Below are 57,079 nucleotides of genomic sequence, written 5' to 3'. Positions count from 1 at the left end.
CGGGTGGAGGCGGTGCTGCCGTCGCGGCTCGCGGTGAGCGCGGTGCCCCTGCGGCGGGGGTCCGCCGGGCCGCCGCCCTAGGGCCGAGGGATCCGTCCGCCGGCCTGCGGCGGGGGAGCGGCCCGCGCGTACCGGACCGCTGCGGCCTGCGGGGTCCGCACGCGGGCGGTGGGACGGGTGAGGGGCCCGTCCGGGACGGGTGAGGGGCCCGTCCCGTCCCCCCGCCGCCGCCTGCGCGCCGTCAGGCGCTGGTGATGGTGCCGCCGACGGTCTGCTGCAGCGTCTGCAGGGTGGTGCCGTCGGCGCCGACGGCCCAGCGGTCGCCGACCAGGAAGCTGCCGCCGCCGAGGGTCGCCTGCAGCCACTGCTGCTGGTCGGACCGGCTGGCGAAGGAGGTGACCGCGAAGCGGGCGCCCTGCTTGTCGGTGCAGGTGGTCTGCTTGAGCTGCTGCCCGGCGTCGGGCGGGGTGAGGGAGCAGCCGGTGGCCGCGCCGAACGCGTTCAGCGCCACCGGCGGCCTGCCCGGCTGGGGCTGGGCGGCGGCCTGCTGCTGCCCGGCGGGCGCGCCGGGGGCGCCGGCCATGGTCTGCATCCCGGCGGGGAACTGCTGGGCGGGCGCGGCCTGGGCGGCGCCCGGGTCGGCCTGGCTGGGGCTGCCCACGTGGTTGCTGGCGCTGCAGGCGACGGCGGAGCTGAGCAGGACGGCGACGGCGGCGACTGCACCGGCTGCGGCCCGCGGGTGGAGGGCGGACGTGCGGCGCGAGGCGGTCGGATCGGTCATGGGGGTTCCCTCCCGGGGCGGTGTGCTGCGGGGCCGGTGCTGTCCGCCGGTCTGTACGCCGGGGGGCGCGGGGCGGTTCAGCGGCCCGGTCCGCCGGACGCCCGCCGGACGCGGGGGCCGGGGAGGGGCCCCGGGGACGAGGACGAGGACGGGGCCGCGGGCCGTGCGGGCCGGGGAGGGCGGGCGCGGCTCAGAGCGGCTGGACGGCGGTCCGCAGCCGTTCGGGGAGGGCGCCGGTGACCAGGGTCGTCACCGCCCGGTCGACGGTGTCCCCCAGGTACCACTCGCCGGTGTGGTCGAGGCTGTAGACGCGCCCGGCGGCGTCGACGGCGAGGAGGCCGAGGCCGCCGTTCTCCTCGCCGAGGGGGGCGAGGGGGGTGTCCAGGGCCCGGCCGAGGTCGGCGAGGGTGCGGGGCTGGTGGAGGCCGCGCAGCGGGTCGATCAGGAAGGGGGTGCGGGCGATCTGCTCGCCGGCGCCGGCCAGGTCGACGCCGATGCCGCCGAACTCCGCCCAGGCCTCCACGGCGGCGGGGAAGACGCTGTGGCGGTGGCCGTCGGGGGAGTCGTACGCCGTCAGGGCGTCCGCCCAGGCCTCGGCCTGGCGGATCTGCCAGCGGCCGGGGTGCCACCCGGCGTGTTTGAGCGCGGAGGCGACGTCGGCGGGGAATCGGGCGTTCAGGAGGGGGCTCCTCGGGTCGGGGGCCGGGGCGGGTGCGGCCGCGGCTCAGCCGGCGGCTGCCGGCGCCACCGCGACGCTGCGGACGCCGAAGTGCTCCAGCATCGGCGCGCAGGAGCGGCACGGCGGCTGGTGGGTGCCGTGGGCCGGGTCGCCCTCCTCGCGGATCCGCACCGTCGTCATGCGGGCCCCCTTGAGGGCCTTGCGGGCGTCGGAGAGGCCCAGCGGCTTGCGGGAGGCGCGCCGCGAGCGGTTGGCCTCGGCGGTCGCCAGGTACTGGGACAGCAGGATCGCCTCGGCGCAGCGGCCGGTGAACCGTTCGCGGCTCTCCGGCGGCAGGCCGGCGAGGAACGCGGCGACCAGCGGGTGCAGTGCGGGCGGGGCGTCGTCCCGGTGGCCGGGGTGGGTGCGGGTGCCGTCGCGCGCGGACAGGGCCGCGGCCACGGCGGGCAGCAGGCTGTCGCGGTGCTGGCGCAGGACCGGGGCGCCGGCGGGCGGCCGCGGAGCGGCGGGTGCGGCGTCGGGGCCGGGGCCGGGACCTGGTCCTGACGGCTGCGGACCTGACGGGGCGGGGGCCGCCGGGGGCGTGGCGGTGGCCGCTATTCGGTCGCCGATGGCCATGGCCGCTCCTCCCGTCCCTCCGTCCGGCCGACACGTTCGTCGGCGAAGTGCAGAGGGTCAGACTGCCAAATACTTCAGGTGATCACTAATCCGGGGCGTGTTCCGCGGGGTGTTTCGCCATCTTGTGTCCCGCTTTGCCGGTCGTGGCCTGCGTCTCCCGGCCGTCGGGGCGTGCGCGCAGGCGCGCGTTCGCGGGTCCGTGCGCCCCACCCGGATCATCACAGGTCGTCCACAACCCGCGGGCGGGGTTTGCGCATTCGGCCCCCTCGCGCCGGAGGGCGGCGGTAGCGTTCCTGCAGCGCAGCCGGAGGCGGTGTGCGCGGCTCCGGCACCGCAGGGGAGAGCGGCCGGGCCGCCCCGGTGTCCGGCCGTGCGTCCGAGGGTGTCAGCCGCGCCGGCCGAGGCGCCGCGCGGCACGCAGGGGGGTCGATGCCATGACGCATTCGCAGCGGACGAGCGGCGCAACCGGGCCCGAGGAGGCCCACGAGGCACCCGGCGAGCACGTGCCCGCCCCCGGGCCGCCCGCGGTTCCGGAGGGCGGGCCGGTCGGCATCGCCGTCGTCGGCGCCGGCTACTGGGGGCCCAACCTGGTCCGCAACGCCCAGCAGACGCCCGGGCTGCGGCTGCGGTGGCTCTGCGACCTGGACGAGTCCCGCGCGCGGCGGGTGCTCGGCGGGTACAGCACGGTGCGCACCACCACGTCCTTCGAGGAGGTCCTCGCCGACGACCGGGTGCAGGCCGTCGCCGTCGCCACCCCCGCCGCCAGCCACTACCGGCTGGTGCGGGCGGCGCTGGAGGCGGGCAGGCACGTGCTGGTGGAGAAGCCGATCACCACCGACGCCGACGAGGCGGAGGAGCTGGTCGCGGTCGCCGAGCGGCACGGCCGGGTGCTGATGTGCGACCACACCTTCTGCTACACGCCGGTGGTGCGCCGCATCCGCGAGATGGTGCACCGCGGCGACCTGGGCGAGGTGCAGTTCTTCGACTCGGTGCGGATCAACCTCGGGCTGGTCCAGCCCGACGTCGACGTGCTGTGGGACCTCGCGCCGCACGACCTGTCCATCCTCGACTTCGTGCTGCCGCCGGGCGTCGAGCCGGTGGGGGTCTCCGCGCAGGGCGCCGACCCGATCGGCGCGGGCCGCGCCTGCGTGGCGTACCTGACGGTCCACCTGAGCAGCGGGGCGCTCGCCCACTGCCACGTCAACTGGCTGTCGCCGACCAAGGTCCGCACCACCATGATCGGCGGCTCGCGGCGCACCCTGGTCTGGGACGACCTCAACCCGCAGGCCCGCCTGTCGGTGTACGACCGCGGCGTGGACCTCACACCGCCCGACGAGCTCACCGACGCCATCCGCCACCAGGCGCTGATCTCCTACCGGGTGGGCGAGATGGTCGCCCCCGCGCTGGTGGAGCAGGAGGCCCTGCGCAACGTGATGGCGGAGTTCGCCGCCGCGGTCACCGAGGGGCGCGCCCCCCTCACCGACGGCCGTGCCGGGGTGCGGGTGCTGCGGCTGCTGCATGCCGCCTCCCGCAGCCTGGAGCTGGGCGGGGCCACCGTCCCGGTCGGCGCCGCGGGGGCGGGCCCGGCCGCGTCCGGCCTCGCCGCGGGCCCCCTCGCCGCCGACGCCCTCACCGACACGCTCACCGAAGGGGCCGCCGCCCGATGACCGCCACCACCCCGTCCGGCCCCACCCCGTCCGGCCCCACCCCGCCCGGAACCGTCCCGCCCGGCAGCACCCCGCCCGCCGCCCCGCCCGGGCCCGTGTGCGGCACCGCCCTGGCCGCCGCCGCCAGGGCCGCCGGGACCGCCCGCACCGGTCCCGCCGTCGACCTGCACGGCGCCCGGTGCCTGGTCACCGGCGGGGCGGGCACCATCGGCTCCGCCGTCGTCGACCAGCTGCTGGAGGCCGGCGCCGGCGAGGTCGTCGTCCTCGACAACTTCGTCCGCGGCCGCGCCGCCAACCTCGCCCGCGCCCGCGGCCTCGCCGCCGCCGACCCCGCCCGGCTCCGCGTCGTCGACGGCGACATCCGCGACCGCGCCCTGCTGCGGGAGCTGCTGCGGCCCGCCACCGACGTCGTCTTCCACCTCGCCGCCCTCCGCATCACCCAGTGCGCCACCGAGCCCCGGCTCGCCCTGGAGGTCCTGGTCGACGGCACCTTCGACGTGCTGGAGGCCGCCGCCGAGACCGGCGTGCGCAAGGTCGTCGCGTCCTCCTCGGCGTCGGTGTACGGCCTGGCCGACACCTTCCCCACGCCCGAGACCCAGCACCCCTACAACAACGACACCCTCTACGGCGCCGCCAAGGCCTTCAACGAGGGCCTGCTGCGCAGCTTCCACGCCATGTACGGCCTGGACTACGTGGCCCTGCGCTACTTCAACGTCTACGGGCCCCGGATGGACGTCCACGGCCGCTACACCGAGGTCTTCATCCGCTGGATGGAGCGGATCGCCGCGGGTCGCCCGCCGCTGATCTTCGGCGACGGCGCGCAGACCATGGACTTCGTCTACACCGAGGACATCGCCCGCGCCAACCTGCTCGCCGCGCGGGCACCCGCCACCGACCGCGTCTACAACATCGCCTCCGCGAGCGAGGTCTCGCTGCGGGGCCTGGCCGAGGCGCTGCTCGCCGCGATGGACAGCCCCGGCCTCGGCGTGGAGCACGGGCCGGCCCGCGACACCGCGGGCGGCGTGGTCCGCCGCCTCGCCGACATCTCCGCCGCCGAGCGCGACCTGGGCTGGAAGCCGGAGCTGGGCCTGGAGGAGGGCCTGCGCCGCCTGGTCGACTGGTGGCGGGGGACCGCCGCCGAGGAGGCGTCCGAGGGGACGTCCGAGGGCGCCGCCGCGCCCGGGGGTGCCGCGTGACCATCCCCGTCATGGTCCCCTGGCTCGGCGAGGAGGAGGCCGAGGCCGCCGCCGAGGCCGTCCGCTCCGGCTGGATCGCCCAGGGGCCGCGCACCGCGGCCTTCGAGCGGGCCTTCGCCGACCACCTCGGCGTGGAGCACGCCGTCGCCGTCTCCTCCTGCACCACGGCCCTCCACCTCGCCCTGATCGGCGCTGGGGTGGGCCCGGGGGACGAGGTCGTCGTCCCCTCCTTCTCCTTCGTCGCCACCGCCAACGCCGTCACCTACGTCGGCGCCGTGCCCGTCTTCGCCGACGTCGACCCCGCCACCGGCAACCTCACCCCCGCGACCGTGGAGCCGCTGCTCACCGCCCGCACCCGGGCCGTGGTCGCCGTCGACCAGGGCGGCGTCCCCGTCGACCTCGACGCCCTGCGCGCCCTGCTCGACCCGCGCGGGACCACCGTGGTCGAGGACGCCGCCTGCGCCGCGGGCAGCGTGTACCGGGGCGCCCCGGCGGGCCGCGGCGCCGAGCTGGCCGCCTTCTCCTTCCACCCCCGCAAGCTCCTCACCACCGGCGAGGGCGGCATGGTGACCTGCCGCGACGGGGCCGTCGCCGCCCGGCTGCGGCGGCTGCGCGAGCACGGCATGAGCGTCTCCGCCGCCGACCGGCACGCGGCGCCCGGCGGCGCCGCCCTGCTGGAGACGTACGACGAGATCGGCTTCAACCACCGGATGACCGACATCCAGGCCGCGGTCGGCCTGGTCCAGCTGGGCAGGCTGCCGGCCCTGGTGGAGCGCCGCCGCGCCCTCGCCGGGCGCTACCGCGCGCTGCTGGCGCCGCTGCTCGGCGAGGACGGCGGGCGGCTGGTCGCCGACCCGCCCCACGGCACCACGAACTTCCAGTCCTGCTGGCTGCTGCTGCCCGACGCCTTCCCCGTCGGCCGCGACGACCTGCTGGGCCGGCTCGCCGCCGCCGGGATCTCCGCCCGGCGCGGCATCATGGCCGCCCACCTGGAGGCCCCGTACGCGGGCACCGCCCGGGTGCCGCTGCCCGCCACCGAGCACCTCACCCGCAACTCCCTCGTCCTGCCGCTGCACCACTTCCTGACGGAGGAGCAGCAGGACCAGGTCGCCGCCGCCCTGCTGGCCGCGGCCTGCTGAGCACGCCCACACCCGGACCCAGGGGGACCGCACCATGACCGCGAGCACGGCCGCCGACGCCACGACCCCGCCCGCCGGGGGCCCGGCCGCCCCGCCGGCCGCCGCCCCGCCGGTGCCGCTGGTGGACCTGCAGGCGGCCCACGCCGAGGTCGCCGACGAGGTCCGGGAGGGCTTCGACCGGGTCCTCGCCGCGGGCGCCTACGTCAAGGGCCCCGACGTCGCCGCCTTCGAGGAGGAGTACGCCGCCCTGTGCGGCACCCGCCACTGCGTGGGCACCGCCAACGGCACCGACGCCGTCGAACTGGCCCTGCGCGCGCTGGAGCTGCCCCCCGGGGGCGGCGTGGTGCTGCCCGCCAACACCTTCGTCGCCACCGCCGAGGCCGTGGTGCGCGCCGGGCTGCGGCCCGTCCTCGTCGACGCCGACCCCGAGCACCTGCTCACCGACCCCGCCCGGGTCGCCGAGGTGCTGGAGGCCGACGGCGGGGCGGTGGCCGCCGCGGCCGCCGCGGGCACCGACCCCCGGCCCGGCCGGATCGCCGCCCTGCTGCCCGTCCACCTCAACGGCCAGGTCGCCCCGATGCGGCCGCTGCTCGACCTGGCCGCCGCCTACGGCCTGCCGGTGGCCGAGGACGCCGCCCAGGCGCAGGGCGCCACCCAGGACGGCCGGCCCGCCGGCTCCTGGGGCCGGATCGCGGCGACCAGCTTCTACCCCGGCAAGAACCTCGGCGCCTACGGCGACGCGGGCGCCGTCACCACCTCCCACGACGCCCTCGCCGAGGCGGTGCGCCTGACCGGCGACCACGGCTCGTCCCGCAAGTACGTCCACGACCGCTTCGGCTTCAACTCCCGCCTGGACACCCTCCAGGCCGTGGTGCTGCGCGCCAAGCTCCGCCGCCTGCCCGCCTGGAACGCCGCCCGCCGCGCCGCCGCCGCCCGGTACGACGCCCTGCTCGCCGGCCTCGACGGCGTCGCCCTGCCGCGCACCGCGCCCGGAAACGTGCACGTCTGGCACCTGTACGCGGTCCGCGTCCTGCCCGGCCGCTCCCGCGACGCGGTGCTGGAGGCGCTGCACGCGGCGGGGATCGGCGCGGGCGTGCACTACCCGGTGCCCGTCCACCTCCAGCCCGCGTTCCGGTGGCTCGGCCACGGGGAGGGGGCCTTCCCGGTCGCCGAGCGGGCCGCCCGCGAACTGCTCACCCTGCCGCTCTTCCCGCAGATCACCGAGGCCCAGCAGGTCCGCGTCGCCGAGACGCTGGCCGGGGCCCTCGCCCGGGCCTGACGCGCCGTCGCGGAGGGGGCGGCGGGTCAGCTCCCGTCGCGCAGGTCCTTCGGGGCCTCGCGCAGGAGGGAGATCCGGTCGAAGACGGCGGTGCAGCCCTCGCCGAGCGGCGACTGCGCCATGAACCCGATCCGCACCCGGCCCGCCGCCTCCGGCCCCAGCGTGAAGTAGCGCAGCAGCCGCCACCAGCGGCCGTCCGCGGAGGAGTGGAAGGCGAAGGCGCCGCCGGTGCGGGCGATCCGCAGCCACAGCCGCCCGCCCGCCGCCTCGTGCGCGTTGGCGTCGTCGGAGGTGCCGCGGGTCACCACCGTCACGGCGGTCGGCCGCGCCTGCGGGGAGTACTCGAGGCAGAGCTTCGCCCACAGCCGCTCGCCGGCGTGCAGGAGCAGCACCCCGGCGTCGTAGGTGGAGCGGAAGCCCACCTCCACCCGCGCCGCGAACGTGAAGTCGCCCTCCGGCGGCACGCCCACCAGCCGTGCGGCGTCCGGCAGCTGCTCGCCCTCCCGTCCCGCCGGGTCCGCGAACAGGTCGCTGCGCGGCGCGGCCGTCATGGTGAGCGTCCCGCCGTCGATGCTCCAGGAGCCGCCCGGCGGCCCCTCCTCCGCGAGTGCGATCATCAGGCCCTGGATGGTGTGCCCCCCGGCGTCCGGCTCCGCAGGTCCCGCCACGGCGGCGTCACCTCCCCGACGGCCGCACGGTGTCCGGGACCGGGCGGCCGCCCCCCATCCTTCCCGGCGGCGGCGCGGTGCGCCAGAGGGGCCCGCCACCGGGGGAGCACCGCCGCCCGGCCACCCCCTACGCTGGGGGCGCAGACGTACGAGCCGAGCCAGTGGGGGACGAACTCGATGACGACAGGTCGGCCCGGCGCGCCCGCCGGACCCGGGAGAGCGCAGGCGCCCGGCGCCGCCTACGCGGGGCAGGCGGTGCGCTTCCCCGACCCGCTGCGCGCGGAGCGGTACCCCGCGGGGGTGCCGGTGGACGAGCGCGGGTACCCCGACCTCGGGGCGTTCGCCGCCGCGGCCGCCGAGGTCGCGGACCCGCCGGAGGGCTTCGGCGTCGACGAGCTGCGGCTCACCGACCACGTGTCGGCCAACGCCGCCCTCTACACCCAGGGCCACGAGCTCTGGGCCGACCTCGACTGCGCCGTCGCCACCCCCCACGGCTGGACCTGGCACCACGCCGTCGGCCCGGCGGCCCCCGGCAGCCGCCGCCTGGAGCTGGTCCCGGTGGAGGTGAAGGCGCTGCTGCGGCACCACGGCGGCCTCGCCCTGTCCACCGCCGACCACTCCCGCCGCGGCACCCGCCCCCTCCAGGAGCACCGCCCCGCGCACTTCTCCCTCACGAAGGACGGCGGCGACCCCCTCGCGGTGACGGAGGACCAGGTCCAGCGGGTGGAGGAGCGGCTCGGCTACCGGCTGCCCGGCGCCTACCGCGGCTTCCTCAAGCTCGCCGGCGGCCGCGCGCCCGTCGGAGTGGCCCTCGACCCCGGGCTGGGCCTGCTGCTCGACCAGCCGTTCCTCACCGTCCGCGACACGTACGCGCTGGACGACCTGGTCTACGTCAACAAGTGCGTCCGCGACCACCTCACCAAGGACTACCTGGCCGTCGCCTACGTCCAGGGCGGCCTGCTGGCGCTGAAGGTCCGCGGCCCGCGCACCGGGTCGGTCTGGTTCTGCCCGTACGACGACGCCCGCGACACCGGCGCTGAGGAGCCGCCGGACCTGCGGTGCGAGCGGCTGCTGCTGCCCTGCGGGGACGACTTCGACGCGTTCCTGCTGCGGCTGGCCGGCAGCCCGCCGGAGCTGGAGACGGTGGCCGAGCTGATGGTGGACGGCGGGTTCGCCCGCGCCGTCCCGGTGAAGGGGCAGGGGTGATCCGGCCGTGGTGACGTACGCGCAGGCCCAGGAGACCGCCGAGGACTGGGTCAACGGCGGGGTGCCGCACTTCCAGCGCCGCGAGGTGCGGGTGCGGGAGTTCGACCTGGGCTTCGTCTGCTGGGCCGCGGACCGGGCCGACGGGCCGACCTCGGACGGCGGCGAGGTGCGGCTGGTCATCGCCCGCGACAGCGGGGCGGCCACGATGTGGCCGCCGCTGCCCGTCCACGAGGTGGTCCGCCGCTACGAGGAGGTCTACGGGCGGCCCGCGGGGGCCGCGCCCGCGGGCACCCCGGCGCCGCCCGCCCGCGACTCGGTGGAGGCCACCTCTTTCCTGCTCAGCCCGCCGCAGTGGCTGCAGGAGGCCGGTGCGGCCGCGATCGCCGCCGAGGCGGCGGAGCTCGGCACCTCCGGCGGCCCCGCCGGGCCCGCCCGGCCGGCTCCCGCGCCCGCCGACCCGCCGCCCGCCGTCCTGACCGCGCCGCCGGTGCCCGACGGGCCGCCGGGGGACGTGCCGACCATGCTCGCGCCGCCCGGGCACACGCCCCCGCCGCGGCCCGGCGGCACCGGCGGCGGGCCGACCCCGCCGCCGTCCGACCCCTTCGGCACCGGCGGGCCCGCAGTGCCTCCCGTCGGCCACGGCCACCCCGCGCCGCCGCCGGGTGGCCCGGCCTCCCCGCCGCCGCCGGCGTACCCCGCCGACGGCCTGCCGCGGGGCGTGTACCCGCCGCCGCCCGTGGCCCCGCCGCCCGCCCCCCTCGGGCCTCCGCCGCCCCCGCCGCCGGGCCTGCGCGGCGCGGCGCCGTCCGGCCCGGGCGCACGTCCCGGCGGCCCGGTGCCGTCGCCCCCCGAGCTCGACCACGCCCCGACGATGCTCGCGTCGCCGGGCGGCCCCGGCATGCCCGTCGTGCCCGGCCCGTCCGGAGGCCCGTCCGGCGCGGGCCGCGGCGCGGGCGGCACACCCCCGCCGCCGCCCCCCGGCCTGCTGGGCGGCGGCCCCGGCACACCCTCGGGCGGCGCCGGCCGTGCCGCGGGCGGCGCCCCGCCGCCCCCGCCGCCGCCCGGCCTGCTGGGAGGCGGCGGGCCGGGAGCGGGCGGCGCCCCGGCGTCCCCGTCCCCCGCCGCGGCCGACCTCGACCACGCGGCCACCCAGCTCTCCCCGGCCGTCGACCTGGGCCGCGGCCCCGGCCGGGGCGCCGGACGGTCCGCCGTGCCGCCGCCCCCGCCCCCGCCCCCGGGTGCGTTCGCCGTGCCGGGTCCGGGCACGCCTCCCGGTCCGCCGCCCCCGCCCCCGCCGGGGATGCCGGGCGCCCCGCTGCCCCCGCCGCCGGGGATGCCGGGTGCTCCACTGCCCCCGCCGCCGGGGATGCCGGGTGCTCCACTGCCGCCCCCGCCGGGCGCCGGTGCGGCCTACGGCTACCCCGCCGCCCCGCCGCCCGGCCCGCTCGGCGGCCCCTTCCCGCAGCAGCCGCCGCCCCCGCCGCCCGGCCCGGCCGGCGGTCCGGGCGTGCCGCCCGTCCCCGGCATGCCCGGCATGCCCGGCGCCCCCGGCGTGCCCACGGTCGGCCCCGGCTACCTGGCGGTGCTCAGCTACCGGGGTCCCGACGGCTCCGAGCAGAAGGTGATGCACCGCAGCGAGCCGGGCACCCCGCACCCGGAGTGGAAGATCCTCCAGGAGCTGCGGCGGCTGAACGTGCCGCCGGACCAGGTCCTGGAGCTCCACACCGAGCTGGAGTGCTGCGACCTGCCGGCCGGCTACTGCGCCCGCATGGTCAAGGAGGCCTGGCCGAACGTCAGGATCAGCCACACCGCCGCCTACGGCCGCGACCACGCCGCGCGGCAGTCCGGCATGCGCCACCTGCTGGAGCACCTGGACGAGCTGCACGCCCTGGCGTCGGGCCCGGCCCGGCCCCGGCCGGTGCGGGTGCCGCTGCCCGACCCGGGCGCGGTGCCGAAGCTGCCGCCGCTCGCCCCGCAGCAGCTGGCGGGGGAGCTGGCGCAGGCCTTCGGCCCGGCGGTGTTCCGCTACGAGCAGCGCGCGGTGGCCCGGCAGGGCGTGCCGGAGGCGGTGGCGCAGACGCTGACCTGGGCGGGCCTGCCGGTGGAGTTCGGCCCGTTCTTCTGGGCGCAGGCGCAGCCGGGCCGGCCGATCCCGACGCTGGCGGAGCTGGCGGCCGAGCGCGGGCGTGCGGCGGCGCCGGACGCGGGCGGGTACCTGGTGCTGGGCAACGACTACGGCCGCCAGCTGTGCGTGCAGTACGGCACGGCCGCCGTGGTCGCGGTTGACCTGGAGGGCGGGCCCGAGCAGAACCGGCCGCGGTTCGTGAACTCCGGCGTCCCGGAGTTCGTGCGCTGCATGGCGCTCCTCGGCCGGATGTGGCGGCTGCGGTACGGCCTGACGCCCGAGCAGGCCGGGCGCTGGACCACGGACTTCCAGGCGCAGCTCGCCGCGGTCGACCCCGCGGCGCTGCAGTCGCAGGACACGTGGTGGGCGGTGGTCCTGGAGCAGTTCTGGGACGGCCTGCTGTAGGGCGGCGCGGTACGGCGGGAGGGGCGTTCCGGACATCCGGGGCGCCCCTCGCTGTCGTGTTTCCCACGTGTTCCCGCGCGGGTCGCGGGCGGTGGTTCGGGTACGAGTGCCTTCGGAGCAGGTAACTTGGGGGTCAAAACGGATCAAAAGTGATCAGGTTGCTTCCTGGTCGCTGGCGACGAGGGGAGCAGCACCGATGAGCGACGCCGTCTCTGCGTACGACTTCACCACGGCCCGGCGCGGCTACGCGCCGGAACAGGTGGCGCGTGCGGTCACGGCGCTGGTCACCCAGCGGGACGAGGCCTGGGAGCGCCTCAGCATCCTGGGGGCCCGCATCCGCGAGATGGAGGCGGAGCTGGCCGCCGCGGTGCAGGCCGCCGAGGAGGCCCCGCCGCCCGACTTCTCGCAGCTGAGCGCGCGGGCCGCCGGCCTGCTCTCCGGTGCCGAGGCCGAGGCGGAGACCGTGGTGCAGGAGGCCGAGCGCGCCGCCGCCCAGCTGCACCGCCTCGCCGTCCAGGAGGCCCAGCGGCAGTCCGGCCACGCCGCCGAGGCGGCGGGCGCCGCCCGCGCCGGGGCGGACGCCGACGCCGAGCAGCTCCTGGAGCAGGCCCGCGCCGCCGCCGCGAAGCTCCGCGAGGAGGCCGCGCAGGAGAGCGGGGAACTGCTCGCGGCCGCCGAGCGGGACGCCGCCGCGGTGCGCGGGCGCGCCGAGCAGGAGGCCGAGCGGTCCCGGTCCGAGCTCGCCGCCCGGCAGAAGGCCGCCGACGAGGAGGCCGCCGCCTCGCTCGCCCGCGAGGAGGAGCTGGAGGAGCGGATCAACGCCGTCGCCGAGCGCCGCGACCAGGAGTCCGCCCGCCACCGCCAGTCCGTCCTGGCCCGCGTCTCCGAGATCGACGAGGAGGCCCGGGTCCGCGCCGAGCGCATCCTGGACCGGGCCCGCCAGGAGGCCGAGCGGATCACCGCCGCCTCCGAGCGCGAGCAGCGGACGTACGAGGAGCGCCAGGAACTGGTGCAGGTGCACCTGGACCACATCCGGCAGACCCTGTCGGCGCTGACCAACATGCCCACCGCGGCGGGCGCGGGCACGGCCGCGTTCTCCGTCCCGGCGCCGGCCGCGGAGGCCCTGCCGGTCGCCGCCGCCGCCGTCCGGCCGGTGCGGAGCGTGGGCGCCGTCGACGGCGTGCCGCACGACCCCGCGCACGACCCCGACTCGGACACCGCCGAGATCCCGCTCCCGGCCGCCCCGCCGCCCCCGGCCCAGCGCACCGGCTCCGCCGGGGAGGAGCGCCGGGCGGGCTGACCGGCGCCGCACCCCCGGCGGGGCCGGCGCGGCCCTAGAGGACCTCCACCGCCGCCCCGCTCAGGCGGCGGCGGCAGTCCAGCACGTAGCGGGCGTGCTGCGTGACGGCCGCGTAGTCGAACTCGTCGTGGTCCGCGAGCAGGACCACGGCGTCGGCCGCCGCCAGCTCCTCCGCCGTGGCCTCCACCCGCCGCACCGCGGCGAGCGCGTCCCCGTGCCCGGCGTCCGCCGCGGCGCGGGGGCCGGGCACCCGCGGCTCGCCGGACAGGCGGGGCTCGTCGACGTGCACCCCGGCGACCACGTGCGGGTCGGCGGCGCGGACCTCGGCGCCCATCCGGGTCAGCAGCCCGGCGACCCGGGCGGCCGGGGTCTCCCGGGCATCGCCGGTGTTCTTCTTGTAGGCCAGGCCCAGCAGCAGCACCCGGGAGCCCTTCACCGAGCGCTGCCGCTCGTTGAGGGCCTCCACCAGCCGCCGCACCACGTAGTCCGGCATGTGGCTGTTGACGTCGTTGGCCAGCTCCACGAACCGGAAGGGGTGCCCCAGCGCCCGCTCCACCCGCCACGACAGGTACGACGGGTCGATGGGCAGGCAGTGCCCGCCCACGCCCGGCCCCGGCGTGAACCGCAGGTAGCCGAAGGGCTTGGTGGAGGCGGCGTCGATGGCCTCCCACACGTCGATCCCCAGGTCGTGGGCGAACATCGCCAGCTCGTTGACCAGCGCGATGTTCACGTGGCGGAAGGTGTTCTCCAGCAGCTTGGTCAGCTCCGCCTCCTTGCAGGAGGAGACGGGCACGGTGCGCTCCACCAGCTGCCCGTAGAAGCCGTCGACCGCCGCCAGCGACGCCGCGTCCAGGCCGGAGACGACCTTCGGCGTGTTCTCCAGCCGCCACACCGGGTTGCCCGGGTCGATCCGCTCGGGGCTGTACCCGAGGTGGAAGTCGCGGCCCGCGGCGAGCCCGGAGCCCTCCTCCAGCAGCGGGGCCAGCAGCTCCTCCGTCGTCCCCGGGTACGTCGTCGACTCCAGCACCACCGTCGCCCCCGGCCGCAGGAAGCGGGCCAGCATCCGGGCGGAGGACTCGATGTACGACAGGTCCGGCGCGCCGTCGCGCAGCGGCGTCGGCACGGTGATCACCGCGACGTCGAACCCGGCCGCGTCCCGCGGGTCCGTGGACGGCAGGTACGAGCCCGCGTCCAGCAGGGGCCGCAGCCGCTCCGCCGGGATGTCCTCCACGTACGACTCGCCCACGGCGAGCCGCTTGACCCGCCGCTCGTCGACGTCGTAGCCGACGACCTCGTGCCCCACCTCGGCGGCCCGGACCGCCAGCGGCAGCCCCACGTACCCCTGGCCTGCGATCACGACGCGCATCGTGGAACAGCACCCCCCTCGTGACGGCGCCATCCCCACGCCGCCTTCACAGAATCAGCGTAGAGAGCGGCGCGGTCCGGCGGGGCCGTTTCCGGCGGAGCCGGGCCCGCCCCGCCCCCGCCGCACGGCGGGCCGCCCGCCCCGGGCGTACCCTGGGACCCCCGGCCCGCACCGCGTGCCGGGCGGTTCGCGTTGGGCGTCCCGGCGCCCCGCGGCGCCCGTCCCCACCCGGCCCGGGCCGCCGGGGCACCGGACCGCCGACGGCCCCGCACCCAGCACTCCGCACCCAGCCCCACCACCCCAGACCGCCACTGACCGGAAGCACGGGACAAGAAGACCCCATGACCCTGACCGGACTGCTCGACGTCGTCGCCCAGGACGCCGCCCTCGCCGAGGCCGTCGAGGCCGCCGCCACCGGCGCCCGCCGGCACCTCGACCTGGTGGGGCCGCCCGCCGCCCGCCCGTTCGCGATCGCCGCCCTGGCCCGCTCGCTCGCCGCGCGCGCCGCCGGGGACCGGGGCCGGCCGGTGCTCGCCGTCACCGCGACCGGCCGCGAGGCCGAGGACCTCGCCGCCGCGCTGCGCTCGCTGCTGCCGCCCGACGCCGTCGCCGACTTCCCCGCATGGGAGACCCTGCCGCACGAGCGGCTCTCCCCGCGCTCCGACACCGTCGGCCGCCGCCTCGCGGTGCTGCGCCGCATCGTGCACCCCCGCGCCGACGACCCGGCCGCCGGGCCGGTGCAGGTGGTCGTGGCGCCGGTCCGCTCCGTGCTCCAGCCGCAGGTCAGGGGCCTGGCGGATCTGGAGCCGGTGGCGCTCCGCCGCGGGGAGCAGCACGACCTGGAGGAGGTCGCCCGCCGCCTGGCCGCCGCCGCCTACCAGCGGGTCGAGCTGGTGGAGAAGCGCGGCGAGTTCGCCGTCCGCGGCGGCATCCTGGACGTCTTCCCGCCCACCGAGGAGCACCCGCTGCGGGTGGAGTTCTGGGGCGACGACGTCGAGGAGATCCGCTACTTCAAGGTCGCCGACCAGCGGTCCCTGGAGGTCGCCGAGCACGGCCTGTGGGCCCCGCCCTGCCGGGAGCTGCTGCTCACCGACGCCGTGCGCGCCCGCGCCGCCGAGCTGGCCGCCGCCCACCCCGAACTGGCCGAGATCCTCGACCGGATCGCCGAGGGCATCGCCGTGGAGGGCATGGAGTCGCTGGCCCCCGTGCTGGTCGACGACATGGAGCTGCTGCTGGACGTGCTGCCGCAGGGCAGCGTCGCCGTGGTCTGCGACCCCGAGCGGGTCCGCACCCGCGCCGCCGACCTGGTCGCCACCAGCCAGGAGTTCCTCCAGGCGTCGTGGGTGGCCGCGGCCTCCGGCGGCGACCGGCCCATCGACCTGGCCCCGATCGACGTCTCCGCCGCCTCCCTGTGGCCGCTGGCCGACGTCCGCGAGCACGCCGACGCGATCGGCCTGCCCTGGTGGTCCGTCAGCCCCTTCGCCACCAGCGACTCCGCCGACTCCTTCGAGGCCCGCCTCGACGCCGACCCCGACACCCTCACCCTCGGCATGCGCGCCGTGGAGGCGTACCGGGGCGACACCGCCCGCGCCATCGCCGACGCCAAGGAGCGCCTGGCCGACGGCTGGCGGGTCGTCATGGTCACCGAGGGCCACGGCCCGGCGAGCCGCATCGCCGAGATGCTCGGCGGCGAGGGCATCGGCGCCCGCCTGGTCGCCGACCTGGCCGCCGCCCCCGAGCCCGGCGTGGTGCACGTCTCCTGCGGCTCGATCGAGCACGGCCTGGTCGACGAGGCGCTGCGGCTGACCGTCGTCACCGAGACCGACCTGTCCGGCCAGAAGTCCTCCACCAAGGACATGCGGCGCATGCCGTCGCGCCGCCGCAACGCCATCGACCCGCTCGCCCTCCAGTCCGGCGACTTCGTCGTCCACGAGCAGCACGGCGTGGGCCGGTACGTGGAGATGGTGCAGCGCACGGTGCAGGGCGCCACCCGCGAGTACCTGGTGCTGGAGTACGCGCCCGCCAAGCGCGGCCTGCCCGGCGACCGGCTGTTCGTCCCCACCGACCAGCTCGACCAGGTCACCAAGTACGTCGGCGGCGAGGCGCCCTCGCTGCACCGGATCGGCGGCGCCGACTGGGCCAAGACCAAGTCGCGGGCGAAGAAGGCGGTCCGCGAGATCGCCGGCGACCTCATCCGGCTGTACTCGGCGCGGATGGCCGCCCCCGGCCACTCCTTCGGCGCCGACACCCCCTGGCAGCGGGAGCTGGAGGACGCCTTCCCGTACGCGGAGACCCCCGACCAGCTCACCACCATCGCCGAGGTCAAGGGCGACATGGAGAAGTCGGTCCCGATGGACCGGCTGATCTGCGGCGACGTCGGCTACGGCAAGACCGAGATCGCGGTGCGGGCCGCCTTCAAGGCGGTGCAGGACGGCAAGCAGGTCGCCGTGCTCGTCCCCACCACGCTGCTCGTGCAGCAGCACTTCTCGACCTTCTCCGAGCGGTACGCCAACTTCCCCGTCAGCGTCCGGGCCCTCTCCCGCTTCCAGACCGACACCGAGGCCAAGGCGGTGCTGGAGGGGCTGCGCGACGGCTCGGTGGACGTCGTCATCGGCACCCACCGCCTCTTCGCCTCCGAGACCCGCTTCAAGGACCTGGGCCTGGTCATCGTCGACGAGGAGCAGCGCTTCGGCGTGGAGCACAAGGAGCAGCTGAAGAAGCTCCGCGCCAACGTCGACGTGCTCACCATGTCGGCCACCCCCATCCCCCGCACCCTGGAGATGGCGGTCACCGGCATCCGCGAGATGTCCACCATCACCACCCCGCCGGAGGAGCGCCACCCGGTGCTGACCTTCGTCGGCCCCTACGACGACAAGCAGATCGCCGCCGCCGTCCGCCGCGAGCTGCTCCGCGAGGGCCAGGTCTTCTACATCCACAACCGGGTGGAGTCGATCGACAAGGCGGCGGCGCGGCTGAAGGACCTCGTCCCCGAGGCGCGGGTCGCCACCGCGCACGGGCAGATGGGGGAGACTCAGCTGGAGAAGGTCGTCGTCGACTTCTGGGAGAAGGAGTTCGACGTGCTGGTCTCCACCACGATCGTGGAGTCCGGCATCGACATCTCCAACGCCAACACCCTCATCGTGGAGCGCGGCGACACCTTCGGCCTCTCGCAGCTGCACCAGCTGCGCGGCCGCGTCGGCCGCGGCCGCGAGCGCGGGTACGCGTACTTCCTGTACCCGCCGGAGAAGCCGCTGACCGAGACCGCCCACGAGAGGCTCGCCACCATCGCCCAGCACACCGAGATGGGCGCCGGCATGTACGTCGCCATGAAGGACCTGGAGATCCGCGGCGCGGGCAACCTGCTGGGCGGCGAGCAGTCCGGCCACATCGCGGGCGTCGGCTTCGACCTCTACATGCGGATGGTGGGCGAGGCCGTCGCGGAGTTCCGCGAGCAGCTGGAGGGCGGCGGCGAGGCGGAGGAGGAGCCGCTGGAGGTCAAGATCGAGCTGCCCGTCGACGCGCACGTCCCGCACGACTACGCGCCCGGCGAGCGGCTGCGCCTCCAGGCGTACCGGTCCATCGCGGCGGTGAACTCCGAGGAGGACATCGCGCAGGTCCGCGAGGAGCTCACCGACCGCTACGGCCGCCTGCCGGAGCCGGTGGAGAACCTGCTGCTGGTGGCGGGCCTGCGGCTCTTCGCGCGGCGCTGCGGGATCAGCGACATCACCCTGCAGGGCTCCAACGTCCGCTTCGGGCCGGTGGAGCTGCGCGAGTCGCAGGAGCTGCGGCTGAACCGGCTCTACCCGCGCAGCCTCGTCAAGGGCGCGGCCCGGCAGCTGCTGGTGCCGCGGCCGACCACCGGGCGCATCGGCGGCAAGCCGGTCGTCGGGCGCGAACTGCTGGCCTGGTGCCGGGAGTTCCTCACCGCCATGTTCGACGAGCTGCCCGCGGCCCGCTGACGCCGCCGACTGCCGGCCGTCGGCTGTCGTCCGCCGTCCGCCGTCCGCCGCCCCCGGACCGGGCCCGCGATCCGCGGGTCCCGGTCCGGGGGCGCGGCCCGGGCCGCGCCGCGGGAAGGATGGGGCCATGGACCCCACCGTGATCGGCACGACGACCGTGCCGTGGATCCGCCCGCCGCACCGGATGGACCTCCTCCTCTCCGGCGCCCTGCCCGCCGGGCACACCGTCACCACGGCCTTCGTCCTCGCCCTGGACGGCGCCGGCCGCACCCTGCTCACCCGGGTCGACCGGCCCGGCCGCTCCTGGGAGGTGCCCGGCGGCCACCTGGACCCGGGGGAGCCCCCGCACGCGGCGGCGGCCCGCGAGCTCGCGGAGGAGACCGGCCTGGAGGCGGACCCGGCCCGGCTCGCCCTCCTCGGCGGCCAGCGGATCACCCTCCTCGGCACCCCGCCCGCCGACTACGCCTACCCGGCGCGGGCGTTCATGGCGTTCTACACGCTCCGCCTGGACGGGCCGGGCGCACCGACCCGCCCCCACCCCGCCTCCGAGTGCGCCGAGGCCGCCTGGGTCCCGCGCGCCGAGGTCCCGCTGCGCTGCCCGGACGCGGCCTGGCTCCCCCTCCACGCCGCCGCCTCCCGCTGACGGGGCGCCGCCGCGGGCGGGGCACCCGCGGCCGGGCGGCCGGACGCAGGGCCGCACGGACCGGGCGGGCGGCGCGGTCGCCTACGCTCTACGGGTGTTCACGGGTCTTGCGGCGGCGCTGGCCGCCGCGTTCTGCTTCGGGGTCGCGACGGTCCTCCAGGCGCTGGGCGCCCGCCGGGCGGCCACGGCCGGCACGGGGGCGGCCGGCGCCGGGGCGGGCGGCACGGGCGTGGGCGGCACGGTGCGGGCGATGGCCAACGCGCCCTTCGCGGCCGGCCTGGCGCTCGACGGGCTCGGCTTCGTCGCGCAGCTGGTGGCGCTGCGGACGCTGCCGCTGTACCTGGTGCAGGCCGCCCTCGCGGGCTCGCTGGCGGTGACCGCCGTGGCGGGCGCGCTGCTGCTGGGCGTGCGGCCGGGCCGCGCGGAGTGGCTCGGGGTGGCGGGGGTCTGCGGCGGTCTGGCGCTGCTCGGCGCGACGGCCGGCGCGGAGGGCCACCGGCAGCCGGGCGGGGCGTTCCACTGGGTGCTGCTGGCCGCCGTGGCCGTGCTGGCCGCGCTGGGCGCCGCCGCCTGGCGGCTGCGGGGGCCGGTCCGGGCGGGGGCGCTGGGCACGCTCTGCGGGTTCGGCTTCGGCCTGGTGGGCCTGGCGGTCCGGGTGCTGCCGGACGTCGCGCCGCCCGACGTGCTGCCGCTCCTGCGCGACCCGGCGCTGTACGCCCTCCTCGGCGGCGGCGCGGCGGCCTTCCTGCTGCTCACCGAGGCGGTGCGGGGCGGCTCGGTGACCGCGGCGACGGCGGGGATGGTGCTGGGCGAGACCGCCGTGCCGGCCCTGCTGGGCGTCCTGCTGCTGGGCGACACGACCCGCCACGGCATGGTGCCCCCCGCCGTGGCGGGCTTCGCCCTCGCCGTGGCGGGCGCGCTGGCGCTGGCCCGCTTCGGCGAGGTGGACGGCCCGGAGCCGTCCTCGGTCCCGGAGCCGTCCTGAGAGCCGTGCCGCGTCAGCGGACGTCCCACTGGCCGGTCTGGTCGGCGAAGCCGCTGTCCATGCCGAACTGGACCTTGTCGATCCGGGCGCCCTTCGGGACCTGGAAGGTGATGAAGCCCTTCGCGGTGCCGCCGGGGGCGATGTGCACGTCGGCGGGGAAGCCCGGGCCGGCGGCGGTGTCGGCGATCCAGGAGTCGAAGCCCTGGCCCTCGGCGTCGACGACCTTCGCGCCGTTCGACGGGGAGTCGCTGTAGGCCTTGCGGCCGGTGTTCCTGATCCGGAACTGCACGGCGACGAAGCGCTTCCCGGCGTCGGGGGTGTTGAACTCGTCCGCCCCCTTCGCCCTGTCGACGACCTTGAGCACGGTGACGTCGGCCGTGGTCTCCATGCCCTTGAGGGAGATGGTGTCGCCGACCTTCGCGGCCTTCCTCGGGGCGGCCTTGCGGGAGGCGCCGTTGCCCTGGGCCCTGTCGGCGGCGGCCGCCTTGGGGGCGGTGGAGACGGACTCCCCGGTGTCCGCGTTGCACGCGGTCGCGCCGAGGGCGACGAGGGCGGCGGAGAGGACGACGGCGGCGGTGCGGGCGGTGCGGAGCATGGTGGGACCCCCGGTTCGAGTGAGGACTCTTCCGTTCGAGCGATGAGTCAATGACAGCAGAGCATGTGAACTTCGTCAACAGAATCTCGGAGGCGGGGCGCGTACACGCGATTGCGGATCGGCCTCGGACCTCCGCGGAACCGCGTCCGTGCGTGCCCGGAGCGGTACGGTTTCCCCGGCACCGCCCCGCCGCCCCGCCCGTCCCCGCCCAGGAGCAGCCATGTACGGCCCGCAGCCCGGCACGAGCGCGCCGTACCCGGCCCCGCCCGGGCCGTCCCGCCCCGCGGTCAGGGTGCTCTGGGTCCTCCTGGCGGTGCTCACCTGCGGCGTGCTGGCCTTCGGCCCCGCCCTGTACCTGGCCGTGCGGCGCGGCCGCCTCCGCGACTGGGCCGGGGCGGCCTTCTTCACGGCCACCGCCGTCACCCTCTGCCTGTGCGCGGCCATCGGCGGCTCCAAGCCCAAGGGCGCCGCGTACGGCCCCGCCGACTACACCGGCATCACCATGATGGTCGTCGGACTCCTCCTGGCACCGGTGCACTTCCTCGTCATGGACCGGCCCCGGGAGTGGCAGGCCGCCGCCCCGCGCCCCGCCCCCTGGGCGGGCGGTCCGGCGCCGTACCCGCCCCTGCCGCAGCCCGGCTACGGGTACCCGCAGGTCCCCCCGCCGTACACGCCCACCGCCCACCGGCCGCAGCCGCAGCCGTACTCCGGGCCCCTGCCGTACGCCGGGCCCCTGCCGTACTCCGGCCCCGCCGCACCGCATCCCCCGGCCGCACCCGCACCCGCACCGGGCCTCGCACCCGCATCCGGCCCCCCACCCGCGCCCGTCGCCGACGACGGCGACGCGGCCGCCCGCGCCGAGCTGCGCGAACTGGGCGAGCTGCTGCGCCGCCAGGCCGCCGACGGCGACCCCGGGCCCGGCCCGGCCCCCGCCCCCTGGCGGGACGGACCCCGGTGACCGCCCGCGACCGGCTGGTGGGCGGCCGCTACCGCCTCGCCGAGAAGATCGGCCACGGCGGGATGGGCCAGGTGTGGGCGGCCTACGACGAACAGCTCGACCGCCGGGTCGCGGTCAAGCTCCTCCGCACCGACCTCGCCCTCGCCGACGACGGCCGCGGCACCGGGACCGCCCGCACCGAGCTGCGCGAGCGGTTCCGCCGGGAGTGCCGGGTGACGGCCGGCCTCGACCACCCCGGCCTGGTCACCGTCTACGACGCCGGCGAGGACGGCGACGACCTCTACCTGGTCATGCAGCGCGTCCCCGGGCTCAGCCTCGCCGACCTCGTCGCCGAGGACGGCCCGCTGCCCGTGGCGCGCGCGGTCGCCGTCGCCGCCCAGGTCTGCGCCGCGCTGGCCGCCGTGCACGCCGTGCCGGTGGTCCACCGCGACCTCAAGCCCAGCAACGTGATGGTCCGCGACGACGGCCGCGTCGTCGTGCTCGACCTGGGCATCGCCGCCGTCCTCGAACCGGACGCCACCCGCCTCACCCGCACCGGCGGCCTGGTCGGCAGCCCCCCGTACATGGCACCCGAGCAGGCCCTGTCCGCCACCGCCGACCCGCGCAGCGACCTCTACGCCCTCGGCTGCATGCTGCACGAGATGCTCTGCGGCGAGCCGCCGTTCCGCGCGCCCACCGCGCTCGGGGTGCTCCACCGGCACGCCGACGACCCGCCCGTGCCGCTGCGCGAGCTCCGCCCCGAGGTCCCCGCCGCCCTGGAGGCGCTGGTGCTGGCGCTGCTCGCCAAGCAGCCCCGCGACCGGCCCGCCGACGCCCAGGAGGTCTACCGCCTGCTGCTGCCGCTGCTCCCGGCCGCCGAGGCCGACCCGGCGGCGGCGCTGCGCCCGTACGGGCCGCTCCCGGACCCCTCCCGCCCGTACCGCCACCCGCTGGCCCCCCAGCCGGTCGCCCCCCGGCCCGCAGCCCCGCAGCCCGCCGGACCGTCCGCCGCCGGACCGTCCGCGCCGCGTCCCCCCGGGCCCGGCCGGCCCGCGCCCTCCCCGTACGCCGACGGCGCCGCGTCCCGCGACGGGACCGGCACGGGCCTCGCCGACGCCTGCCGCCGGGTGCCCGAGCTGCTCGACGCCGGACGCCTCAGCGAGGTCATCGACCTGGCCGCCCGCGTCCTGCCCGCCGCCGGGAAGCGGCACGGCGACGAGGCGCCCCTGGTGCGCACGCTGCGCCGCGTGTACGCCCGCACCCTGCTGGTGGAGCGCCGGTACCGGACGGCGCTGCCCGAGTGGCGGCTGCTGGCCCGCGCGGCCGCCGCCGAGCGCGGGCCGGACGACGCCGAGGCGCTGGAGTGCCGCCGCCAGGCCGCGGTATGCCTGGAGCAGCTGGGGGAGAACGCCGCGGCGCTGGCCGAGTACCGGGAGCTGCTGCCGCTCCTCCAGGCCCGGCTGGACCGCGGCCTCGACCACGACCCCGGCCGCGTCCTCGACCTGCGCGAGCGCGTCGGCAGGCTGCTCGCCGCCGAGGGGGACCCGCGCGGGGCCCGCGAGGTCCTGCTGCAGCTGCTGCTCGACGAGGAGCGCCGCCACGGCCCGCACCACCCCGGCGTGGTGCGGCTGCGCGAGGGGCTGGAGTGGGTGCAGCGCGGGCTGCGGGCCCCCGCGTCCGCCCCGCCGGTGCCCGACCCGCGCCCCGACCCGCGCAGCGGGTCCTGGCCCGCCGTGCGGCCGGGGCCCGTCCCCGGCAACCCGTACGCCTCCGACGGGGGCCGGTCCGGCCCGTGAGGCCGCGCGCCCCCGCCGTCCGGCGGCCCTGAACGGCCGGACCGGCCCCCGGACGGGCCGCCGTCCGGGGGCCGCGGCGCCGCGATCGGGTGAATGCATGGCCTTCGCACCCCGCCGTACCTATCCTTCCTCCCGGCGCCGTGCGCACCGCACGCCCCGCCGGCACGACCCGCCCCACCCGCACGACGACCGCACGACCGCCCCGGGACCGCCCCGGGACCGCGCCGGACCGGGCGGACGGCCGCACCGCACGACCGCACCACGCGCACGCAGGACACGACCGCAGGACACACCGCACGCCACCGCCGGGAGGCTCCGTGATCCGCATCCCCGTCCCCGACCGCCCCGCGGCGCCCGCGCGCCGCCGGGCCACCGCCGTCGCCGGTGCGGTGCTCGCCGCCGCCGCGCTCACCGCCTGCGGCGGCACCGCGAACCCCGGCACGGCCGCCGTGGTCGGCGACCACCGGATCACCACCTCCGCCGTCCAGGCCCGGATCGTGCAGTGGCGGGACGCCGCCGCCCGGGAGAACCACGGCAGCGCCCAGGCCGAGAACGGCGGCCTGGCCCGCAACACCGTGAGCGACATGGTCCTCTCCGACCTGGTCGCCGCCGCCCTGGAGCGGCACGGGCTCACCGTCACCCCCGGCGAGGTCGAGCAGGCCCGCACCGCCGACGCACGCCAGCTCGGCGGCGAGGCGGCCCTGCAGCGCGCCCTGCTGGAGCAGAAGGGCATCGCCCCGGAGGCGGCGGACGACTTCTACCGGCAGGTCCTCGGCATGCGGAAGCTCGCCGGACTGTCCGGCCAGGACATCGGCACCCAGCAGGGCGCCGAGGCGGTCCGCCGGGAGCTGTCCGGCACCGCCCGCAGCCTCGGGGTGCGGGTCAACCCCCGCTACGGCGCCTGGGACCCGCGGAAGGCGGCCTTCACGGACGTCTCCGAGGACTGGATCCACGACCAGGGCTCCCTGCCCTCCTGACCCGGTCGGACCCGTGCGCATCGGGCGGGTCCGCCCCGTGTGCACGGGTCCGCCCCGGGTAGGCGGGGATCATGCCGATGGAAGCAGCAGTGGTCAGCGACGTGAAGCCCGCGGTCGTGGTGATCATCGTGATTGGCGTCCTGATCGTCGTGGCCCTGGTCGCGGCCTTCATCGCCGGGTACCGCCGCAAGCAGGAGGAGCCCCCGCCGCCGGTCTCGCACGGGCCGGGCAGCGAGTCGTGGGAGACCCCGGAGGAGCACGAGCGGCACCGGCGCGGGGCGCAGCAGCCCGGCGCCCCCGCCGGCCGTGAGCAGGGCCGGGGACGCCGCCGGGAGCACGACGGCCCGGCGCACTGACGCCGGTCGGCCGCGGGCCGCACCGCCGCGCCCGGCGGCGCCTCGGCGCCGCCGGGCGGTAGGTTCGTGGGGTGGCCCAGACGAGCGACCAGACGAGCGACCGGACGAGTGACCAGGCGAGCGACCGGACCGATGCCCGGGCCGGCGAACGGCCCGGCGGCCCGCACCCGCACGCCTCCGAGCACCCGGCCCCCTCCGCGCAGCCTCCCCGGCCCCCCGCGCCCGCGCCGGGGGCCCTCGACGTCCGCGACGGACCCGCGCCCGCTGCCGCAGGCCGGCTCGTCCTGCTGACCACCACCCACCGCGTCGCCCCCGGCCTGCTCTCCTGGCCCGCCTGGGAGGCCCTGCGCGGCGCCGACCTCGTCCTGGCCGGCGACCCCGCCCACCCCCAGCTCCCCGCCGTGCGGCAGGCGGGCGTGCGGGTCGGCCAGTACGCCCCCGCCTCCGTGCCCGCCCTCGCCCGCGGCCTCGCCGAGGCGGCCGCGGCGCCCGGCCGCACCGTCGTCTGGATCGGCGGCTCCGACGGCGACCCCGGCCTCACCGACGCCCTCGCCCGCCTCGCGGTCGAGGGCGGCCTCGACGCGGTGCCCGAGATCGAGCTCCTGCCCGGCTCCTACGACCTGCCCGGCGCCCGCCTGCTGGACCTGGTCGCGGTGATGGACCGGCTGCGCTCGCCCGGCGGCTGCCCGTGGGACGCCGGGCAGACCCACGGCTCGCTCGTGAGGTTCCTGGTCGAGGAGGCCTTCGAGCTCGTCGAGGCCATCGAGGAGGGCGACCGCGGACTGCTCCGCGAGGAGTTGGGCGACGTGCTCCTCCAGGTCCTCTTCCACGCCCGGATCGCCGAGGAGGACCCCGACGAGCCGTTCGGCATCGACGACGTCGCCGCCGGGCTGGTCGAGAAGCTGATGTACCGGCACCCCCACGTCTTCGGCGGCGCCGACGCGGAGACGCCCGCCGAGGTCGAGGCCAACTGGGACCGGCTCAAGGCGGCCGAGAAGCAGCGCGACTCCGCCGTGGACGGCGTGCCGCTGGCCCAGCCCGCCCTCGCCCTCGCCGCCAAGCTGGTCTCCCGGGCCCGCAAGGCCGGTCTGGACGTGCCGGCGGGCTCCTCCGCCGCGCTCCCCGCGGGCGCGGCGGAGGAGGACCTCGGCGACGCCCTGCTGGGCCTGGCCGCCCTGGCCCAGTCCGAGGGGGTCGACCCCGAGGCGGCGCTGCGCGCGGCGGCCCGCCGCTACCGCGACGCCGTGCGGGCGGCGGAGCGCCGGACCGGCTGAGGGCCCGGCCGGCTGAGGGCCCGGCCGGCTGAGGGCCGGGCCGCCGGGGAACCGCTGCCGGGCCGGGCGCCGGGCCCCCGCGCCCGGCGGCCCGGCGGCCCGGATCAGAGGACGGGCTCGGCCACGCCGTCGCGCCGCTCGGTGGCGGCAGCATCCCCGCCGGCCGGGGCCGCGTCCGCGGCGTCCGCCCCCGGACGCAGCACGACGCCGCCCACGGCCTCCCGCATGCCCGCCAGCCAGGCGTCGCGGTCCGCGACGCGGCCCTGCTCGTAGCGGGCCACCTCGGGGTGCGGCAGGATCAGGAACCGCTCCTCGGCCAGCCCGGCGACGACGGCCGCGGCCACGTCGTCCGGCTCCAGCATCGGGCCGAACGCCTTCAGCACGGCCTCCACGCCGGGGTCGGCGGTCATCCCGGTCCGCACGCCCTGCGGGCACAGCACGCTCACCCCGACGCCCCGCCCGCCGTACGTCATCGACAGCCACTCGGCGAACGCCACCGCCGCGTGCTTGGTGACGCTGTACGGCGCGTCCCCCGGCATGGTCAGCAGGCCGGCCGCCGAGGCGGTGTTCAGCAGCCAGCCCCGGCCCCGGGCGAGCATGCCGGGGACGACGGCGCGCGCCGCGTACACGTGGGACATCACGTTGACGTCCCACGCGGCCTGCCAGAGGGCGTCGGGCGCGTCGATCCCGCGCGCGGTGCCGACGCCCGCGTTGCTGCAGAACAGGTCGATCGGCCCGAGGTGCTTCTCGGCCGTGTCCACGAGGGCCTTCACGTCGCTCTCGCGGGAGACGTCGCTGCCGACGCCGACCGCGCGGCAGCCGTCCCGGTCCAGCTCGCCGGCGAGGTCCTCCACCGCGTCCGCGTCCAGGTCGGCGAGCAGCAGCCCGGCCGCGCCCTCCGCCGCGAAGCGCCGCGCGAGCGCCGCGCCGATCCCGCCCGCCGCCCCGGTGACGACCGCCACCGCACCGCGTACCTGCATGGAACGCTCCTCCCTGCGGCCGGCGTCGCCCTGTCCGGCCGCTGCATCGCACTGCCGGGGATCGTAGGCGCACCACCACCCGCCGCAACAGGCCCTTTCCGGCAGGTGACCAGGCTCACGCGCCCGCCGGATGCGTGCGCCGCCACCCCGCCGGAGGCGTGCGGTCCGGCCCCGCCGGAGGCGTTAGGTTCGGGGGATGCCGGCACCGCACGCCCCCGCCCTGTTCACCTTCGAGTTCGCCGCCGACCCGTACCCCGCGTACGCGTGGCTGCGCGAGCACGCCCCGGTGCACCGCACCACCCTGCCCAGCGGGGTCGACGCCTGGCTCGTCACCCGGTACGCGGACGCCCGGCAGGCGCTCGCCGACGCCCGGCTCTCCAAGGACCCGGCGCACCACAGCGAGCAGGCCCACCGCTCCGGCCGGGTCGGCATCCCCGGCGAGCGCAGCGCGGACCTGATGACGCACCTGCTCAACATCGACCCGCCGGACCACACCCGGCTGCGGCGGCTGGTCTCCAAGGCGTTCACCCCGCGCCGGGTGGCCGAGTTCGAGCCGCGGGTGCAGCAGCTCACCGACCGGCTGATCGACTCCTTCGCGGCGCGCGGCAGCGCCGACCTCATCCACGAGTTCGCCTTCCCGCTGCCCATCCACGCCATCTGCGACCTGCTGGGCGTGCCGGCCGAGGACCAGGACGACTTCCGCGACTGGGCGGGCATGATGATCCGCCACGGCGGCGGCCCGCGCGGCGGCGTCGCCCGCGCCGTGAAGCGGATGCGGACCTACCTGGCGGAGCTCATCCACCGCAAGCGGGCCGCGCTGACCGCGGAGCCGCAGCCGGGCGAGGACCTGATCTCCGGCCTGATCCGGGCGAGCGACCACGGCGAGCACCTCACCGAGAACGAGGCCGCCGCCATGGCCTTCATCCTGCTCTTCGCCGGCTTCGAGACCACCGTCAACCTCATCGGCAACGGCACCTACGCCCTGCTGCGGAACCCCGGCCAGCGCGCCCTCCTCCAGGCGTCGCTCCGGGCGGGCGACACCGCCCTGCTGGCCGGCGCGGTGGAGGAGCTGCTGCGCTACGACGGCCCGGTGGAGCTGGCCACCTGGCGGTTCGCCACCACACCGCTCACCATCGGCGGCACCGCGATCCCGGCGGGCGACCCGGTGCTGGTGGTCCTCGCCGCCGCCGACCGCGACCCGGCCCGCTTCGACGGCCCCGACACCCTGGACCTCGCCCGCCGCGACAACCCCCACCTCGGCTTCGGCCACGGCATCCACTACTGCCTGGGGGCGCCCCTGGCCCGCCTGGAGGCGCAGGCCGCCCTGGCGACCCTGCTCACCCGCCTCCCCGACCTGGGGCTCGCCGCCGCACCGGAGGACCTGCGCTGGCGCGGCGGCCTCATCATGCGCGGCCTGCGCGAGCTGCCGGTCCGCTTCACCCCGGAGTGACGGCCCGTCGGACCGGCCGGAGCGGGCGGACCGGCCGGGCGGCAGCCCCGCCAAAAGGGCATCAAGTGCATTCCGGACATGGCTGACGAGCCGGGGCGGAGCGGCCGGGGACCGGTCGTGAAGCGACCCGCAGTAGGCGTATCGCGACCCTGGGTTTGCGCCTGTGTGATGTTTGTGATGCCGGGTTGTTATCAGTCGGATGATCTGTCTAGGCTCCGGGCGTCCGCTGCTGCGGACCCGACGCGCGGGACGCCGAGTCCTGTCCGCCGTGCGTCCGGACCGCCGAGACCGACCTTTGGCGACAGGAGCGGGGGAACCAGGTAGTCCGCCGCGCACCTCCCCGTGCGCGGCTCGGGGTGAAGCCGCCACGAGCGGCCGGGCCACCTCCCGGCCCGAACCCGACAGCTCACCTCGCAGGCGTCGGAGAGGGACCCCTTCATGCTGCTTTCCGGAAACGGCCGCCACCGCCGCATCCGCCCCAGCCAGACCAGGAAGTTCGTCGCCGCCGCCGGCGTCACCGGCGCCGGCATCGCGCTGCCGCTGATCACCTCGGGCAGCGCCTCCGCCGCCTCCGTCTCCACCTGGGACAAGGTCGCGCAGTGCGAGAGCGGCGGCGACTGGGCCGTCAACACCGGCAACGGCTTCTACGGCGGCCTGCAGTTCACCCAGAGCACCTGGGCGGCCTACGGCGGCACCGCCTACGCCGACCGCGCCGACCTGGCGACCAAGGGCCAGCAGATAGCGGTGGCCGAGCAGGTGCTGGACAGTCAGGGGCCCGGCGCCTGGCCGGTCTGCTCGGTGAAGGCCGGCCTCTCCTCGGGCGGCCCCGACGCCTCCGTGGACACCGGCGGCAGCACCTCGGTCTCCGACTCCGGCTCCGCGGCCTCGCGCGGCAGCGGCCGCGGCGACCTGCACGCCTCCGGCGGCAGCCCCGCGGGCGCCTCCGCCACCGAGCAGGAGCAGGGGCCCAGCTTCGACGGCCGGGCCGGCTGGGACGCCCAGGACGGCGTGTACTGGTTCCAGCAGGACGGCGCCTGGCACTGGACCAGCCACCGGAGCGTGTACGAGCAGCGCACCGCCGCCCACCCCTCGGCCCGGCAGGCCGTTCCCCGGCACGCCGCCCCGCAGCAGGCGGCCCCCGCCGCGGCGGCGCCGCAGCGGCCCGCCGCGCCGGACGCCGGCCGGGACGGCGACTACACGGTCCGCACGGGCGACAGCCTCTCCCGCATCGCGCAGGCCCACCACCTCGACGGCTGGAAGCAGCTGTACCAGGACAACCGCTCCACCGTGGGCGCCGACCCGGACCTCATCCTCCCCGGCCAGGTGCTCGACCTCGGCTGACCCCGGCCGCCGCGGCCCCGCCCGGCGGCCCGGCACGGACGCCGCCGTGCCGGGCCGCCGGGCCGCATCCGGGGAACGCCCCGGGAACGCCCGGTGGACTACCGGCGGGTAGGGGTGTTCGACCGGCGAGACAGGGCCCGGCCAGGGGCGGCCCCGGCCACCCGTGCGGTTAGGCTCTGGACGTAACGCATCCATATCCGCCCTAAGGAGATGCCTCGTGCCGTCCATCGATGTCGTCGTAGCCCGGGAGATCCTCGACTCGCGCGGCAACCCCACGGTCGAGGTCGAGGTCGGCCTCGACGACGGCAGCACCGGCCGTGCGGCGGTGCCGTCGGGCGCCTCCACCGGCGCCTTCGAGGCGCTGGAGCTGCGCGACGGCGACAAGTCCCGCTACGGCGGCAAGGGCGTGGAGAAGGCCGTCCTCGCCGTCATCGAGCAGATCGGCCCCGAGCTCGTCGGCTACGACGCCACCGAGCAGCGCCTCATCGACCAGGCGATGCTGGACCTGGACGCCACCCCGGACAAGTCGTCCCTCGGCGCCAACGCCATCCTCGGCGTCTCCCTCGCGGTGGCGCACGCCGCCTCCGAGGCGTCGGACCTGCCGCTCTTCCGCTACATCGGCGGCCCCAACGCGCACGTGCTGCCCGTCCCGATGATGAACATCCTGAACGGCGGCTCGCACGCCGACTCCAACGTGGACATCCAGGAGTTCATGATCGCCCCGATCGGCGCGGAGTCCTTCTCCGAGGCCGTCCGCTGGGGCGTCGAGGTCTACCACACCCTCAAGGCGGTCCTGAAGGAGCGCGGCCTCTCCACCGGCCTGGGCGACGAGGGCGGCTTCGCGCCGAACCTCGACTCCAACCGCGAGGCCCTGGACCTCATCGTCGAGGCGATCAAGAAGGCCGGCTACACCCCGGGCAAGGACATCGCCCTCGCCCTCGACGTCGCCGCCACCGAGTTCCACAAGGACGGCGCCTACACCTTCGAGGGCAAGTCGCTCTCCGCGGGCGAGCTCGTCGACTACTACGCCGAGCTGGTCGCCGCGTACCCGCTGGTCTCCATCGAGGACCCGCTGAACGAGGAGGACTGGGACGGCTGGAAGGCCATCACCGAGCGCCTCGGCGACAAGGTCCAGCTCGTCGGCGACGACCTGTTCGTCACCAACCCGGAGCGCCTGGCCCGCGGCATCGAGTCCGGCACCGCCAACGCCCTGCTGGTGAAGGTCAACCAGATCGGCTCGCTCACCGAGACCCTGGACGCCGTCGAGCTCGCCCAGCGCAACGGCTACCGCTGCATGATGTCCCACCGCTCCGGCGAGACCGAGGACGTCACCATCGCCGACCTGGCCGTCGCCACCAACTGCGGCCAGATCAAGACCGGCGCCCCGGCCCGCTCCGAGCGCGTCGCCAAGTACAACCAGCTGCTGCGCATCGAGGAGATCCTCGACGACGCCGCCGAGTACGCCGGCCGCGGCGCCTTCCCGCGGTTCCGCTACGAGGGCTGACACCCCGCCGCGTTCCCGGTGCCCCGCCGTTCACCCTCTAGGGTGGGCGGCGGGGCACCCGCACGACCACGGAGGGGACGGACCACATGGCGATCCGGAAGGCGGCCGCACCCGGACGCGGCCCCGGCGCGGCCGGGGCCCGGCCCCGCTTCACCGGCCGGGCCGCGGTGCTCGCGCTGGTCCTCTGCTCGCTGGTCGCGATCCTGGCCTACCCCACCCGGCAGTTCATCGCCCAGCGCGCCGACATCGCCGCCCGGCGGGCCGCCGCCGCGCAGGCCCGCGAGCGGGTCGACGAGCTGCGCCGCGAGAAGGCCCGCTGGCAGGACCCGGCGTACGTCCGGGCGCAGGCCCGCGCCCGGCTGCACTACGCGCTGCCGGGGGAGACCCCGTACGTCTCCGTGGACCCGGACGCGGGCGGGACCGCCGGGGCGGGGGAGGACCCCGGCGGTGCGGCGTCCTCGCGCGGCGCCGCCCGGCCGCCCTGGTACACCGGGGTCTGGGACTCCGTGGACGCCGCCGACCACCCCGACCGCCCCGCACCCCGCTCCTGACCCCGGCCGCCCCTCCCGGTCCCCGCGCGCCGCACCCCGGCCCGCCGCACCCCCGCCCACCGCCCCCGCACGAGACAGCGCATCCCATGACCTCTCCCGAGAACCCCGCCGACTCCGCCGCCCCGGCCTCCCCCTCCGGGGCCGCCGCGCCCGCGGAGCCCGTCGCCCCCGCCGACGTCGCCGCCGTCGCCGCCCAGCTCGGCCGCGTGCCGCGCGGCCTGCGCGCCGTCGCCCACCGCTGCCCCTGCGGCCTGCCCGACGTGGTGGAGACCGCGCCGCGGCTGGAGGACGGCACGCCGTTCCCCACCCTGTACTACCTGACCTGCCCCCGGGCCGCCTCGCTGATCGGCACCCTGGAGGCCGACGGCGTGATGAAGGAGATGACGGCGCGCCTCGGCGAGGACGAGGGGCTCGCCGCCGGCTACCGCGCCGCCCACGAGGACTACCTCGCCCGCCGCGACGCCGTGGAGGTCCTGGAGGGCTTCCCCAGCGCGGGCGGCATGCCGGACCGGGTGAAGTGCCTCCACGTGCTGGTCGGCCACTCGCTGGCGGCCGGCCGCGGTGTCAACCCGCTCGGCGACGAGGCGCTGGACATGCTGCCCGAGTGGTGGCGCAAGGGCCCCTGCGTCTGCGCCGACGGCGGGGACGCCGAGGGCGCCGGGAAGAGCTCCGAGGAAGGGGACGACCAGTGACCGGGACGCGCGTCGCCGCCGTCGACTGCGGCACCAACTCCATCCGCCTGCTGGTCGCCGACCTCGACCCGGAGACGGGCGAGCTGAAGGACCTCGACCGCCGGATGACCATCGTCCGGCTCGGCCAGGGCGTCGACCGCACCGGCCGCCTCGCCCCGGAGGCGCTGGAGCGGACCTTCGCCGCCTGCCGGGAGTACGCGGAGGCCGTCCGGGGCCTCGGCGTCGACCCGGCGCACACCCGGTTCGTGGCCACCAGCGCCTCCCGCGACGCGGAGAACCGCGACGACTTCGTCCGCGGCGTGGTGGACATCCTGGGCGTGCGGCCCGAGGTGGTCACCGGCGACGAGGAGGCGCAGCTCTCCTTCACCGGCGCCACCCGCGAGCTGGCCGCGGCCGGGCTGCGGCTGGCGGAGCCGTACCTGGTGGTGGACATCGGCGGGGGGTCGACCGAGTTCGTGCTGGGCGACGCGTCGGTGCGCGCCGCCCGCTCGGTGGACGTGGGCTGCGTGCGGATGACGGAGCGCCACTTCGCCGGGGCGGACCCGGTCACCCCGGCGCAGGTGGCGGCCGCCCGCGCGGACATCGAGCGGGCCCTGGACCTGGCGGCCGAGGAGGTGCCGCTGGGCGAGGCCCGCACCCTGGTCGGGCTGGCCGGCTCGGTCACCACCGTCGCGGCCGTGGCACTGGGGCTGACCGCGTACGACTCGGCGCGCATCCACCACGCGCGCATCCCGGCGGCGCAGGTCCACGCGGTCGCGGAGCGGCTGCTGGGGGCGACCCACGAGGAGCGCGCCGCGATCCCGGTGATCCACCCCGGCCGGGTGGACGTGATCGGCGCCGGCGCCCTGGTGCTGCAGGCCCTGGTGGAGCGGACGGGCGCCGCCGAGGTGGTCGTCAGCGAGCACGACATCCTGGACGGCATCGCCTGGAGCGTCGCCGGGCGCTGAGGGGTGCCGCGGGGGCGTGCGGAGGCGCTCCGGCCGCCGTGCCGGGGCGCCTCCGCGCCGCTCTGTCCCGAGGGTCCGCGGCGGCCCCGCGCGGTGCCGCCGCGGGGTCGCGGCGGGGTAGCGGCGGGGTAGCGGCGGGGCCGTCCGGGCCCCCGGGAAGGGCGCTCCGGCCCTCCGGAAGGGCCCGTCCGGCGTCTGGCGGCGGAGCGCCGCGACGAACTTCGTGAATTTCTTCACATGGAGTTCCTGGCCCGCGTGCCTCCTTCCGGGGCGCGCTGTCCGCCATGTGGGACGAAGGCGTCCGGACGCCTCGGCGTGGGGATCGCAGGCGCGGCCGCGGATTCGCGCGCAGTTTCGAAAGGCGGGGCCGGGAACCGTACGCCTCCGGCGATCGTTGCTGCTCACGGCCGTGGTCCCGCCGCCGCTCCGCCGGGGCCCCCGCGCGGACGGCCGGCGCCCCTCCCGGGCGTCCGGGCGGCCCCGGAGAGAGGGCCGCGAAATATAGCACACCGTGTCCAGGGGTGTGTGACCGGGCTCACGAGGGGCCCCTCGGGGCGTGCTGGATACTTTCCGATATGAGCACCACGGAGCGTCCTCGCATCCTCATCGTCGGCGGTGGTTACGTCGGCCTGTATGCCGCGATGCGCATCCTCAAGAAGATGCGCTACGGCGAGGCGACCGTCACGGTCGTCGACCCGCGGTCGTACATGACGTACCTGCCCTTCCTCCCGGAGGCCGCGGGCGGCAACGTCGCCCCCCGCAACCTCGTCGCGCCGCTGCGCCGCGTCCTGAAGAAGGCCGAGGTGCTGACCGGTCACGTCACCGGGATCGACCACGGCCGCAAGGTCGCCACGGTCACCCCGCTGGCCGGCGACGCGTACGAGCTGCCCTTCGACTACCTGGTGGTGGCGGCCGGCTCGGTCTCCCGCACCTTCCCGATCCCCGGTCTGGCCGAGCACGGCATCGGCATGAAGACCGTGGAGGAGGCCATCGGCCTGCGCAACCACGTGATGGCGCAGCTCGACAAGGCCGAGTCGACCACGGACAAGGACGTCCGCCGCCAGGCCCTCACCTTCGTCTTCGTCGGCGGCGGCTTCGCCGGCGTCGAGACCATCGCCGAGGTCGAGGACATGGCCCGCGACGCGGCGAAGATCTACAACACCGTCAGCCGCGAGGACATGCGCTTCATCCTCGTCGAGGCGGCCAACCGCATCCTCCCCGAGATGGGCCCGGACCTCGGCGTCTGGACCAAGGAGAAGCTCGAGGAGCGCGGCATCGAGGTCTTCCTGGAGACCTCCATGGAGTCGTGCGTCGACAAGCACGTCGTGCTGAAGAACGGCGTCGAGGTCGACGCCTCCACCATCGTGTGGACCGCCGGCGTCAAGCCCAACCCGGTGCTCTCCGCGTTCGGCCTGCCGCTGGGCCCGCGCGGCCACGTCGACACCGCCCCCACCCTCCAGGTCAAGGGCTTCGACTACGTCTGGGCCGCCGGCGACAACGCCCAGGTGCCGGACCTCGCGGTCGGCGAGGGCGCCTGGTGCCCGCCGAACGCCCAGCACGCCGTCCGCCAGGCGCTCGTCCTCGGCGACAACGTCGTGTCCGGCATGCGCGGCTTCCCGCAGGCCGAGTACAAGCACAAGAACCTCGGTGCGGTCGCCGGCCTCGGCCTGCACAAGGGCGTGGCGATCCTCTTCGGCAAGTACAAGCTGAAGGGCCGTCCGGCCTGGTGGTTCCACCGCCTGTACCACGGCAGCCGGGTGCCGACCATGAACCGCAAGGTCCGGGTCTTCACCGACTGGACGCTGGCGATGTTCCTCAAGCGCGAGACCGTTGGCCTCTCCGAGATGGAGAAGCCGCGCGAGGCGTTCTTCGAGGCGGCCGCCCCCGTCCCCGCCCCCCGCAGCGAGAAGGCCCTCGCCGAGAAGGCGTCCTGACCTCGCGGTAGTCCGGAGGCCCTCCGCCCGGCAGCGTCGCCGGACCACGACCTCCGTGGTGCTCAGCCGGCCCCGGTGCCGGGCGGAGCCGCACCGCGCATCGCAGGTGTGACGCAGGCCCCCCGGTCGACATCCGTCGACCGGGGGGCCTGCGCGTTGCCGCCCCGCGAGGGGGGTGCCGCCGTCACGCGGCCTTGATCGACTCCAGCACGTCGAGCCGGGAGGCGCGGCGGGCCGGCCAGAGGGCGGCCAGCAGGCCGATCACCGCGGCGCCCGCCAGCAGGTACCCCACCGTGGCCGGCGGGACGACGGTGGTCAGCCCGTCCAGCTCCGCCCTCAGGGTCCCGTTGACCGCCCAGGCGAGGAAGGTGCCGAGGCCGATGCCCAGCACCGCGCCGAAGAGCGAGATCACCAGCGACTCCAGCCGCACCATCCGCTTCACCCCGGACCGGTCCAGGCCCACCGCGCGCAGCATCCCGATCTCGCGGCGGCGCTCGAAGACCGACATCGCCAGGGTGTTGACCACGCCGAGCACGGCGATCAGCACGGCCATGGCCAGCAGCCCGTACAGCAGGTTCAGCAGGAAGCCGATCTTCCCGCTGAAGGAGGCGCGGACGCCGTCCCGGTCCTCCACCTTGATCAGCGGGTTGTCGCCGGTGGCGTCCCGCAGGGCGCGCTGCAGGGCGGGGCCCGCCCCGTCCGCGCCCTTCACCAGGACCTGCCTGACGTAGGGCTGCCGCACGTGCGGGTCGAGCACCCGGCCGGCGAGGACCGCCTCCGAGAGCAGGGCGTTCTCCTCGAAGACGCCGCCGACCACCAGCCGGGCCCGGCTTCCGTCGGGGTACGCCGCCCGCACCGCCGAGCCGGTGCGCCAGCCCCGCTCCCGTGCCACGTCGGCCCGCACCAGCAGCCGGCCCTGCGCCAGGGCCCCGGCGGAGCCGCTCCGCATCCGCACCTCGACCAGCTCGCCCAGGGCCGCGGCGTCCACGCCGGAGACCTCCTGGCTGCGGCCGCCCAGGCGCAGGGGGACGGACTCCACGGGGCTGACCGCGGAGACGCCCGGCACCTTCGCGATCCCGCGGGCGACCTCGGGGGAGAGCGAGGCGTAGTTGGCCATCGAGACCATGTAGTCGGCCTTCATGCCGTCGGTGACGGCCCGGTCCACCGCCGCGCCCACCGAGGCGCCGATCACCGACAGCGCACTGATCAGGGTCACGCCGACGGTGAGCGCGGAGGCGGTGGCGGCGGTGCGGCGCGGGTTGCGCACCGCGTTCCGCCGGGCGAGCCGCCCGGAGACGCCGAAGGCGCCGCCCAGCAGCGGGCCCGCCAGCGCGATCACCGGCCGGGAGAGCAGCGGGGTGAGGACGAAGACGCCCACCAGGACGAGGACGGCGCCGACGGCGACCGGCATCCGGCCGGCGCTGCCGCCCGTGGACGCCCCGTACACGACGGCGGCGGCGCCCAGCACGGCCAGGGCCGCACCGAGGGAGTTCCGCACCCGCAGGCTCCGCTGCGAGGCGGGCAGCTCGGCGCTGCTCATCGCCGCGACCGGCGGGATCGTCGCGGCGCGGCGCGCCGGCAGCCAGGCGGCGAGCACGGTCACCAGGGTGCCGACGGCCAGCGAGACCAGCACCGTGGACGGGGTGACGACCAGCGGGCCGTCCGGCAGGTCCACGCCCGTCGCGCCCATGACCGCCCGCATGCCGACCGCGATGCCGACGCCCGCGGCCAGGCCCCCCAGCGAGGCGGCGACGCCCACGGCGAGGGCCTCGGCCAGCACGGAACGGGTCACCTGGCGGCGGCTCGCGCCGACCGCCCGCAGCAGCGCCAGCTCCCGGGTGCGCTGGGCGACCAGCATGGTGAAGGTGTTGGCGATGAGGAAGACGCCGACGAAGAGGGCGATCCCGGCGAAGGCCAGCAGGGCGGTGGACAGGTTGTCGGTGGCGCGGGCGATCTGCGCGGCCTGGTCGTCGGCGAGCCGGCGCCCGGTCTCGGCCTTCAGCGCGCCGCCCTTCGGCAGCAGTCCCTCGATCCGCCCGAGCAGCGCCGTCTCGGAGGTGCCGGGCGCGGCGGCGGCGTCGATCTCGCTGTACCGGCCGGGGGTGAGGTAGAGCCGCTGGGCGGTGGGGGTGTCGAAGAGGACGAGGGAGCCGCCGGAGGAGACCCGGGGGTCGTCCGTGCGGAAGACGCCGGTCAGCCGCAGCCGCATCACCGGGCCGTTGACGGCCACCCGCACGGTGTCGCCGACCCGGAGGCCGCCCTTGGCGGCGGTCGCCGCGTCCAGGGCGGCCTCGCCCGGCCCGGACGGGCCGCGGCCCTCGGCCATCGGGTAGCGCGGGTCGCGTCCGCCCGCGCCGGGGGCGAAGTTGGTGCCGGTGGTGGACCAGCCGTCGCCGATCAGCGCGCCCGCGCGGTCGGCGACGCCGGCGAAGCCGGTCACGACGCCGCGGGCCCCGGCGACACCGTCGGCCGCGGAGATCCGGCGCAGGACGTCCTCGGTGAGGGCGGGGCCGCGGCGGTTGCGCTGCGCGGCGCCCGCGTAGGCGTCGGCGGCCGGGTCGGTGACGGCGACGGAGATGTCGGAGAAGGACCGGGCGGAGCTGTTCTTCAGGGCCTCGCCGAGGGTGTCGGTGAAGACCAGGGTGCCGGCGACGAAGGCGGTGCCGAGGAGGACGGCGAGCGTCGTCATCAGCAGCCGGGCCTTGTGCGCGAGGACGTTGCGCAGGGCGGTGCGGAACATGGGTGGGGTGTCCTGGGATCGGTGCGGAACGGATGGCGGGGGCCGCCGCGCCGGTCGGCGGCGCGGCCCGGGGGTGCGGGGGTGCGGGCGTGCGGAGGTGCGGGCCCGGGACGCGGGGGCCGGGCGCGTGCTCGGCCGGGGTGGCGTCCGGTCAGCTGGTGCGGCCCTTGGCGTCGAACCGCCGCATGCGGTCGAGCACCCCGTCGGCCGTGGGGCCGTGCAGCTCGTCGACGATCCGGCCGTCGGCGAGGAAGACGACCCGGTCCGCGTAGGAGGCGGCGACCGGGTCGTGCGTCACCATGACCACGGTCTGGCCCAGTTCGCGCACCGAGTTCCGCAGGAAGGAGAGGATCTCCGCGCCGGACCGGGAGTCCAGGTTGCCGGTCGGCTCGTCGGCGAAGACGATCTCGGGCCGCCCGGCCAGGGCGCGGGCGCAGGCCACCCGCTGCTGCTGGCCGCCGGAGAGCTGGGCGGGGCGGTGGGAGAGCCGCCCGGACAGGCCGACCGTGGCGATGACCCGGTCCAGCCACTCCCGGTCGGCCTTCCGGCCGGCGATGTCCATGGGGAGGGTGATGTTCTCCAGGGCGGTGAGCGTGGGCAGCAGGTTGAAGGACTGGAAGACGAAGCCGACGTGGTCGCGGCGCAGCCGGGTCAGCTCCTTGTCCTTCAGTCCGACCAGCTCGGTGGCGCCGATGGTGGCGGAGCCCGAGCTCACCGTGTCCAGCCCGGCCATGCAGTGCATCAGCGTGGACTTGCCCGAGCCGGAGGGGCCCATGATCGCGGTGAACTCGCCGCGGCGGAACTCCACGCTCACCCGGTCCAGGGCGACGACGCGGGTCTCGCCCTCGCCGTACACCTTGCTGAGGTCGGTGGCGCGGGCGGCGGCGCGGCCGGTGAGGACGGGGTCGGCGGTCGTGGTCACGGGGGCTCCTGGGGGCCGGGTCTGCGGGGTCACTCCATGCTCGGCCACGCGGTGGCGGCGGACCGTCGGCCCGGCGGACGGTTGGGCGTACCGCCGCGGGTCGTACGGGGAGGACGCCGTCTCCTCCCGGGGTATGACGGGGCCCCTGAGACGGCGGACGGGCGGTCTCCGGGTCAAGGGAGGCTCAAGAGAACCTCATGATGCGTCAGATCACATGAAAACAAGACAACTTCCCCGGCCTGGGGCATGCAGGCCGTGCCGTCCGCCACTAGGCTCGGGGCTGACCCCGCGAGGGGGAGTGGGGTGCGCGCCCGGATGGTGGAATGCAGACACGGGCAGCTTAAAACTGCTTGGCCGTGAGGCCGTGCCGGTTCGAATCCGGCTCCGGGCACTCCCCCTCCGCCGGACCCCCCGGCCCGGCCGCCGCGGCGCCGTCCGCCCCGCCGTCCCCGCAGCTCCGCCCGCCGCCCCGCCGCCCCGCCCCGCGGTGCCTTCCGCCCCGCCGGTGCCGCCGTTCCCCCGCTGCCGCCGCCCGCGGCTCCGGTCGGCGCGCCCCGGGACGCATGGCTTTCCTTTACCCGGGCATTACCATTGGCGTGAGGGCTGCACCGTGCGGCCCCGGGAGGAAGCACATGAGGAGCAGCAACCCGGTCTTCTCGCGGCAGGGAGCCTTCACCCGCGACACCGGTTACGCGGGGTTCGGTCCGTCGCAGTCCGCCGGGCCGCACGCGCCGCAGTCCCCGCCGCCCGGCGGCCCCTACGCGGGCGGCCCGTACGCCGCCGCCCCGCAGGCGGGCGGCCCGTACGCGAACAACCCGTACGACCAGCAGCCCCTCTCCGCCGAGCAGCTGCAGCAGATGTACGGCGCGCCCGCGGCCGGACCGCTCGACACCGGCCGGATGACCATGGACGACGTGGTCGCCCGCACCGCCATGACGCTGCTGACCCTGGTGGCGGGCGGCGCCCTCGCCTGGTTCGCCGTCCCGGCGGGCGCCTTCGGCATCCCCATGGTCGCCGCCCTGGCGGCCTTCGCCGTCGCCATGGTCGTGAGCTTCCGCCGCACCGTCAGCCCCGCCCTGGTGCTGGCCTACGCGGCGCTGGAGGGCGTCTTCCTCGGCGCGATCAGCAAGGCGCTCGACGTCTACTTCTCCGGCATCGCCGTCCAGGCCGTGCTGGGCACCGCGGCGGTCTTCGCCGGCATGCTCGTGGCCTACCGCTCCGGACGCATCCGGGTGACCGCCCGCTACCAGCGGATCGGCCTGGCCGTCGCCATGGGCTTCGTCCTGCTGCTGGTGGTCAACGTGGTCGCCGCCCTCTTCGGCGCCGACCTGGGCCTGCGCTCCGGTCCCGTGGGCATCCTGGTGGGCGTCCTCGGCATCTGCCTCGGCGCCTTCTTCCTCTCGCTGGACTTCCACGAGATCGAGCAGGGCGTCCGGGGCGGCGCCCCGGAGCGCGAGGCGTGGCGGGCCGCCTTCGGCCTGACCCTCTCGCTGGTCTGGATCTACCTGGAGATGCTGCGCCTGATCGCCATCCTGCGCGGAGACGACTGATCCGCCCCGGCCCCGGACCCCGTCGCGGGGTCCGGGCGGTGCCGGACACCTCGGAGGGCCTGGGAGCCGTCGGCTCCCGGGCCCTCGGGCGTATGGGGGAGGGTGGGTCGGAGGGGGGTCGGGACTCGGACGGGGGCGCCGCTCAGGCGAGCTTGCGCGCGGCCCTCCGCAGGTCGTGCTCGTGCACGATGGCCTTGGCGTAGCCGTACGAGATGTCGTACTCGCGGCGGAGCCAGTCGATCTTCTCCTCGCACCGCGTGAGGCCGGGCCCGTCGTCGACGGCCTTGAGCCAGTCGCTGATCTCGCGGCCGGTGACGGCCGGGATCCTGGAGAGGAGGTTCTGGTGGGTCGCTGCGGAGTACATCAGGGACATGGGCGCCTCCGGTTGAGCGGTCCGTCCTCCCACCGTGCCTGAGGTCGTAACCGTTGGCAACACCCGCCACGGGGGCGGTGCGAGGTGGGGGCGGTCGGTCCTCGTTGCCGCCTCCTTACCCACCCTCCACCCCGTTGACGCCTGCCGGTCGCACGGTCACCCGTCCGCGCCCGGATACGCTCGCCCCATGCCCGATCCCGCCCCGCTGCTCACCGCCGTCGACCGCCTGGCCGACCGCTTCCGCTCGATGCCGCAGAGCAGGCTCACCGCCCCCGTGCCCGGCCACCCCTCCCGCGCGGCGGCCGCCCTCGCCCTCGCCCGCCGGCTCGCCGCGGACGCCCTCGCGGTGGAGGGCGCGGCGGCCCCCGGCGGCGCCCCGGGGGGGATGCCGGACGCGGGCCCCTTCGCCGCCGGCGACCAGCTCGCCGTGGCCGGCCACGACCTCGCCGCGGCGCTGGCGCCGCTGGCGCCGGACGCCCCCGTCGCCACGCGCGACGGCGTCCGGTCCGCGGCGGACGCGGTCCTCGCGGACGCGGTCGCGGCGGTGGGCGCCGTGGCGGAGCTGGTGGGCGGGTAGGCGGCGGGCCCGGCCCCGGGAGGGCCGGGAGGGCCTCGGCGGGCCCGCGGGTCAGAGGCTGGCGACCACCCGGTCGGCGAGCACGTACACCGTGCCCTCGCCGGTGGCGAAGGTCAGCGAGTAGGAGCCGGAGAAGCGCGAGCCGCCGAGCAGCCGCACCGCGTCGCCGCAGCGGACCGCCTCGATCAGCCGCTCCGCCGCCTCCCGGTCGCCCGGGGCGACGCACAGCGTGGTGCCGTCGGCGAAGGCGTACACGTCCAGGGTGCCCAGCGGGCCGGGGCGGACGTCGGTGAGGGCCGTGCCGTCGTCGGCGAGGCGGTTGAGGGTGGAGTCCGTCCACTCCCGGGACGGCGCCTGGGCCGGTACGAAGTCCGGGTGGGAGGGGTGGCGGCGGGGGTCGGGGCCGGCGGCCGGCCCCGCCTGCACCTCCACGTCGGCCTGCACCCCGTTGTCGGCCTGGACGGCCGGGGACCCGGCGCCGCCCTGCACCGGGTGGCCGGACCGCAGCCCGTTGCCCTCGGCGATCAGCTCCTCCAGGGCCGTGCGCAGCGCGTCCGTGAACTCCGGGTCCATCCGCCCGCCCGCCGGGCGCGGGAAGTCCTCGGCGCTCTCCGCGGCCTCCTGCGGGCCGGTGGGCCGGGGGAAGTACAGCGGCCAGCCGTCCACCGGGTCGGCGCCGTCGAACGGGGTGTCGAAGAGCGGGGCGTCCTCCGCCGACCGGGCCTCCTGCTCCGCCCAGAACGCGCGCGCCTCCGCGACCTCCCGCTCGCGGTCCTCGGCCAGGGCGGCGGCGACCGCCCGGCGTATCGCCGCGTCGTCCGGGGCCGTGGCCGCAGCCGCCTCCAGGCGGCGCGACAGCCCGCGCACGTGGACCAGCACCCCTGCCGTGAGGACGAGCAGGAGCAGCAGAAGAACGGTGTACACGGCGTTCACGGAACGTACTCCTTGCGCGGAGCTGAACGGGGGATCACCCCCACAGTGCCGTATGTCCGCGCGCGGCGTCAGGGGAAGGGGCCCCCTTCGTGAGTGAGCTGTGACCTTGCCCACGTCGGTGCAGGTGGGCGTGGTATACGCGGGGGAGTCGACCGGTTGCGGACCGTCGACCGCGGGGCCCTCCGGGGGTGTGCGGAGGGCCGGATCACCTTCTCCATGTGATCCGGCCCTCAAACACGAAGGGTCACTCCGAACGGGTGATTCCGGCCACCGTGCCGCGACCGGGGCCCGCCCCCGCCGCGGGAGGCTGCCGCCTCCCCCGGTCCCTCGGCCGGCGGCCCCGCCCTCCGCCGCGGCCCGGCCCGGCCCGGCTCAGCTCAGCTCAGCCGCTCGATCACCATCGCCATGCCCTGCCCGCCGCCCACGCACATGGTCTCCAGGCCGAACTGCTTGTCGTGCCACTGCAGCGAGTTGATCAGCGTGGTGGTGATGCGGGCGCCGGTCATGCCGAACGGGTGTCCGACGGCGATGGCGCCGCCGTTGACGTTGAGGCGGTCCAGGTCGATCCCCAGGTCGCGGTAGGAGGGGATCACCTGGGCGGCGAAGGCCTCGTTGATCTCGACCAGGTCGATGTCGCCGATGGTGAGGCCGGCCCGCTGCAGGGCCTGCCGGGAGGCCTCGACCGGGCCATAGCCCATGATCTCGGGGGAGAGGCCGGAGACCCCGGTGGAGACCACCCGGGCCAGCGGGGTGATGCCCAGCTCGCGCGCCTTCGTGTCGGACATGACGACCAGCGCGGCGGCGCCGTCGTTCAGCGGGCAGCAGTTGCCGGCCGTGACGGTGCCGTCGGGGCGGAAGACGGGCTTGAGGCCGGAGACGCCCTCCAGGGTGACGCCGGCGCGCGGGCCGTCGTCGGTGGAGACCACGGTGCCGTCGGGCGTGGTGACCGGGGTGATCTCGCGGGCCCAGAAGCCGTCCTTGATCGCCTTCTCGGCGAGGTTCTGCGAGCGCACGCCGAACTCGTCCTGCTCGGCACGGGTGATCCCCTTGAGCCGGGCCAGGTTCTCGGCGGTCTGGCCCATCGCGATGTAGGCGTCGGGCAGCAGGCCGTCCTCGCGCGGGTCGTGCCACTCGTCGCCGCCCTCGGCGGCGCGCTTCGCGGTGCGGGCCTTCGCCTCGTCGAAGACCGGGTTCTCGGTGCCGGGCATGCCGTCCGAGGTGCCCTTGACGCTGCGCGAGACGGTCTCGACGCCGGCCGAGATGAAGACGTCGCCCTCGCCGGCCCTGATGGCGTGCAGCGCCATGCGGGTGGTCTGCAGCGAGGAGGAGCAGTACCGGGTGATCGTGCAGCCGGGCAGGTGGTCCATGCCCATCTGCACGGCGACGATGCGGCCGAGGTTGTGGCCCTGCTCGCCGCCGGGCAGTCCGCAGCCCAGCATCAGGTCGTCGATCTCGCGCGGGTCGAGCTGGGGCACCTTGTCGAGGGCGGCGCGGATGACGTGGGCGGTGAGGTCGTCCGGGCGGACGTCCTTGAGCGAGCCCTTGAAGGCCCGGCCGATCGGCGAACGGGCGGCGCTGACGATGACGGCTTCGGGCACGGTGACTCCTCGACGTACGGGTGGGCGGCTACGGCCGTAAGCTACCGCTTAGTACCGCGGCCGTCACCCAGGGCTGCGTGTGAGCTGGACGACGTTCCCCCGGACTGCTCCCCGGGCCGTTCCCCGGCCGTTCCCCCGCTCCCCCCGCCGGACCCCTCGCGGCGGGCGCCGCCGCCCCCGCCGGACCCGGGCTCCCCGCCCCCGCCGGACCCCGGCTCCCCGTCCCCCACTGCGGGCAGCCTGCGCCGCCGCCGGTACCGGACCAGCGCCCAGCGGCCCGGGGAGCCGCCCGGCGCGGCCGCCGCGACCTCCGTGCCGGACCGCCCGGCGGCCTCGGCGGCTGCCACCGCCACCGGCAGCACGGCCTCCCCGCGGGCCGCGTCCGGCCGGTCCTCCGGCCACAGGCCCAGGGCCGCGCAGAGCGACGGCAGCACGGCCATCGCGGCGGTGCCGTACCCCTGCGCCGACGGGTGGTAGCGGTCGGCGGCGAACAGCTCCCGGCGCATGGCGAACTCCGGGCCCAGCAGCGACCCCAGCGACACGGTCCGCCCGCCCGCCTCCACGACCGCGATGGTCTGCGCGGCCGCCAGCTGCCGGCTCAGCCGCCGCGCCACCCAGCGCAGCGGCGGGCGCACCGGCTCGATGGTCCCGAGGTCCGGGCAGGTGCCCACGACGACCTCGCAGCCCGCCGACCGCAGCCGCCGCACCGCGTCGCCCAGCAGCCGCACCGACTCCACCGCCGGCACCCGGTGGGTGACGTCGTTGGCGCCCACGATGACCACGGCCACGTCCGGGACGGCCTCCAGCACCAGGTCCACCTGGTGGTCCAGGTCGGCGGAGCGGGCCCCGGACAGCGCGGCGTTCACCAGCCGCACCCGCCGCTCGGCGACCGACGCCAGCCCGGCGGCCAGCAGCGCGCCCGGCGTCTCGTGCCCGCGCAGCACCCCGAGCCCGGCCGCCGTCGAGTCGCCCAGGAACGCCAGCACCAGCGGCGGCGCCGCGGCCTGCGGGCCGTCGGCGAAGGCGCCCCCGTACACCCCGTCCGCCCGGGGCGGCTCGCTCCCCAGCGCGCCCACCGCGCGCTCCGCGAACTTGGCCTCGGTGACCAGCAGCCCCAGGACGCCGACCCCGAGCAGCCCGATGCCTCCGCCGCCGTACGCGGCGGCCGCCGCGATCCGGCGCGCCACCCGTGCCCGCGACATCCGCGACCCCCTCACCCGGTCCGTTCCCGACTCATGGGAGCCCGATCCAGCGGGCCCCGCGGTCCGGGGCCCTGCTCCGCGGCCCCGCTCGTGGCGGGACCGCCTCTCAGAGCCTCCATACCCAGGGGCCCCCGCCGCCTACCGCCCGTCCGACCGTGCACGATCACCGCCCCGGCGGGCCGGGCATCCGCGCACCGGGGCCCGGGCCTCTACCCTGACCGGTACAGACACTCCTGCGGCACTCATCCGTGCGCACCTGTTCCACGTTCTCGGGAGGACCCCCGTGCGGTACCACGATTCGATCATCGAGCTGGTCGGCGACACGCCCCTGGTGAAGCTCAACAAGGTCACCGAGGGGATCGAGGCCACCGTCCTCGCCAAGGTGGAGTACTTCAACCCCGGCGGCTCGGTGAAGGACCGCATCGCGATGCGGATGATCGAGGCCGCCGAGAAGTCCGGGGCGCTCAAGCCGGGCGGCACCATCGTGGAGCCCACCTCCGGCAACACCGGCGTCGGCCTGGCGATCGTGGCGCAGCAGAAGGGCTACCGCTGCATCTTCGTCTGCCCGGACAAGGTCTCCACCGACAAGATCAACACGCTGCGGGCGTACGGCGCCGAGGTCGTGGTCTGCCCGACCGCGGTCGCCCCCGAGCACCCCGACTCCTACTACAACGTCTCCGACCGCCTGGTCCGCGAGACCCCCGGCGCGTGGAAGCCCGACCAGTACTCCAACCCGGAGAACCCGGCCTCCCACTACCACTCCACCGGCCCCGAGCTGTGGAAGCAGACCGACGGCCGGATCACCCACTTCGTCGCGGGCGTCGGCACCGGCGGCACCATCTCCGGCACCGGCCGCTACCTCAAGGACGTCTCCGAGGGCCGGGTCCAGGTCATCGGCGCCGACCCCGAGGGCTCCGTCTACTCCGGCGGCACCGGCCGCCCGTACCTGGTCGAGGGCGTCGGCGAGGACTTCTGGCCCACCGCCTACGACCGCACGGTGGCCGACGGGATCGTGGCCGTCTCCGACAAGGACTCCTTCCAGATGACCCGCCGCCTCGCCAAGGAGGAGGGCCTGCTCGTCGGCGGCTCCTGCGGCATGGCCGTGGTCGCCGCGCTGGAGGTCGCCCGCAAGGCCGGACCGGACGACGTCGTCGTCGTGCTGCTGCCGGACGGCGGCCGGGGATACCTCTCGAAGATCTTCAACGACGAATGGATGGCGGACTACGGCTTCCTCTCCTCGCCCACCGACGAGGCCACCGTCGGCGACGTGCTCGGCCGCAAGGACGCCGTCGAGCACGGCGGCATCCCGCAGTTCGTCCACATGCACCCGGGCGAGACCGTCGGGGAGGCCGTCCACGTGCTGCGCGAGTACGGCGTCTCCCAGATGCCCGTCGTCTCGCCCGGCGCCGGCCACCCCGACGTCATGGCGGGCGAGGTCATCGGCTCCGTCGTCGAGCGGGAGCTGCTGGACGGCCTCTTCGCGCGGCGCGTGCAGCTCGACGACCCGCTGGACAAGCACATGTCGGCGCCGCTGCCCGTGGTCGGCTCCGGCGAGTCCGTCACCCGCCTGATGGGGGTGCTGGAGCGGGCCGACGCCGTGGTGGTGCTGGTCGACGGCAAGCCGCAGGGCATCGTCACCCGCCAGGACCTGCTGTCCTTCCTGGCCCAGCGGACGCACTGACCCGTCCCGCGGGTGCCCCGGGCCCGTCCTGCGGGCGCCCCGGGCCCGTCCTGCGGGCGCCCCGGGCCCCGGACGGCCCGCCCGCCCCGCGCGGCGCACCCCCGTGCCCGCGCGGGGCTCACCCGTCCGCCGCCGAAGTGGTACACCGGTGTCACGTCCGCGCAGCACGGGCTTAACACGGGACCGGCATCGTAGGGGTCACGGCAAGACGCCGAACGTGGTGGCAGCGGAAACCGGGAGCGGCTCCCCGGCTCCGAGGCCACCAGGAGGACGCGTCGGTCGGCCCTGACCCGGCCGGCCGCGTCCCGTCCGCAGGGGGCGCCGTCGTCCCGCCCCTGGTGGCCCCGACCGGCCACCAGGGTGCGGCGGCCCCTGCGGCACCCCTCGCGCCGCAAGGCGCGCACTCCGTGCTCCCGGGTGGGGGAGCGATACGGAGACGGCAGGGCCGGTCCTGGTATCCAGGACCGGCCCTCGCCGTGTGCGCCGCCGGGCGCCGGGGCGCGCCGATGCGCGTCGTGGTGTTCCGGTGCGGTGGTGCGCCGGTGCCGTGGTCCTCCCGGGCCGTCGTGCCGGAACCGGAATCCGTCCGCTCCCGCACCCGGCCCCGCCGCGCGGGAGCCCCGCCGCGGCCACCGCCGTACGGTCCGCCGCACGGACCTGCATCCGGTCCTGCAACCGGACCGGCGTCCGGCTCCGTGGACGGCCGCGGACGGGCCCCGCGTCAGCCCGCCTGTACCGGCGTCCCCCTGCGCCGCGCCGCCACCAGCAGCCCGGCCCCGATCCCCAGGAACGCCGTCCCGCCGAGCAGGTAGGGGGTGGTGTCCACGCCGCCCGTGTCGGCCAGCCGCACCCCGGCCGCCGCCTGCGCCCGCGCCGTGCGCGCCGCCGACCGCACCGCGGGGGACCGCTCCGCCGCCTGCGCCGCCGCCACCGAGGCCCTGCCCTGCCGGGCGGCCGCCACCTCCGCCGAGGCGTCCGCGGACGCGGCCGACGCCACCGGGCCCAGGACCAGCGCGAGCGCCGCCGCGCCGCCGGCCGCGGCCGCCGTGATCGCCAGCGGGCTGCGCTGGGCCGCCTTCCGCTTGCCCACCGGACCTCCTCGTGCCGTACCCGGTCCACGCACCGGACCCGGCCGGGACCCCGCTGCGGGGGGCTCCTCCGGCGGGGCCGTCCGGACGATCGTAGTGAGCGGGGCTCCGCTTGGGTAGCGCCCGCCGGGGCCGGTACCGCGCCGGGAGCCCCCGCTGCCCTACGCTCGCAGGCATGACCAGCACCGACACCAAGGACGGCGGCGAGCCCCGCTACGTCCGCCTGCACATCGAACTCGTCGCCGAGATCACCGACGAGGCCGCCCTCAAGGCCGCCGCGCTGGAGCAGGTGAAGCACGACACGTACATGGACGACGACGAGCGGGCCCAGGCGGTGGAGGCCATCGAGCTGGACCCGTCCGGTTCGCTCGCCCACTTCGTGGACCCGCTGCAGCTGCTCGGCGAGGTCCCCGGTGTGGAGCTCGCCCAGGCCACCTGGGAGTCCGCGCACACCGAGTTCGAGCCCGAGAACGAGGACTGGGACCTCTACGACACCGGCGACGGAGCCGCCCGGGAGTGACCCCTCCCGTCCCCGAGTGACCCCTCCCGTCGGGGGGGCCCCGCCCGGCGGGGCCTCCCCGACGGGCATATGTTGGACGGTACGCCCCCCACCACCGGCAGCACGCGCGAGGAGCGGCAGGCGCGAGGAGCAGCAAGGGAGACGGCGACGTGACGGCACCCGACAGGCAGCCCCCGGAAACCCCGCGGCGTCCGGAACCCCCGCAGCCGCCGGACGCCGGACGTCCCCCGGACCGCCCCGCCCGCCCGCCGGACACGGCTCCGCCCGGCGCGGCCCCGCCGGACGGGCCGCCCGCCGCCGCGGGCCCGCTCCCGCCCGCCGCCCCGCCAGCCCCCCGCGACTGGACGCGCCGCAGCGTCCTGGCCGGCCTCGCGGTGGCCCCCGCCGCCCTGGCCGCCGCGTGCAGCAACGGCTCCGACGGGGCCAAGGGCGGGCAGAGCCCCGGCGCCTCCGGCTCGGCCGGCTCCCCCCGGGGTTCCGCCGCCCCCGCCGGGACCCCGTCCGCCTCCCCGAGCAGCAGCACCCCCAGGGTCTCCACCGCCCGGATCGCCGTCGACCCGCCGGACGGCACCCGCAACGCCGACTCCGAGCAGGGCGTCACCGTCACCGCCTCCGGCGGCCGCCTCACCTCCGTCCGGGTCGCCGACGAGGCCGACCGGCAGGTGGCGGGCACCCTGGAGGCCGGCTCCACCCGCTGGCGGTCCACCGGCCCCCTGCACATCTCCACCCGCTACACCGTGTCGGCGACCGCCGTCGACGCCGCGAAGCTGCAGGCGGTGTCCAACACCTCCTTCACCACCAAGGCGCCCGACCACACCTTCGTGGGGTTCTTCACCCCCGAGGACGGCTCCGTCTCGGGCGTCGGCATGCCGGTCTCGATCGTCTTCAACACGCCGATCACCGACCGCAGGGCCGTGCAGCAGGCCGTCACCGTGGAGGCCGACCCGCCGGTGGAGGTCGTCGGCCACTGGTTCGACGCCACCCGGCTCGACTTCCGCCCCCGGCACTACTGGGCGGCCGGCACCCGCATCACCCTGCGGCTGCGGCTCAGGGACGTCCGGGGCGCGAAGGGCGTGTACGGGGTCCAGTCCAAGGACGTGCACTTCACCATCGGCCGCAGCCAGGTCAGCACCGTCGACCTCGCCACCGGGCGGATGACCGTCCGCCGCGACGGACGGACGAGCGCGGTCTACGAGGTCACCGGCGGCAGCCCGCAGCACCCCACCTGGGAGGGGGTGATGGTGATCTCCGAGCGGTACCCGCAGACCCGGATGAACTCCCGCACCGTCGGCCTCGGCGGCGAGTACGACATCCCCGACGTCCCCCACGCGCAGCGGCTCACCACCTCCGGCACCTTCATCCACGGCAACTACTGGTCCCCGCCCTCCGTCTTCGGCCACGAGAACGTCAGCCACGGCTGCATCGGCCTGCGCGACACCAAGGGCGGCAGGGACCCGAACACCCCCGGCGCCGAGTTCTACGGCAGCTCGATGGTCGGCGACGTGGTCGAGGTGGTCCACTCCGGGGACCGCACCGTCGCGCCCGCCAACGGCCTCAACGGCTGGAACCTCTCCTGGGCGGACTGGAAGGCCGGCAGCTCGCTCTGAGCCCCGCCCGGCCCGGGACCCGCCCGTGCACGCCCCGGTCCGGCCCCCGCGCACGGCGGCCCTCCCGGGCGCGGACCGGCCCCCGCGGAAACCGCCCGGACCGGCGGAACCCGGACTAACGTGCGACCCATGGCCTCGCAACCGCCCGCCCCCGTCGTCCTGGACGGCCGCAACCTGCGGCTGGAGCCGCTCGTCCCGGCGCACGTGCCCGACCTGCACCTGGCCGGCGGCAACGACGACGAGGTGTGGCGCTGGCTCCCCGCCCTCACCCCCCGCTCCGAGGCGGAGATGCACCGCGTCGTCGAGCAGCGCCTCGCCCAGCAGGCGGCCGGCGAGGCCGTGCTCTTCGCCGTGGTCCCCCGCGGCACCTTCCGGCCCGTCGGCTGGACCGCCTACCTCGACATCTCCGTGCCCGACGAGCGCCTCGGCATCGGCTGGAACTGGGTCGCCCGCCCCTACCGCGGGACCGCCCTCGACGTCGAGGCCCACCTCCTCCTGCTCTACCACGCCTTCGAGGTCCTCGGCTTCGGCCGCGTGCAGTGGCAGACCGACCACCAGGACTACACCGCCCAGGGCGTCCTGGCCCGCATCGGGGGCCTGCGCGAGGGGCCGCTGCGCCGCCATGTCCGCCGTCTCGACGGCACCTGGCGCGACACCGTCGTCCACTCGCTGCTCGCCCCCGAGTGGCCCGCCGTCAAGGAGCGCATCCGGGCGGGCCTCCTGCCCTGACCCCGCCCGCGGGCGCCGGGGGACGGGCGCACGGGCAGGCGGGCGCACGGGCGGGCAGGCGGGCGCACGGGCGGATGGACGGCCGATGGCAGGAACTCCCCGCAACCTGGCCGTCCCGCCCCTGGAGCCGGCCCCGCCGCCCCGCCATCCTCGAACCATGATCACGCCCGACACCAAGGACTGGACCTGGGTCCTGAGCCGCCCCTGCCCCGACTGCGGCCTCGACGCCTCCTCCGTCCCCCGCGAGGCCGTCGCCGGCCTCCTCCGCGCCAACGCCGCCGCCTGGACCGGCCTCCTGGCCGCCGGCTCCGCCGACGGCGGAGAGCTGCGCCGCCGCCCGGACCCCGGCACGTGGTCGCCCCTGGAGTACGCCTGCCACGTCCGGGACGTCTTCCGCCTCTTCGCCGTCCGCCTCGACCTGATGCTCACCCGGGAGCGGCCGCTCTTCCCGAACTGGGACCAGGACGCCACCGCCGAGGCCGAGCGCTACGGCGAGCAGGACCCCGCCGCGGTCGCCGCCGACCTCGCCGCCGCCGCGGAGTCCCTCGCCGCCGCCTTCGACCGCGTCGCCGGCGACCGGTGGCAGCGCACCGGCGACCGCAGCGACGGCGCCTCCTTCACCGTGGAGTCCTTCGCCCGCTACCTCCTGCACGACCCCGTCCACCACCTGTGGGACGTCACCGGAACACCCGCCGCGCGCCTCTCCTGACCTGCCGTCACCTCCCGTCCGGCGGCGTCCGCCGCCCGCGGCGCCGCCCGGCCGGTACCGGACCCCGGCCCGCCCGTCGATGACCCGAAAGGCCGTGGACGCCCCCCGGTCCGGACGGCATGATCGGGACAGTCCGTCCGGCACGTTCCACGACCAGGAGGCACCGTGACCGCCTACGCCCTCGCCCACCTCCGCAATCCCAGCCCCCGCGAGCCCGACGTCCTCGACTACCTGGACCGCGTCGACGCCACCCTCGCCCCCTTCTCCGGCCGCTTCCTCGTCCACGGCCCCGACGTCGAGGTCCTGGAGGGGGAGTGGCCCGGGACGGTCGTGGTCATCGAGTTCCCCGACCTCGCCGCCGCCCGCGCCTGGTACGCGTCCCCCGCCTACCAGGAGATCCTCCCGCTGCGGACCGACCACATCAGCGGCGACGTGATCCTCTTCGAGGGCGTCGCCCCGGGCCACACCGCCGCCGCCATGGCCGCCGCCGTCCGGGCTCTCCCGGCCCCGTCCGCCGCCGGCTGAGACGCCGGCGGCCGCGCCGGACCTCGTCCGTACGGCCCGCCCGGCAGGCGGACCCGCCCCTCCCCGGGCACGGTGTGAGGGGACGGGCGGCCGCCGCCCGCGGCTGCGGCTGCCACGCCGTCCCGCGGCCGTCGGCCGGCACCGTCCGGCGATGAGGACCAGGAGGACGGGCCATGAGCTGTGCGTCGAGGGGCAGGGCGGCCGCGGTGCTCGCGGCGGCGGCGGGGACGCTCCTCGCGGGCTGCGGCGGCCCCGCCGGACCGGCACCGGGCCCGTCCCCGAGGGCCGTCCGGCAGGTCCTGGACCCGTCCGCCCCCGCACCGCCCGCGGGCACCGCGCCCGGCCCCTGCCGGTACGACCGGCTCACCGCCCCCGCAGCCCGGCGGCTCACGTCGGGCACCCCGAAGGGCACCTGGTCGGCGCGGGTCCCCCTCGTCAACAAGGGGCCCGGGCCGTGCGTCCTGAAGGGCTTCCCCGCCCTCGTGGCCCTGGCCGGCCAGGGGGCGCCGCAGCGCAACCGGCCGCTGAGAGCCACCCCCGAGGGCACGGCCCGGCCGGTCCTGCTGGCCGTCGGCGGCCGGGCCTGGGTCCGGCTCACCTTCCACCAGGTCCTGGGGGAGGGGGACGGCTACTGCCCCTCCGGCGCGACCCCGCGCACCGCCCCGTCGCTCGTGCTGGGCGTCGCGGGCGGCAGGCTGCAGCTCGGCATGGAGGACGGGAGCGACATCGCGGAGTGCGACGACACCGTCCGCACCACCGCCTTCCTCGCCGTCAGCCCGTAGCGGCCGCCCGCGGGGCGCCTCTCCCGCCCGCACGTCCGGTCGCGGCCGGGTCTCCGGCGGTCGGTCCCGACCGGACGTGGGGGCACGGCACCGCCGCACGGACTCCCCGACCGCACCGCGGCAGCCCCGCCGCACCGCCGGCCGCACCGGGGCCCGTCCCCGCCGGCAGGTGCCCGCCCCCTCGGCGGGGGAGACCCGAGGAGGTCCGGGCGCGGGCCCGGGCCCCGGCCGCCGAGGACCGCTGCTCCGGGGCACCGGCCGGGCGGCCTCAGAGGGTGAGGCGGGAGGCGTACACGAGGTAGCCGCCGTAGGCGGCCGAGAGCAGGGCCGCCGAGCAGACCAGGATGGCCCGGGTGCTCCGGGAGCGGACCCGGGCCAGGCCGGTCGCCAGAGGGAGCAGCAGGGGGAAGGCGGGGAGCAGGAAGCGGGCCCGGCTGCTCAGGTAGGCGGCGTCCCCCAGGGCGATCGCCATCACCCCCGCGCCGTACGCGAGCAGGGCGAGCGGCTGGCGTTGCGCCACCGACACGGCGAGGAGCACCAGGGCGGCGAGGAGGACGAGCACGACCACCACCCGCCCGAGCGGCACCGGGGCCGCGTGCACGATGAGCCCCCTGAGGCTGTGCGCGGTGGAGCGCCCCCAGTCGACGTGCGAGTCCCACAGCATCTGGACGGCGAAGTAGCCGTCCCACCGGCCGAGCCTGGCGCCGACCCAGGCGACGAACCCGAGCCAGCCGAGCGGGGCGATCAGCGCCCCCAGGCACGGCCGCCACCACGCCGCCCCGGGCACCGTCCCGTCCGCCGCGGCGTCCGGGCGCCGCCCCCGGCGGATCCGTACGAGTTCGGCGGCCGCCGCGGCCCCGATCGCCGCCACCAGGGCCACCGCGCTCGGCCGTGTGAGCCCCGCCAGGCAGCAGAGCGCACCGGCCCGCACCCAGTGCCGGGCCAGCACGGCGTGCAGCGACCAGGCGGCCAGGGCGGTGAAGAGCGCCTCCGTGTACGCCGCGCTCTCGATCACGGCGTGCGGCAGCACCCCCCAGAGCACGGCGGCCAGCGCGCCCGCCCGGCGGCCGTGGCGGCCGGCGGTCACCGCGAAGATCCCCCAGGCCGCGGCCAGCGACGCCGCCCAGGCGACCAGGAGCGCCGCGTGCGCGGTGGCCAGCGGCGTCAGGGCCCGCACCACGCGGATCAGCCACGGGTACAGGGGGAAGAACGCCAGGTTCGTGTAGGCGTGCCCGTGCGCGTCGGGCGCGGGTATCGCCCGGTCGTACCCGTGCGCCGCGATGTCGGCGTACCACTTCGCGTCCCACAGCGTGGAGAGCCTCCCGACGGCCGGGCGGCCGCGCCGGTGCCCCCAGGCCAGGAGCACACCCACGCCGACCGCCCGCACGGCGGCGAAGCCCAGCAGCGCCGGTGCCGCGTCGCGCACCGCCGCACGCAGGCGCGGGAGGCGGGGGCGCAGGCGTCCGGGCATCCGCCCGGGGAGGACCCGCCGGGCCGGCGGTACGCCGGACGCGGTCCCCTCGTCGGCTGCGGGGATGCCGGGTGCCACGGTCACGGTGTTTCCTCGGCGCGGTCGGTGACGTACGGGAGGCGGGCGGCGCAGCGGCACGGCGCGGCCGCGCGCCGGTACCGCGCCCGGCTGCCGGGCGCGGACACCCCTGGTCCCGACCGGCCCCCGGGGACGTCCGGGGGGCGGCGCCCGTCGCCGGGGCCGATGCCCGCGGCCGCCGCCCCGGTACGGATGCTGCTGGTGCCCATGGCAGGCAGCATGCGTCATCGCCGGCGCCCCGACGGCCCGCAGAGCGGCTTTCGAACAATCCCGTACCGAAACAGGGGGGACCTTTTGCCTCGTGGCCACCGCCCCGCAACCATCGGCCCCGCGCGGCCGGTTCGCCCCCGGCCCTGCAGAGGTCGCCGTTCGGCGGACGCTCGTCGGCCCGGCGGGCGCCGACGACCCTGCCGGGCAGGAAAGGCGCGCGGGTCCCGGCCCGTCCGGTGCGTTCCGGAGGCGGCCGGGGGGAGGGGCGTCAGGGGTCGCCGCGGCTCCTCAGGGGGTCCGCCGGAGCCTCCCGGCGTCGGCCCGGCGGACGGCGTCCAGGAGTTCCCCGCCGGCCACCAGGCGGATCATCGCGTCGAGGTCCGGGGACATCCACCGGTCGTCCCCCAGGGGAGGGATGCGGCGGCGGATCGCGCGCCACAGGAGCGCCGTCCCCGCCCCCAGGGGGAGTCCGTCCATCCTCGCGCGGATCAGGTCGATGCCCTGCGCGGACATCAGCATCTCCACGGCGATGACGACCTCCAGGCGGTCCAGGTTCTCCTGCAGCGCCCGGACGGAGGCCATGGCCATGGTGTTGTGGTCCTCCTGCCCGGTCTTCGCCGGGCGTGACAGCACGCTCGGCGGGTACGCCCTCACCTGCATCTCGGGCACCAGCGCGGTCGCCACCGTCTGCACCTGGACCATGCCGGAGTTGAGCCCGACCTTGCCGCCCGCGAGGCTCGCGGGAAGGCCGTAGCTCCACACCGGGGACAGCAGGCGGGCCGAGAGCTGCTCGTACAGCACGCCGACGTCGGCGATGTGGCCGTTCAGCCGGTCGATCTCGTGGGCGAGCAGGTCGCCGTCGTAGTTGCCGCCCATCAGGAACTCGTCCGGTCCGCCGGGCACGGGGAAGACCAGGGGGTTGGACGTGGACGAGCCGGCCTCGCGTTCGAGGACGGTGCGGTCGTCGGCCAGCGCCTCGCGGAGCGCCCCCAGGATGTGGGGTGCCGCCCGCACGGACACTGCGTCCTGCACCCGGTCGTGGGTCTCCCCGCGCCGACGGCGCCCGGCGTCGGTCATCCAGCCGCTGCCCGCCACGAGGGCCCGCAACCGGGCCGCGACACCGGTCTCGCCGGGGATGTGGCGCTCGGCGTGCGTCCGGGCGTCCAGGGCGGCGGCCTCGGCCCCCGTGGCGTCCATGAACAGCGCCAGGCCGCCCTCGGCCAGGCCGGCGAGCCGCTCGGCCCGCCGGAGGGCGTGGACGAAGTCGGCGGCGACCACGGTGCTGCCGCTGATCACCGCCAGCGCCTCCCCCTGCTCCAGGGTGAAGGACCGCGCCAGGCCCGCTCTGGGCAGGACCCGCGAAGCCGGGCCGACCACGCCGCGGTACCGGGCGGGCGCCTCCTCGCCGATCGCGACCAGCCCGGCCTCGGCCATGGGCTGGAGGTCGCCGATCCCCAACGAGCCGACCTGCGGCATCTCGGGCGTGACCCCGGCGTTCACCAGGTCCAGCAGCCGCTCCGCCAGCTGGGGGCGCACCCCCATCCGGCCGCGCGCCATCTGGTTGGCGCGGAGCACCAGCGCCAGCCGCGCCACCTGCGGCGGGAAGGGCGCACCGGTGCCCGCCGCGTTCGACAGCAGGATGTTGCGCTGGAAACGGCGCTGCTCGGCCTGGGTGAGCTCGCGGTCCTTGAGCGGGCCGAGCGCCTGGTTCCAGCCGTAGACGCGCGCCCCGGAGCGCAGGGCCCCGAGCGCCCCGGCCCGGTTCCGCCGCATCCTCGCGCGCGCCCCTGCGGTGAGCCGTACCGAGACGCGGGAGGCGTCCAGGACCGCGAACATCTGGCCGAGCGTCAACGAGTCCCCGTCCAGCAGCAGGTCCGCCTCCCCGGCGCGAGGCCCCGGCACGCCGGCGGCGGGCGCGGCGGCCGGACGGGCCGGCGCCCCCGCGACGGACGACGACACCAGCGCGGCGACGACCGCCACGGCGGTCCACGTCCGGGGATCCGCCGGCCGGCCGGACCGGCGGGCGCCGCGGCCGGTCCGCCGGGCCCCGGGGGCCGGCCACATCCTGAACCTCACCATGCGCACCACGCCCCTCCGGGACTCCCCGGACGGCACTGGGCCGCGGAGGACTCGGGGGCACCCGTGCCGGGGGTGCCGACGACGTCCCCAGCATCGGCGGGGCGCCGGGCCGCCGCGATCCGGGCTGGTCCGTTCGCGCGTCCCCCGAGGCCGGTCCGTACGCGTCCGGCGGGGAGGGCCGGCGACCGGCGGTCCCCGCTCCGCGCCGGGCCGTCCCGGCCGGGCGGTCCGCCTAGTACTCCAGCAGGACTTCGACGTTTTGCCTGTTCAGAGGCCTGCGCGCGTGAGTGTAGTGGGCGAACGTCTCATCAGGGGCGGTCTTCATGGGACCGCCCCTCGATCGTGTGCAGCCGCC

At 77.0% G+C, this 57,079-nt stretch carries 49 protein-coding genes, 1 tRNA gene and 1 riboswitch (1 of these 51 cut by a window edge); of the genes, 33 read left to right on the top strand and 17 right to left on the bottom strand.

Going from position 1 to position 57,079, the window contains the following annotated elements; translation table 11 throughout:
• On the top strand, nt 1-81 hold the 3' portion of the coding sequence (locus tag LO771_RS16320) for a histidine kinase (protein ID WP_230653025.1). Its footprint begins 1,434 nt before the window's first position; only the last 81 of its 1,515 coding nucleotides appear in the window; its start codon lies beyond the left edge, outside the window; it ends in the stop codon at nt 79-81.
• A gap of 160 nt (nt 82-241) precedes the next feature.
• Here the strand turns inward: LO771_RS16320 and LO771_RS16315 are convergent, their stop codons facing one another.
• The 3 genes from LO771_RS16315 to LO771_RS16305 form a co-directional block, all read right to left on the bottom strand.
• Complete coding sequence (locus LO771_RS16315) at nt 242-781, bottom strand: hypothetical protein (protein WP_230653023.1); 540 nt, start codon at nt 779-781, stop codon at nt 242-244.
• A 190-nt stretch (nt 782-971) separates the two neighbouring features.
• Nucleotides 972-1,460, bottom strand: a complete 489-nt coding sequence (locus LO771_RS16310) for an SUKH-3 domain-containing protein (RefSeq protein ID WP_230653257.1) — start codon at nt 1,458-1,460, stop codon at nt 972-974.
• Between the two features lie 45 nt (nt 1,461-1,505).
• On the bottom strand, nt 1,506-2,078 hold the full coding sequence (locus LO771_RS16305) for a YwqJ-related putative deaminase (RefSeq protein WP_230653021.1): 573 nt from the start codon (nt 2,076-2,078) through the stop codon (nt 1,506-1,508).
• Nucleotides 2,079-2,512: 434 nt separating this feature from the next.
• Between LO771_RS16305 and LO771_RS16300 the strand changes: the two genes are divergently transcribed.
• From LO771_RS16300 to LO771_RS16285, 4 genes are read left to right on the top strand one after another with little or no spacing between them, the layout of a single operon-like run.
• Complete coding sequence (locus LO771_RS16300; RefSeq protein WP_230653019.1) at nt 2,513-3,745, top strand: Gfo/Idh/MocA family protein; 1,233 nt, start codon at nt 2,513-2,515, stop codon at nt 3,743-3,745.
• Entirely contained in the window at nt 3,742-4,941 is a 1,200-nt protein-coding gene (locus tag LO771_RS16295; RefSeq protein WP_304944826.1) for an NAD-dependent epimerase/dehydratase family protein, read from the top strand. Before LO771_RS16300 ends, LO771_RS16295 begins: the two co-directional genes overlap by 4 nt.
• A complete protein-coding gene (locus LO771_RS16290) occupies nt 4,938-6,080 on the top strand; it encodes a DegT/DnrJ/EryC1/StrS aminotransferase family protein (protein WP_230653017.1) in 1,143 nt (380 codons plus the stop codon). The genes LO771_RS16295 and LO771_RS16290 overlap by 4 nt, the downstream gene beginning before the upstream one ends.
• A 34-nt stretch (nt 6,081-6,114) precedes the next feature.
• Entirely contained in the window at nt 6,115-7,359 is a 1,245-nt protein-coding gene (locus LO771_RS16285) for a DegT/DnrJ/EryC1/StrS aminotransferase family protein (RefSeq protein ID WP_230653015.1), read from the top strand.
• Nucleotides 7,360-7,385: 26 nt separating this feature from the next.
• Here LO771_RS16285 and LO771_RS16280 read toward each other — a convergent pair whose 3' ends face one another.
• The gene (locus LO771_RS16280; protein ID WP_230653253.1) at nt 7,386-7,976 is read right to left on the bottom strand and encodes a DUF1349 domain-containing protein; all 591 of its coding nucleotides are present in this window, start codon (nt 7,974-7,976) and stop codon (nt 7,386-7,388) included.
• Between the two features lie 228 nt (nt 7,977-8,204).
• Between LO771_RS16280 and LO771_RS16275 the strand changes: the two genes are divergently transcribed.
• The 3 genes from LO771_RS16275 (at nt 8,205) to LO771_RS16265 (ending at nt 13,063) form a co-directional block, all read left to right on the top strand.
• Nucleotides 8,205-9,233, top strand: a complete 1,029-nt coding sequence (locus LO771_RS16275; RefSeq protein WP_230653013.1) for an SMI1/KNR4 family protein — start codon at nt 8,205-8,207, stop codon at nt 9,231-9,233.
• A 7-nt stretch (nt 9,234-9,240) separates the two neighbouring features.
• A complete protein-coding gene (locus LO771_RS31090; RefSeq protein ID WP_230653011.1) occupies nt 9,241-11,763 on the top strand; it encodes an SUKH-4 family immunity protein in 2,523 nt (840 codons plus the stop codon).
• Between the two features lie 196 nt (nt 11,764-11,959).
• Nucleotides 11,960-13,063 (top strand): hypothetical protein, encoded by a 1,104-nt coding sequence (locus tag LO771_RS16265; protein WP_230653010.1) that lies wholly within the window; start codon nt 11,960-11,962, stop codon nt 13,061-13,063.
• Between the two features lie 34 nt (nt 13,064-13,097).
• On the opposite strand, the gene LO771_RS16260 is transcribed toward LO771_RS16265, so the two are convergent.
• Nucleotides 13,098-14,429: a nucleotide sugar dehydrogenase gene (locus tag LO771_RS16260; protein WP_230653009.1), complete on the bottom strand. Its 1,332-nt coding sequence runs from the start codon at nt 14,427-14,429 to the stop codon at nt 13,098-13,100.
• A gap of 341 nt (nt 14,430-14,770) precedes the next feature.
• Here LO771_RS16260 and mfd point away from each other — a divergent pair, with 341 nt between their 5' ends.
• The 3 genes from mfd to LO771_RS16245 all read left to right on the top strand — a co-directional run bounded on the left by mfd (nt 14,771) and on the right by LO771_RS16245 (nt 20,016).
• Nucleotides 14,771-18,388 carry a transcription-repair coupling factor gene (gene mfd, locus LO771_RS16255; protein WP_230653007.1) on the top strand — a complete coding sequence of 1,206 codons (3,618 nt, stop codon included), beginning with the start codon at nt 14,771-14,773 and terminating at the stop codon, nt 18,386-18,388.
• Nucleotides 18,389-18,515: 127 nt separating this feature from the next.
• Nucleotides 18,516-19,031, top strand: coding sequence for an NUDIX hydrolase (locus tag LO771_RS16250; protein ID WP_304944825.1), 516 nt, complete (start codon nt 18,516-18,518; stop codon nt 19,029-19,031).
• 94 nt (nt 19,032-19,125) lie between these two features.
• On the top strand, nt 19,126-20,016 hold the full coding sequence (locus LO771_RS16245) for a hypothetical protein (RefSeq protein WP_230653005.1): 891 nt from the start codon (nt 19,126-19,128) through the stop codon (nt 20,014-20,016).
• Between the two features lie 13 nt (nt 20,017-20,029).
• Here the strand turns inward: LO771_RS16245 and LO771_RS30700 are convergent, their stop codons facing one another.
• Nucleotides 20,030-20,611 (bottom strand): DUF4352 domain-containing protein, encoded by a 582-nt coding sequence (locus LO771_RS30700; protein ID WP_255744438.1) that lies wholly within the window; start codon nt 20,609-20,611, stop codon nt 20,030-20,032.
• A 220-nt stretch (nt 20,612-20,831) separates the two neighbouring features.
• Here LO771_RS30700 and LO771_RS16235 point away from each other — a divergent pair, with 220 nt between their 5' ends.
• From LO771_RS16235 to LO771_RS16215, 5 genes are all read left to right on the top strand, one after another.
• Entirely contained in the window at nt 20,832-21,569 is a 738-nt protein-coding gene (locus tag LO771_RS16235; protein ID WP_230653003.1) for a hypothetical protein, read from the top strand.
• Nucleotides 21,566-23,344, top strand: a complete 1,779-nt coding sequence (locus LO771_RS16230; protein WP_308188923.1) for a serine/threonine-protein kinase — start codon at nt 21,566-21,568, stop codon at nt 23,342-23,344. Before LO771_RS16235 ends, LO771_RS16230 begins: the two co-directional genes overlap by 4 nt.
• Before the next feature lie 317 nt (nt 23,345-23,661).
• Entirely contained in the window at nt 23,662-24,321 is a 660-nt protein-coding gene (locus LO771_RS16225) for a SurA N-terminal domain-containing protein (protein WP_230653001.1), read from the top strand.
• A 77-nt stretch (nt 24,322-24,398) separates the two neighbouring features.
• The gene (locus tag LO771_RS16220; RefSeq protein ID WP_230652999.1) at nt 24,399-24,677 is read left to right on the top strand and encodes a DUF6479 family protein; all 279 of its coding nucleotides are present in this window, start codon (nt 24,399-24,401) and stop codon (nt 24,675-24,677) included.
• A gap of 284 nt (nt 24,678-24,961) precedes the next feature.
• Nucleotides 24,962-25,951, top strand: coding sequence for a MazG family protein (locus LO771_RS16215; RefSeq protein WP_230653249.1), 990 nt, complete (start codon nt 24,962-24,964; stop codon nt 25,949-25,951).
• A gap of 104 nt (nt 25,952-26,055) precedes the next feature.
• Here LO771_RS16215 and LO771_RS16210 read toward each other — a convergent pair whose 3' ends face one another.
• Entirely contained in the window at nt 26,056-26,931 is an 876-nt protein-coding gene (locus LO771_RS16210) for an SDR family oxidoreductase (RefSeq protein ID WP_230652997.1), read from the bottom strand.
• Between the two features lie 196 nt (nt 26,932-27,127).
• Between LO771_RS16210 and LO771_RS16205 the strand changes: the two genes are divergently transcribed.
• From LO771_RS16205 to LO771_RS16170, 7 genes are all read left to right on the top strand, one after another.
• Nucleotides 27,128-28,381: a cytochrome P450 gene (locus LO771_RS16205; RefSeq protein WP_230652995.1), complete on the top strand. Its 1,254-nt coding sequence runs from the start codon at nt 27,128-27,130 to the stop codon at nt 28,379-28,381.
• 280 nt (nt 28,382-28,661) lie between these two features.
• Nucleotides 28,662-28,812, top strand: a riboswitch (cyclic di-AMP (ydaO/yuaA leader).
• Between the two features lie 7 nt (nt 28,813-28,819).
• The gene (locus tag LO771_RS31085; RefSeq protein ID WP_304944824.1) at nt 28,820-29,722 is read left to right on the top strand and encodes a transglycosylase family protein; all 903 of its coding nucleotides are present in this window, start codon (nt 28,820-28,822) and stop codon (nt 29,720-29,722) included.
• A gap of 217 nt (nt 29,723-29,939) precedes the next feature.
• Nucleotides 29,940-31,226, top strand: coding sequence for a phosphopyruvate hydratase (eno, locus tag LO771_RS16190; RefSeq protein WP_230652993.1), 1,287 nt, complete (start codon nt 29,940-29,942; stop codon nt 31,224-31,226).
• 86 nt (nt 31,227-31,312) lie between these two features.
• The gene (locus tag LO771_RS31080; protein WP_304944823.1) at nt 31,313-31,777 is read left to right on the top strand and encodes a septum formation initiator family protein; all 465 of its coding nucleotides are present in this window, start codon (nt 31,313-31,315) and stop codon (nt 31,775-31,777) included.
• 86 nt (nt 31,778-31,863) lie between these two features.
• Nucleotides 31,864-32,469, top strand: a complete 606-nt coding sequence (locus LO771_RS16180) for a DUF501 domain-containing protein (RefSeq protein WP_230653245.1) — start codon at nt 31,864-31,866, stop codon at nt 32,467-32,469.
• A complete protein-coding gene (locus tag LO771_RS16175; RefSeq protein WP_230653243.1) occupies nt 32,466-33,416 on the top strand; it encodes a Ppx/GppA phosphatase family protein in 951 nt (316 codons plus the stop codon). The genes LO771_RS16180 and LO771_RS16175 overlap by 4 nt, the downstream gene beginning before the upstream one ends.
• Before the next feature lie 575 nt (nt 33,417-33,991).
• Complete coding sequence (locus LO771_RS16170; RefSeq protein WP_230652991.1) at nt 33,992-35,350, top strand: NAD(P)/FAD-dependent oxidoreductase; 1,359 nt, start codon at nt 33,992-33,994, stop codon at nt 35,348-35,350.
• A gap of 184 nt (nt 35,351-35,534) precedes the next feature.
• On the opposite strand, the gene LO771_RS16165 is transcribed toward LO771_RS16170, so the two are convergent.
• Both LO771_RS16165 and LO771_RS16160 read right to left on the bottom strand, forming a co-directional pair.
• On the bottom strand, nt 35,535-38,090 hold the full coding sequence (locus LO771_RS16165; protein WP_230652989.1) for an ABC transporter permease: 2,556 nt from the start codon (nt 38,088-38,090) through the stop codon (nt 35,535-35,537).
• Between the two features lie 151 nt (nt 38,091-38,241).
• A complete protein-coding gene (locus LO771_RS16160) occupies nt 38,242-39,012 on the bottom strand; it encodes an ABC transporter ATP-binding protein (protein WP_230652987.1) in 771 nt (256 codons plus the stop codon).
• 309 nt (nt 39,013-39,321) lie between these two features.
• Here LO771_RS16160 and LO771_RS16155 point away from each other — a divergent pair.
• Nucleotides 39,322-39,403: transfer RNA gene (locus LO771_RS16155), tRNA-Leu, on the top strand.
• A gap of 241 nt (nt 39,404-39,644) precedes the next feature.
• Nucleotides 39,645-40,562 (top strand): Bax inhibitor-1/YccA family protein, encoded by a 918-nt coding sequence (locus LO771_RS16150; protein ID WP_230652985.1) that lies wholly within the window; start codon nt 39,645-39,647, stop codon nt 40,560-40,562.
• A 142-nt stretch (nt 40,563-40,704) separates the two neighbouring features.
• Here the strand turns inward: LO771_RS16150 and LO771_RS16145 are convergent, their stop codons facing one another.
• The gene (locus LO771_RS16145; protein ID WP_055585760.1) at nt 40,705-40,935 is read right to left on the bottom strand and encodes a DUF4287 domain-containing protein; all 231 of its coding nucleotides are present in this window, start codon (nt 40,933-40,935) and stop codon (nt 40,705-40,707) included.
• Nucleotides 40,936-41,122: 187 nt separating this feature from the next.
• On the opposite strand from LO771_RS16145, the gene LO771_RS16140 reads away from it, so the two are divergent.
• Nucleotides 41,123-41,512 (top strand): hypothetical protein, encoded by a 390-nt coding sequence (locus LO771_RS16140; RefSeq protein ID WP_230652983.1) that lies wholly within the window; start codon nt 41,123-41,125, stop codon nt 41,510-41,512.
• Between the two features lie 51 nt (nt 41,513-41,563).
• Here LO771_RS16140 and LO771_RS16135 read toward each other — a convergent pair whose 3' ends face one another.
• From LO771_RS16135 to LO771_RS16125, 3 genes are all read right to left on the bottom strand, one after another.
• Entirely contained in the window at nt 41,564-42,445 is an 882-nt protein-coding gene (locus LO771_RS16135; protein ID WP_308188922.1) for a hypothetical protein, read from the bottom strand.
• 377 nt (nt 42,446-42,822) lie between these two features.
• On the bottom strand, nt 42,823-44,043 hold the full coding sequence (locus LO771_RS16130) for an acetyl-CoA C-acetyltransferase (RefSeq protein ID WP_230652981.1): 1,221 nt from the start codon (nt 44,041-44,043) through the stop codon (nt 42,823-42,825).
• 41 nt (nt 44,044-44,084) lie between these two features.
• Entirely contained in the window at nt 44,085-45,245 is a 1,161-nt protein-coding gene (locus tag LO771_RS16125; protein ID WP_230652979.1) for an SGNH/GDSL hydrolase family protein, read from the bottom strand.
• Between the two features lie 283 nt (nt 45,246-45,528).
• Between LO771_RS16125 and LO771_RS16120 the strand changes: the two genes are divergently transcribed.
• A complete protein-coding gene (locus LO771_RS16120) occupies nt 45,529-46,926 on the top strand; it encodes a cystathionine beta-synthase (protein ID WP_230652977.1) in 1,398 nt (465 codons plus the stop codon).
• A 721-nt stretch (nt 46,927-47,647) separates the two neighbouring features.
• On the opposite strand, the gene LO771_RS16115 is transcribed toward LO771_RS16120, so the two are convergent.
• Nucleotides 47,648-48,016 (bottom strand): LPXTG cell wall anchor domain-containing protein, encoded by a 369-nt coding sequence (locus tag LO771_RS16115; protein WP_230652975.1) that lies wholly within the window; start codon nt 48,014-48,016, stop codon nt 47,648-47,650.
• Between the two features lie 173 nt (nt 48,017-48,189).
• On the opposite strand from LO771_RS16115, the gene LO771_RS16110 reads away from it, so the two are divergent.
• The 6 genes from LO771_RS16110 (at nt 48,190) to LO771_RS16085 (ending at nt 52,886) form a co-directional block, all read left to right on the top strand.
• A complete protein-coding gene (locus LO771_RS16110) occupies nt 48,190-48,534 on the top strand; it encodes a hypothetical protein (RefSeq protein ID WP_230652973.1) in 345 nt (114 codons plus the stop codon).
• Between the two features lie 359 nt (nt 48,535-48,893).
• Nucleotides 48,894-50,141, top strand: coding sequence for an Ig-like domain-containing protein (locus tag LO771_RS16105; protein WP_255744454.1), 1,248 nt, complete (start codon nt 48,894-48,896; stop codon nt 50,139-50,141).
• A gap of 129 nt (nt 50,142-50,270) precedes the next feature.
• A complete protein-coding gene (locus tag LO771_RS16100) occupies nt 50,271-50,870 on the top strand; it encodes a GNAT family N-acetyltransferase (RefSeq protein WP_230652972.1) in 600 nt (199 codons plus the stop codon).
• Nucleotides 50,871-51,027: 157 nt separating this feature from the next.
• The gene (locus LO771_RS16095) at nt 51,028-51,579 is read left to right on the top strand and encodes a DinB family protein (RefSeq protein WP_230652970.1); all 552 of its coding nucleotides are present in this window, start codon (nt 51,028-51,030) and stop codon (nt 51,577-51,579) included.
• A gap of 165 nt (nt 51,580-51,744) precedes the next feature.
• Complete coding sequence (locus LO771_RS16090) at nt 51,745-52,104, top strand: DUF1330 domain-containing protein (RefSeq protein ID WP_230652968.1); 360 nt, start codon at nt 51,745-51,747, stop codon at nt 52,102-52,104.
• A 173-nt stretch (nt 52,105-52,277) separates the two neighbouring features.
• Nucleotides 52,278-52,886: a DUF4232 domain-containing protein gene (locus tag LO771_RS16085; protein ID WP_304944822.1), complete on the top strand. Its 609-nt coding sequence runs from the start codon at nt 52,278-52,280 to the stop codon at nt 52,884-52,886.
• 268 nt (nt 52,887-53,154) lie between these two features.
• Here the strand turns inward: LO771_RS16085 and LO771_RS16080 are convergent, their stop codons facing one another.
• The 3 genes from LO771_RS16080 to hutH all read right to left on the bottom strand — a co-directional run bounded on the left by LO771_RS16080 (nt 53,155) and on the right by hutH (nt 56,625).
• Nucleotides 53,155-54,441, bottom strand: a complete 1,287-nt coding sequence (locus tag LO771_RS16080) for a hypothetical protein (protein ID WP_230652966.1) — start codon at nt 54,439-54,441, stop codon at nt 53,155-53,157.
• On the bottom strand, nt 54,438-54,644 hold the full coding sequence (locus LO771_RS16075; RefSeq protein ID WP_230652964.1) for a hypothetical protein: 207 nt from the start codon (nt 54,642-54,644) through the stop codon (nt 54,438-54,440). The genes LO771_RS16080 and LO771_RS16075 overlap by 4 nt, the downstream gene beginning before the upstream one ends.
• Before the next feature lie 289 nt (nt 54,645-54,933).
• A complete protein-coding gene (gene hutH / locus LO771_RS16070; RefSeq protein WP_230652962.1) occupies nt 54,934-56,625 on the bottom strand; it encodes a histidine ammonia-lyase in 1,692 nt (563 codons plus the stop codon).
• Between the last annotated feature and the right edge of the window lie 454 nt (nt 56,626-57,079).

The organism is Streptacidiphilus sp. ASG 303, from assembly GCF_020991365.1.
Taxonomy (GTDB): domain Bacteria; phylum Actinomycetota; class Actinomycetes; order Streptomycetales; family Streptomycetaceae; genus Peterkaempfera.
The sequence above is the reverse complement of the archived record's forward strand: the minus strand, read 5'-3'. Positions and strand labels throughout refer to the sequence as shown.

Excerpts from the sequence above, each read along its gene's own strand:
- LO771_RS16315 (WP_230653023.1), bottom strand. The coding sequence starts at position 781 with ATGACCGATCCGACCGCCTCGCGCCGCACGTCCGCCCTCCACCCGCGG.
- LO771_RS16170 (WP_230652991.1), top strand. The coding sequence starts at position 33,992 with ATGAGCACCACGGAGCGTCCTCGCATCCTCATCGTCGGCGGTGGTTAC.
- mfd (WP_230653007.1), top strand. The coding sequence starts at position 14,771 with ATGACCCTGACCGGACTGCTCGACGTCGTCGCCCAGGACGCCGCCCTC.
- LO771_RS31085 (WP_304944824.1), top strand. The coding sequence starts at position 28,820 with ATGCTGCTTTCCGGAAACGGCCGCCACCGCCGCATCCGCCCCAGCCAG.
- LO771_RS16210 (WP_230652997.1), bottom strand. The coding sequence starts at position 26,931 with ATGCAGGTACGCGGTGCGGTGGCGGTCGTCACCGGGGCGGCGGGCGGG.
- LO771_RS16180 (WP_230653245.1), top strand. The coding sequence starts at position 31,864 with ATGACCTCTCCCGAGAACCCCGCCGACTCCGCCGCCCCGGCCTCCCCC.
- LO771_RS16285 (WP_230653015.1), top strand. The coding sequence starts at position 6,115 with ATGACCGCGAGCACGGCCGCCGACGCCACGACCCCGCCCGCCGGGGGC.
- LO771_RS16265 (WP_230653010.1), top strand. The coding sequence starts at position 11,960 with ATGAGCGACGCCGTCTCTGCGTACGACTTCACCACGGCCCGGCGCGGC.
- LO771_RS16140 (WP_230652983.1), top strand. The coding sequence starts at position 41,123 with ATGCCCGATCCCGCCCCGCTGCTCACCGCCGTCGACCGCCTGGCCGAC.
- LO771_RS16165 (WP_230652989.1), bottom strand. The coding sequence starts at position 38,090 with ATGTTCCGCACCGCCCTGCGCAACGTCCTCGCGCACAAGGCCCGGCTG.
- LO771_RS30700 (WP_255744438.1), bottom strand. The coding sequence starts at position 20,611 with ATGCTCCGCACCGCCCGCACCGCCGCCGTCGTCCTCTCCGCCGCCCTC.
- LO771_RS16305 (WP_230653021.1), bottom strand. The coding sequence starts at position 2,078 with ATGGCCATCGGCGACCGAATAGCGGCCACCGCCACGCCCCCGGCGGCC.
- LO771_RS16125 (WP_230652979.1), bottom strand. The coding sequence starts at position 45,245 with ATGTCGCGGGCACGGGTGGCGCGCCGGATCGCGGCGGCCGCCGCGTAC.
- LO771_RS16150 (WP_230652985.1), top strand. The coding sequence starts at position 39,645 with ATGAGGAGCAGCAACCCGGTCTTCTCGCGGCAGGGAGCCTTCACCCGC.
- LO771_RS16250 (WP_304944825.1), top strand. The coding sequence starts at position 18,516 with ATGGACCCCACCGTGATCGGCACGACGACCGTGCCGTGGATCCGCCCG.
- LO771_RS16145 (WP_055585760.1), bottom strand. The coding sequence starts at position 40,935 with ATGTCCCTGATGTACTCCGCAGCGACCCACCAGAACCTCCTCTCCAGG.
- LO771_RS16100 (WP_230652972.1), top strand. The coding sequence starts at position 50,271 with ATGGCCTCGCAACCGCCCGCCCCCGTCGTCCTGGACGGCCGCAACCTG.
- LO771_RS16260 (WP_230653009.1), bottom strand. The coding sequence starts at position 14,429 with ATGCGCGTCGTGATCGCAGGCCAGGGGTACGTGGGGCTGCCGCTGGCG.
- LO771_RS16280 (WP_230653253.1), bottom strand. The coding sequence starts at position 7,976 with ATGATCGCACTCGCGGAGGAGGGGCCGCCGGGCGGCTCCTGGAGCATC.
- LO771_RS16295 (WP_304944826.1), top strand. The coding sequence starts at position 3,742 with ATGACCGCCACCACCCCGTCCGGCCCCACCCCGTCCGGCCCCACCCCG.
- LO771_RS16085 (WP_304944822.1), top strand. The coding sequence starts at position 52,278 with ATGAGCTGTGCGTCGAGGGGCAGGGCGGCCGCGGTGCTCGCGGCGGCG.
- LO771_RS16110 (WP_230652973.1), top strand. The coding sequence starts at position 48,190 with ATGACCAGCACCGACACCAAGGACGGCGGCGAGCCCCGCTACGTCCGC.
- LO771_RS16235 (WP_230653003.1), top strand. The coding sequence starts at position 20,832 with ATGTACGGCCCGCAGCCCGGCACGAGCGCGCCGTACCCGGCCCCGCCC.
- LO771_RS16275 (WP_230653013.1), top strand. The coding sequence starts at position 8,205 with ATGACGACAGGTCGGCCCGGCGCGCCCGCCGGACCCGGGAGAGCGCAG.
- LO771_RS31080 (WP_304944823.1), top strand. The coding sequence starts at position 31,313 with ATGGCGATCCGGAAGGCGGCCGCACCCGGACGCGGCCCCGGCGCGGCC.
- LO771_RS16205 (WP_230652995.1), top strand. The coding sequence starts at position 27,128 with ATGCCGGCACCGCACGCCCCCGCCCTGTTCACCTTCGAGTTCGCCGCC.
- LO771_RS16095 (WP_230652970.1), top strand. The coding sequence starts at position 51,028 with ATGATCACGCCCGACACCAAGGACTGGACCTGGGTCCTGAGCCGCCCC.
- LO771_RS16075 (WP_230652964.1), bottom strand. The coding sequence starts at position 54,644 with ATGGGCACCAGCAGCATCCGTACCGGGGCGGCGGCCGCGGGCATCGGC.
- LO771_RS16220 (WP_230652999.1), top strand. The coding sequence starts at position 24,399 with ATGGAAGCAGCAGTGGTCAGCGACGTGAAGCCCGCGGTCGTGGTGATC.
- LO771_RS16300 (WP_230653019.1), top strand. The coding sequence starts at position 2,513 with ATGACGCATTCGCAGCGGACGAGCGGCGCAACCGGGCCCGAGGAGGCC.